The sequence below is a fragment of the Sphingomonas kyeonggiensis genome (genome assembly GCF_030812785.1).
Lineage (GTDB): Bacteria > Pseudomonadota > Alphaproteobacteria > Sphingomonadales > Sphingomonadaceae > Sphingomonas > Sphingomonas kyeonggiensis_B.
In genome coordinates, this window is record NZ_JAUSTJ010000002.1 from 670,905 (window position 1) to 727,946 (window position 57,042).

The following is a 57,042-nucleotide window of genomic DNA, read 5'->3' on the forward strand; positions in this document are numbered from 1 at the left end:
CGAACCCGAGGCGATCCGTGCCAAGCGGGCGAGCTATGCCGCGGCATTGAAGTCGGGCGTCACGATGTGTGCCGGCGGCGACACCGGGGTGTTCGCGCACGGCGCCAATGCGCGCGAGATCGAATTGATGGGGACCTGGGGCATGGCGCCGGACGCTGCCTTGTGGACGGCGACGGCGGGCAATGCGGCGATCCTCGGCATGTCGGATCGCATCGGCAGCATCGCGCCGGGCCAAATCGCCGATCTCGTCGCGGTCGCGGGCGATCCGCTCAAGGATCTGTCCGCGCTCGAAAATGTCCGGCTCGTGATGCAATCGGGCAACATCCTCACCAAACCGTGAACCGTTTCGGGGCATTCCGCCCCGGATGTCACAATCGAGTCATGTGACTGTCTCTGAAACGTCTTCGATTCCGCGCCGACGAGTAACAATGCGTCCCTAGCGCGCCCTTGCGGCCGACGGGGGTAAGCCGAGTCGATCCCGCACCGTATTTCGAATTCGTGCAACCCGGCGTCCGCCGGAACGGAGATCCTATGGCCAGCTTCAAACGCGTCAGCCTTATCATGATGACTACCATTGCATGTGGCGCCCTGGCGGCCTGCGATGGCGCGAACGACATCGCCTCGCCGGGCACCGGCGGCAACGTCATCATCAACAACCCGCCGGCTCCGACGCCGTCGCCGACCCCGACGCCGACCACGGCGCTGGTGACCCCGGCCACGGGCTGCCCGACGATCGCCGATCCGAAGGGCCTGACCAACGACGGCACCATCAAGGGCCCGACCGGCGAATGGCGCGTCTGCACCCTGCCGTCGATCATCTCGGCCAGCGTGACGCTGCCGAAGATCGCCGGCCTGGTCTATCAGCTCAAGGACCGCGTGAACGTCGGCTGCGACGGCGGCTTCACCGCGCCGACCGGCGCCGCGCCGCGCGCCAGCTCGACCGTGGGCTGCACTGCCGCGAACGGCTTCACCCTGAACGGCGCCGGCCAGCTGTCCGCCGACACCAACGTGACGCTGACCATCGCGCCGGGCGTGATCCTGTTCGGTGGCACCGGCACCTCGTGGCTCGCGGTCAACCGCGGCAACAAGATCGCCGCCAACGGCACCGCCACCGCGCCGATCATCTTCACCAGCCGCGACAACCTGCTCGGTCTCGCCGACGACACCTCGATCGGCCAGTGGGGCGGTGTGGTGCTGATGGGCCGCGCCAAGATCACCGACTGCAACACCGGCACCACTGCGGCCGGCACCTGCGAGCGTGAGACCGAGGGCGCCTCGGGCACCGGCCCGGCCACCTTTGGCGGCACCGACGACACCTACAATGCCGGCAGCATCAAGTACACGCAGATCCGCTATTCGGGTTATGTGCTCGGTGCGAACGTCGAGCTTCAGGGCCTGACCACCGAAGGCACCGGCAGCGGCACCACGCTGGATTCGGTCCAGAGCCACAACAGCTCGGACGACGGCGCGGAGTTCTTCGGCGGCACCGTCAAGTTCAAGCACTACATCGCCACCGGCGCCGATGACGACAGCCTCGACATCGACACCGGCCTGCAGGGCTTCTTCCAGTACGTCCTGCTGCTGCAGCGTCCGGGTCAGGGCGACGCCCTGATGGAAGTCGACAGCAACAACAACGAAGCCGACACGCCGCGTCAGGTGACCCGCGTCGCCAACTTCACGGCGGTCCAGCCGCAGACCAGCGCCAACAACGAAGCCAATGACCAGGCCTCGATCCTGCTGCGCGGCAACGCTGATCTGACCCTCGTCAACGGCCTGGTGATCAGCCCGGCCAACGAGTGCCTGCGCATGAACGGTTCGGGCGGCGCCAATGCGGCTACCCTGATCGCTCGTGCGGTCGCGATGCAGTGCAACGCCACCAAGTATCTCGGCACCGGCAGCTACACCGCTGGCCAGGTCCAGACCTTCTTCGGCACCGGTGCGAACGGCAACAACGACGCGTTCACGCCGTCGCTGACCAGCCTGTTCATCAACGGCGCCAACGAGACGGCTGTCGCCGCGATCGATCCGAAGACGGTGGACGCCACCGGCTTCTTCGACACGACGACCTATGCCGGCGCGGTCAAGGACGCGAACGACAACTGGTACAAGGTCTGGACCTGCAACTCCGGCTATGCGGCCTTCGACGACACGACGAATGCCAACCGCCGCTGCTCGTCGCTCCCGACGAACTGAGGCCAGCCCGATCTGAGACTGGGCGGGGCGTGGCCACGGGCAACGCTCCGCCCTTTCAGGATTTGCATTGGGGGTTACCATGACGAAGCCGCTCCGGCTTGCCAGCCTGTTCCTTTTCACTTCGGCGCTCGTTGCGCCTTCCCTTGTCTGGGCGCAGACCACGCCTTCGACGCCGGACACTTCCGGCGGCCAGTCCGACGCGCCGGCTCCCGCCCAGGACCAGGCTGCACCTCAGGAAGAGCAGGCTCCGGACGTTTCGGTTCCGGGCGGCGACGCCATCGTGGTGACCGGTCGCCGCGTCAACGTCGCGCGTGACACCCCGCAGGTGGTCTCGGTGCTGTCGAGCGCCGATATCGCCCGCACCGGCGAAGGCGACATCGCCGGCGCCCTTGGCCGGGTCACCGGCCTCAGCGTGGTCGGCAACGGCTATGTCTATGTCCGCGGCCTCGGCGATCGCTATTCGCTCGCGCTGCTCAACGGCTCGCCGCTGCCCAGCCCCGAGCCGCTCAAGCGCGTCGTGCCGCTCGACATCTTCCCGACCAACGTGGTCTCGTCCTCGCTGGTCCAGAAGAGCTATTCGACCAACTTCCCCGGCGAGTTCGGCGGCGGCGTCATCAACCTGACGACCAATTCGGTGCCGAAGGAAAGCTTCCTCACGGTCAGCGGCGGTGTCGGTGCCAATCTCGTGACCACCGGCCATGTCGGCTATGTCTATGCCGGCGGCGGTCATGACTGGACCGGCTATGACGACGGCTCGCGCGATCTGCCCCCGGCGCTCGCGGCCTTCTTCGCCAGCGGCGAGAAGATCAGCTCGGGCAACATCGATACCCAGGCGATCGCGGGCCAGCTGGTCAATGCCAAGAACGCGCTGGTCCAGCGCCAGTCGCGCATCGGCCCGAACTGGTCGGCGACGATCTCGGGCGGTGCCTCCTTCCCGGTCAGCGACGACGTCACGCTCGGTGTGATCGCGACGGGCGGCTACAGCAACAAGTGGACGACGCGCGACGCGATCCAGCAGACCTCGCTGAACAGCGATATCTCGACGCTGGAGAATGATTTCCGCCGGGTCTCCACCGACAACCGTATCGTCACCAACGGCCTACTCGGCCTCGGCCTCGAATTCGGCGACAACAAGATCCGCTGGACCAACCTCTACATCCACGACACGCTGAAGCGTGCGCGTCTCGGCCTCGGCAAGACCAACAACAACGCCGTCACCGACGTCATGCAGCAGGATACCGCCTGGTACGAGCGCCAGCTGGTCAACACCCAGCTGGTCGGCGAGTTCAAGTTCAGCCCCGAATGGAGCCTCGACCTTCGCGCCAGCTATGCGAACTCGAAGCGCAAGGCCCCGAGCGAGCTGACGCTGGAATATGTCCGCACCAACGTCGCGTCGGACCTCTATGGCGCCTATTTCGTCAATCGCCTCAACAACGGCAACAATGGCGATGCGCACATCAGCTATTCGGACCTGAACGAAGACCTGTATTCGGGCGGCGCGGACCTCACCTTCAAGCCGATCACCGATCTGGCGCTGACGGCGGGCTATTCGTACCTCAAGACCAAGCGCGACAGCTCGCGCCGCGACTTCCAGTTCACGGCGCCGAGCAGCTTCCCGACCGCGGTCGGCATGCTGCGCCCGGACCTGCTGCTCGGCTCGGCGATCATCGATTACTACAACATCGCACTGATCGACACGAACGAGGGCGCCCCGGCGTTCCGCGCCGAGCTGGAGAACCATGCCGGCTACGGCAAGGTGAACTGGCAGGTGTCGCCCGAGCTCTCGCTCGACTTCGGCGTCCGCTACGAGACGGCGACCGAGACGGTGGTTCCGCTCCAGGTGTTCAACACCCCGACCGGCAGCACCGCGGCGACCAACCTCGACAACAGCTACTGGCTGCCGGCCGCCACGCTGACCTGGCAGTTCCGCCCGGACATGCAGGTTCGCCTCAGCTCGTCGAAGACGATCGCCCGCCCGCAGTTCCGCGAGCTGATCTACCAATTCTATTTCGACCCGGACAGCAACCGCCAGTATCGCGGCAACCCGCTGCTCCAGGACAGCACGCTGGTGAACGCCGAAGCGCGCTACGAATGGTATTTCGCGCCGGAGCAGCGCCTGACGGTCGCGGGCTTCTACAAGCGGATCAAGAACCCGATCGAGACCTTCATCACCGGCAGTGACTTCGTCACCAGCTTCGCCAACGCGCCGCGTGCCGACCTGTATGGTGCCGAGCTCGAAGCGGTGAAGAAGTTCCCGCTCTCCAACTGGTCGGGCTCGAACTTCTTCGCGGATCGGCACCTGATCGCGATCGCCAACTACACCTACACCAAGTCGAAGCTGAAGGTGCAGCCGGGCGACCAGACCCGCATGTTCGCAGCGTCGTCGACGCTGGCGACCGACTATTTCCAGGACGGTTCGCCGCTCACGGGCCAGTCGGATCACCTCGTCAACTTCCAGTTCGGCATGGAAGACAAGGCCTCGCTCTCGCAGCAGACCTTGATCCTTTCCTATGCCAGCAAGCGCGTGACGAGCCGCGGCCTAGCGAACAGCGGCCAGCCGGACGTGTACGAATATCCGGGCCTCAACCTGGACTTCGTGCTGCGTCAGGGCGTGAACGTGATGGGCCGCCAGCTCGACCTGAAGCTCGAGGCGCGCAACATCACCAACCGGAAGCACAAGGAAACCCAGACGCTGGGCAAGAACACCGTGATCTACAACAATTATTCGGTGGGCCCGACGTTCAACTTCTCGCTCTCGACCACCTTCTGATCGCGAGCGTCCGGAACTGAAAAGGGAGCGGCCCGCCTGGCGGTGCCGCTCCTTTTTCGTGTCGTCGGGACTAAGAACTCACCAGCCCCAGGTCCTCTCGCGATACCATTGCGTGACGACGTATTTCAGCCCCGCACGGACCTTCATGGCGTGGTGGATGGTCGAGGGGTTGGGCGTGCCGTCGGGGCGGAGGTTGTTCCAGGCTACTACCTTGCCGGTTTCGGGCTGGATGATCTTGTCGACGGCCTTGAACCGCGTCGCGCCGCCGGCTTCGACTTCGTTGAGGTAGAGCATCACCGTCCAGGTGCGCTGCCCCGCGACCGCGCAATATTTGTCATAGTCGCGGCCCTGCGGCTCGAAATAGTCGGTGTGCGCCTTGAACTCCTGGCCGATCTCGTAGCGCTGGCCCTGCATCGGCTCGCCATGCGTCGGGTCGAGCCCGGTGAACGCCGTCATCCGCCGCTTCAGCTCGGTCGCCACCGGATCCTGCGAACTGAAGTCGCAGGTCTCGCTGGTGCGGAAGGCATAGTCGTCATTGGCGTCGGCGATCGTCGAGGGACGGCGCTCCGCATCGATCTTGATCATCAGCAGCTGGCAGAGCTCGGGCTCGAGGAAGTTCTTGGCGATGAACATCTGGATCTTGGGATGCGGCACGCGCTGCACGCCGGGCCAGCGCATGATGTGATCGACGACCGGCTCGGACGGATGGCCCGAGCCCAGATTGAGGAGCGGGGAGGCGGCATTCTGCATGGCGGCTTTCTGCCAAAAGCCACGCGAGCGCGCCAGCATGACGCGAAACAGTCACAAAATCGCAAGCGCGGTGTCACACGACCTGCCTAGCGAAGGGCGCTCCGCAAAGGGGACCCCTATGGAAATGGAAGCCGAAGCGCTGGCACTGGTGGCGGAAACTCCGCAGCCGCTGTTCTTTGCCGGCGCCCGGAGCGATTCGCCGGCAGAGGCGCTGATCGCCGAGGCTCGCCGCCGCCGCGCTTCGCATATCCATATCGAGACCGCGCCTGCAGCGATGATCGTGCGCATGCGGATCGCCGGCCAGCTTACCGAGCCGCGCCATTATCACGCCGATCCCTCGCTGATCTCGGAATTCAGCGCTCTGGTCGGCGCCGCGATCCTGACCCAGGGAGAGAGTGAACGGATCGTGCTGCGCATCGATGGCGGCGAGCAGCGCGAGCATGCTCTCGAAGCGATCGGGATGAGCCGCGCGATGGTCGATGCGCTGCTGCCGGCACTGCGCCGCGGTGGCCTCGTGCTCGTCGCCGGTGGGCCCGGCTCCGGTCGCAGCACGACTATCGCGGCGTTGCTCCGGCATTTCTCCGGCTCGCCGCGCCATATCGTGACGATCGGCACGCCACCGGTGGAGGGCGCGACCAGGATCGAGGGAATAGCCGGCGCCGCCGCGATTCGCGCCGCGCTGGAGCAGGATCCCGACATCATTGCGCTCGACGGGCTGGACGGCCGTGAGGCCGCCGCAGCAGCGGCCGAGGCGGCGGAGAGCGGGCATCTGGTGCTGGCCTCGATCGACGCGCCCGATGCCGTCTCCGCGATCCGGCGGATGCGCGACTGGCGGGTCGAGCCATTCCGCCTCGCGTCCACCGTCGCGGCGGTGCTCGCCCAGCGGCAAGTCCGCCGGCTCTGTTCCGATTGTCGCCGCCCGGTGCAGGCGCAGGGCTCGGTCTCGGCGCTGCTCGGTTTCGATTCGGGTGCGATCGTCTTCGAGGCGATGGGCTGCGAGAGTTGCGAGGGCACTGGCTTCACCGGCAGGACCGGCGTGTTCGAGGCGATCGTCGCCGATGGCGCGATCCGCCGGCTGATCAACGACGGCGGCGATGAGGCGATCCTGGCCCGCCACGCCTTCCTGCGCGCACCCAATCTCGGATCGGCCGCGCGGGCGCTGGTGCGGGAGGGTGTGACCACCCCGGAAGAGGCCGTGCGAATTTCCCGCGGATAAACCCGAAATATGTGGGGTAATTATCTTGCGCTTCGCTTCGGCCCCGGCTAAGCGCGCCTTCTTCACGGCGGTTGTAGCTCAGTTGGTTAGAGCATCGGTTTGTGGTACCGAGGGTCGCGGGTTCAAGTCCCGTCATCCGCCCCATTTCTTCCCCTTGTGACCGCACGCGGCCCACAGACGTGTGGCACTATCCCGCAGGAATGTAGCGCGTGATCACCGACTGGGGTTTCCCCGATTTCGACGACCATGAAGGCGTCCATCTGTTCAGCGACCGCGAATCGGGGCTGAGCGCAATCATCGCAGTCCATTCGTCCAAGCTCGGCCCGGCGGCCGGCGGCGTGCGCTTCTGGCACTATGCCGACCATCGCGCCGCGATCACTGACGCGCTGCGCCTGTCACGGGGCATGAGCTACAAGAACGCGATGGCCAACCTGCCACTCGGCGGCGGCAAGGGCGTGATCCTGGCGAGCCAGCCGGGCGCGACCGTCACCACCGCGCAGCTCGAGGCGTTCGGCCGTGCGGTCGAATCGCTCGGCGGCAAGTACGTCACGGCCGAGGATGTCGGCATGTCCGAGGAGCGGATGAAGGTCGTCGCGACCCAGACCCGCCATGTCTCGGGCCTGCCGGTCGCGGCCGGCGGCGCCGGCGGTGATCCCGGCCCGGTCACGGCGCGCGGGGTCTATCTCGGCCTCAAGGCAGCGGCGAAGCGCGGCCTGGGTGCCGATTCGATGAAGGACGTCCGCGTCGCCATCCAGGGCGTCGGTTCGGTCGGTGGCGGTGTCGCGCGCCTGCTCGCGGCGGATGGTGCGAAGCTGGTGCTGGCCGACGTCAATGCCGAGCGCGCCAAGGCCCTTGCGGCGGAACTGGGCGGCGAGGCAGTTGATGCCGCCGAGATCCTCGGGATCGAGACCGACGTGCTGAGCCCCAATGCGCTGGGTGCGATCTTCACCGAACAGTCGATCGCGGCGCTGAAGACCACGGTGGTCGCCGGCGGCGCGAACAACCAGCTCGCCACCCGCCAGGACGGCCACCGCCTCCACGACCGCGGCATCCTCTACGCCCCCGACTACGTGATCAACGCGGGCGGCATCATCAATGTCGGCTTGGAATATCTGGGCCAGGGCAACATGGCCGAGGTGCAGGCGCGCGTGGACAAGATCCCCGATCGCCTCATCGAAGTGTGGGACGAGAGCGCCCGCACCGGTGACCCAGAGAGCGAAGTCGCCGACCGTATCGCCCAGCGGCTGATCGGCCGGGGCTAAAGGCACCACAGACTTGCACGGGGGATGCGCGGCCAATAGCGTCGCGCATCCCCCTCGCATTTCTGCGGAGCCCCATGCGCACTTTCCTCCTCGCCACCGCCGCCCTGCTGATCGCGGCGCCGGCCACCGCTCAATCCGTCGATCCGGCCACCGTCGCCGTCCTGGTCGATCAGGGCACCAATCATTCGGAGGTGATGACCACCGCCGAATATCTCGCCGACGTGATCGGCCCGCGCATGACCAACTCGCCGGCGATGCGCGAGGCGGAGAAGTGGACGCAGGAGAAGTTCAGGGGCTGGGGCCTCACCGATGTCCATAAGGAAGGCTTCGATTTCGGCCGCGGCTGGTGGATCGAGAAGTCGAGCGTCCGCATGGTCGCGCCGCGTCCGGTCCAGCTCACCGCCATCCCGATCGCCTGGACGCCGGCGACCAATGGTCCGGTCACCGCTCCGGTGATCGTCGCGCCGCTGCGCAGCCCCGGCGACTTTGCCCAGTGGAAGGGCAAGCTCGCCGGCAAGATCGTGCTTACCTCCGCGCCCGGCACCGGTTCCGAGCCCAAGGAAGCGCCGTTCCAGCGGCTGAGCGACGAGGACCTCGCCAAGCTCGACGTCTATGAGGAACCGAGCTGGGATCCTGGCAAGCTCGACCAGTCGCTGAGCCGCGCCAAGTTCGAAGGCCAGCTGGCCAAGTTCCTCGCCGAGGAAGGCGCGGTCGCTTACGTCACGCGCTCGCGCAGCGACGGCAAGCTGATCCATGGCGAGGGCTATCTCCACCATATCGGCGAGACGCCCAAGGTGCCCGGCATCGAGATGGCGGCCGAGGATTATCGCCGCCTCGTCCGTCTCGCCTGGACCGGCAAGGCGCCGACGCTCGAGATCGATTCCAACGTCCATTTCAACGACAGCGATACCAAGGCCTACAACATCCTCGCCGACATCAAGGGCCGCGACCCCAAGGCCGGCTATGTCATGGCCGGCGCGCATCTCGACAGCTGGGTGGCGGGCGACGGCGCCGCCGACAATGGTGCGGGCAGCGCCGTGGTGATGGAAGCGGCGCGGATCATCGCCGCGAGCGGGATCAGGCCGAAGCGGACGATACGGTTTGCGCTGTGGGCCGGCGAGGAACAGAGCCTTTACGGCTCTATTGCGTACATCGAACAGCATCTCGCCAAGCGCCCGGCCTGGGATCATGTGCCGAGCGCGGACGAATTCTACTATAGCTGGGCGACGCGCTTCCCGATCACCCCGCTGCCGGGGCACAAGGAGCTGAGCGCCTATTTCAACCTCGACAATGGCTCGGGGAAGATCCGCGGCATCTATGCCGAGAACAACATGGCAGCGGTGCCGATCTTCCGCGAATGGCTCGCGCCCTTCGCCTCGATGGGCGCCTCGACTGTGGCGATCCAGAAGACCGAGGGCACCGACCACCAGTTCATGCAGGCGGTCGGCATCCCGGCCTTCCAGTTCATCCAGGATCCGCTCGACTACGAGACCCGGGTGCACCACACCCAGCTCGACACCTTCGATCACCTGAAGGCGACGGACATGCGCCAGGCGGCGATCATCCTGGCGGCATTCCTGCTCGACGCCGCCAATGCCGACAAGCCGCTGCCGCGCCTGCCGATCCCGACCCAGCCGAACGTCACCGATCCGTTCGCGGCACCGGCCGAGGGGAAATAGCCGCCGGCACCGATACGGACCGAAAAGCCCCACGCCCTCCGCGCCCGGCATGATATTCCGGGCCGGAAGGGGAGGGGCGATGTCCGAATTCTGCGTGGAAGCCGTTGCGGGCCAGAAGAGCGTCACGATCGAGATCGCCACCGGGGATTTCGAGGCGCTCCGCCAGGATGGCTATTCGCTCTGCCTGGCCAAGAAGCTCACCGCGGGCGGTGTGGACTATGACGTCGTCTGGCGCTCGGACCCGAACTTTCTCCCGTCCAACACGCTGAGCTGGATTCCGGATTTCCAGCTGTTCGCGACGAACCAGTTCGCCGAGGGCCAGCTGGTCAATCCCGCGACCAATGTCGTGGTGATCGGCCAGGGCGAGACGAGCACGCTCGATCAGAACGGGATATTGCACGAGGCCGTCCCGGGCGGACCGCCCATGGGGTTCGTCATGGTGAATGAGTTCGGCCCGATCCATCCCGGGCTGAACCAATGGCTCACCTGGATCGATGGCAGCATGCAGCCGCTGCCGATTTTCGTCCTGCCCTATGCGGCGGTGCCCGGGACGGTCGATTTCCAGCCGATCGATACCGTGCTCGTCTGGTTCGAGCAGGATATCGAGACCTCGGTGATCTTCACCACGCCGCGCGCCAACGCGGTCGAGATCGACCTGACCTATGCCAGCTCGGCGACGCGGCTCTATTCCGACGGAGCCTGGTCGACGCCCTGAGAAGATATTTTCGCGGGTTGGCGAAAAAAATACGGCGGCATGTCACATCCCGCGCGGCCATCTCGTCATGCATGCGTCCACACAAAAGGAGACGCATGATGACCGGCCGCCTCGACCTCTACACCGCCGCCCCCGCCGAGATGAAGGTGTGGCTCGAAATGTCGCTCAAGATCGCCCCCAAGATCGAGCACAGCCTGCTCGAGCTGGTGAAGATCCGTGCCTCGCAGATCAACGGCTGCGCCAACTGCCTGAACATGCACACCGCCGATGCCCGTAAGGCCGGCGAGACCGAGCAGCGCCTCTATCTGCTCAGCGCCTGGCACGAGGCGCCCTGCTTCACGCCGCGCGAGCGCGCCGCATTGGCATGGACCGATGCGTTGACTCTGGTATCCACGGCACGGGCGCCGCAGGCGGTCTATGAGGAATTCGCCTTCGAGTTCAGCCCGGAGGAACAGGTGCAGCTTACCCTGATGATCAACGTGATCAACGGTTGGAACCGCCTCGCGGTCGGCTTCGAGCTGTTCTACGAAGCCAAGCCGGCCATGGTGGCGGCAGCGTGAGCGGCGCGGACGCAGCGGCCATCTTCGATCCGCTGCGTCCGCGGCTGGCGCGTATTGCCTATCGCATGCTCGGCTCGGTCGCGGACGCCGAAGACGTGGTGCAGGACGCGTTCCTGCGCTGGCTCGACACCGACCGCGACCAGGTCCGCGAGCCCGAGGCGTTCCTGCGCCGGGTGGTGACGCGGCTGTGCCTCGACCAGCTCAAGTCGGCCCGGGCGCGGCGGGAGACCTATGTCGGCCCCTGGCTGCCCGAGCCCGTGGTCGAGGAGGAGGACGAAGTGGAGGACGTGACGCTTCCGCTGATGATGGCGCTGGAACGCTTGTCGCCGCTCGAGCGTGCCGCCTTCCTGCTCCATGACGTGTTCGGCGTGAGCTTCGACGAAGTGGGCGAGACGATCGGGCGCGATCCCGCCGCCGCGCGCCAGCTCGCCAGCCGGGCGCGCACCCATGTCCGCGCCGCGCGCCCGCGCTACGAGATGCCGAAGGAGAAGGGGATGGAGATCGTCGCCGCCTTCTTCGCTGCCTCGCGCAGCGGCGACATGACCGCGTTCCGCGGCCTGCTCGCCGACGACGTCACCACCTGGTCGGACGGCGGCGGCAAGGTCCCTGCGGGGCTGCGTCCGATCCACGGCGTCGACGACAACATGAAGCTCTATGCCTCGCTGGCGCGCTTCTTTGCCAAGGAGATGTCGAAGATCGTGCGCTACGGCATGATCAACGGGCTGCCGGGCTTCGTCTCGATCGAGCTGGGTGGCGTGCTCCAGACGACGGCGCTGGCGATCGAGGACGGCAGGATCACCGGCATCTATGTGACGCGCAATCCGGACAAGCTGGGGCATCTTGGCGCGATGCATTGAGGGGCGTGATGTTGGCTGTGGGCATCGCGATCGAAAGCCTGGCGTCGCCCGGATCTTCACCGTCACCCCGGCCTTGTGCCGGGGTCTACCAAGAGGCGAGGGCAGGGCTCAGAACTCCAGTCCAGTCGGTGCGGCACGGTGGACCCCGGCACAAGGCCGGGGTGACGAAGTATTTGTGGAGATCGCGACCATTTATCCAGGGGGCTTCCGCGAGGTGCTGTGGTGACATGTCTCCAAACATTAACCCTCGCCGTTATGCCGCTGGAAACGCCGGATGGGTCAGGCGGGGGACATGCGCGCCGCACTCCTGTTTCTAGTCCCCCTGGCGCTCGCCGCCTGCAACCAGACCAATGGCAAGGCCGCGGACGAGATCACCGGCCATCGCTGGGCGCGTGCCGCGGCCGAATGCGACGATACCTATTTCACCTTCTCGCCGGACGTGATCGATTTCGTACGCAAGGGGCGGGCGATGAACTCGCTGCCGGTGCGACGCGTCGTCACCGACGCTTCGGACCCCAATACGGTGATGTTCGTGATCGAGGTCGACAGCGCGCTCGCCGTCCGGCCGGAGTCGCGCAAGGACGCCGCCGACGTGGCGATGGCGTTCCGGATCGAGGGCGACAGCCTCCGCCTCGTCGGCCAGGGCGCGCCGGACCGGCTGCTGCCGGTGTCGGTGGGAGAGGGCGGCTTCCCGGCGATGACCCTGCGGCGCTGTCCCGGCTGAGCGGCTCGCGGCAACGCACGGAACCTGTCAATTCTCAGCATGGATTCCGCATCCGAACCCCGCTAGTCATCGCGCGTGCCTGCCTTGCATGCCCTTGCCAACCCCGCGCGCTTCCTCAGGATTGCGCGGCCGCTGACGCCGATCCTGTTCTGGGTCGGGGTGGCGCTGGTGCTGTTCGGCTGCTGGGCCGGGCTGACGCTCACCCCGCCCGACGCGGTGCAGAAGGAGAGCGCGCGAATCCTCTACATCCATGTCCCTAGTGCCTGGCTGGGCATGGGCGGGTGGAGCGGCCTCGCCATCGCCTGCCTGAGCTATCTGATCTGGCGTCATCCGCTGGCCAGCGTCGCCGCCCGGGCGATCGCGCCGGCGGGGGCGACCTTCGCGGCGCTCTGTCTGCTCACCGGCTCGATCTGGGGGCGCCCGACCTGGGGCACCTGGTGGGAATGGGACGGGCGGCTGACCTCGATGCTGCTGCTGTTCTTCGTTTACATCGCCTGGATCGCGCTCGACCGCGCCGATGCCGAGCGTTCGGGCGACGGGCGGGTGCCGGCGCTGTTCGGCGTGGCGGGCAGCGCGCTGCTGCCGATCGTCCATTATTCGGTGATCTGGTGGAACACGCTGCACCAGGGCGAGAGCGTGGTGACGGGCAAGATCCATATCTCGCTGCTCTGGCCTTTGTTCTTCACGCTGGGCGGCTTCACCCTGTTCTTCGCTGGCGTGGTGCTGATGCGGATGCGCGCGATCCTGGCGAGCCAGAAGGTCGAGGCCCGGCTGCGGCGGATGGCGGCGGCATGAACCACTGGCCGTTCATCACTGCTGCCTATCTGGTCGTGCTGCTCGGCACCGCCGGGCTCGCCGCGCTCAGCTATGCCGCGATGCGCCGGGCCGAGGCTGCGGCCGAAGCGCTGCGGAGTGGCCGCGAATGAAGGCGAAGCACCAGCGGCTCGTTCTCGCGCTGCTCGCCTTGGGCGCGATCCTCGGCGCCTCGGCGCTGGCGATGTCAGCGCTCAAGGACCAGGCGGCGTTCTTCTATGCGCCTGCCGATGTGAAGGGGAAGCCGCTGCCGCTCGACCGGCATGTCCGGCTGGGCGGGATGGTCGAGAAGGGCTCGATCCGGCGGGCTGCCGACGGCGTCTCGATCCGCTTCGTGGTGACCGACGGGCAGGCGACGGTGCCGGTCGCGTTCAAGGGCGTGACGCCGGACCTGTTCAAGGAAGGATCGGGCGTGGTCGCCGAGGGCAAGTTCCAGCCGGACGGCAGCTTCGTCGCCGACAATATCCTCGCCAAGCATGACGAGCGCTACATGCCGCCCCAGGCCGCCGGCAACATGCACGAGACGAAGACGCTGGAACAGTGATCGCCGAAGCCGGTCTCGCCGCCCTGTGGCTCGCGACGGGCTTCGCGCTCGTCCAGGTGATGCTCGCCTGGGGCGCGGCGAAGGGCGCCCTGCAGGGCACCGGGGCGGCGGTGATGACCGCGCTGCGCCGGGTCGCCGTCGTCCAGGGCATGCTGGCGCTCGCCGCGTTCGGGCTGCTGATCGCGCTGTTCGTGCTGTCGGACATGTCGGTGGAGCTGGTCGTCGAGAACAGCCATTCGATGAAGCCGCTGATCTACAAGATCGCCGGCGCCTGGGGGAACCATGAGGGCTCGATGCTGCTCTGGGTCACCGTGCTGGCGACCGCCGGGGCAGGCGTGGCGCTGTTCGAGAAGCGCCTCGCCACCGCCACGCTCGCCGCGACATTGGGCGCGCAGGCGGCGATTGCGATCGGTTTCTACGCTTTTCTGGCTTTCGCCTCCAACCCGTTCGTGCGGGTGAGCCCCGCCCCGCTGGACGGGCGGGGGATGAACCCGCTGCTGCAGGACCCCGGCCTCGCCTTCCATCCGCCGACGCTCTATCTCGGCTATGTCGGGCTCTCGGTCGCGTTCAGCTTCGCGGTGGGCGCGCTGCTGATGCGTGACGTCGGCCCTGCCTTTGCCCGGGCGATGCGGCCCTGGGTGCTGGCGGCCTGGATATTCCTGACCATCGGCATCACCGCTGGCAGCTACTGGGCCTATTACGAGCTCGGCTGGGGCGGCTGGTGGTTCTGGGACCCGGTCGAGAATGCCTCGCTGATGCCCTGGCTGGCGGCGACCGCCCTGCTCCATTCGGTGACCGTGCTCGCCACCCGCGACGGGCTGCGCGCCTGGACGGTAATGCTGGCGGTCGTGGCCTTCTCGATGTCGATGATCGGCACCTTCCTGGTTCGCTCCGGCATCCTGGTCAGCGTCCATGCCTTTGCCGTCGACCCGACCCGCGGCGGGTTCATCCTCGCGCTGCTCGGCCTCTATATCGGCGGGGCGCTGGCGCTGTTCGGCGCGCGGATCGGGACGGTGAAGCAAGGCGCGACCTTCGAGCTGGTCAGCCGCGAGGGCGCGCTGGTGCTCAACAACCTGCTGCTCTCGGTCATCCTCGGCGTGGTCTTCATCGGCACGCTCTATCCGCTCGTCGCCCAGGCGGCGGGCGTGCAGCTGTCGATCGGCGCGCCCTTCTTCGAGAAGGCGGCGGTGCCCGTCGGCCTCGCGCTCGTCGCAGCCACTGCGGCCGGGCCGCTGCTCAAATGGCGGCGCGACCAGTGGAAGACGCTGTTCGGCAAGCTGCTGGTGCCGGTCGGGGTGGGCGTCATCGCCTTCGTCCTGGTCTTCGCCTTGGGCGGGGCGCACTGGATGCCGTCGCTGGCGCTTGGGCTCGCGGCCATGCTCGCCGTCGCCAGCGTCATCCCGCTGTTCCGCCGCAACCTGCGCCGCACGCCGCTGCACATCTACGGCATGGTCGTCGCCCATCTGGGCATCGCGGTGAGCATCGCCGGCATGGCCGCGGACGGCGCGTTCAAGGTCGAGCGGCTGGCGGCGATCTCGGTCGAGCAGAGCGTCACCGTCGGGCCGTACCGGGTCGAGTTGCTCGAGGTGCGGCCGGCGGTCGGCCCCAACTGGTCGGCGCTCGAGGCGCATCTGAAGGCGACGCGGGGCGACGACGCGCCGATCGACCTGTTCCCGCAGCAGCGCTTCTTCGCCAATCCGCCGACCAACACCAACGAGGCGGCGATCGCGACCCTGCTCGACGGCCAGCTCTACACGGTGATCGGCCAGGGCGACGGGGCGGGGCGCTGGCAGATCCGGGCGTGGTGGAAGCCCTTCGTCACGCTGATCTGGGCCGGCGGCTTCCTGATCGCGCTGGGCGGGCTGCTCTCGCTGGTCGGGCGGGTGCGGCGCGAACGGCGCGATGCGGAGAGTGACGCATGAAGCGGCTGCTGATCTGGGCGCCGCTGGCGCTGTTCGCCCTGGTCTTCGCGCTGGTCGCGGGCGGGCTGATCAAGCCGGCCGACCGGAAGATCCACTCGGCGATGGTCGGCAAGCCGGTGCCGGCGCTGGCGATGAAGCCGCTGCTGGCGACCAAGCCGGGGATCGACAGCGCCGCGCTGAAGGGCAAGCCGCGGCTGCTCAACGTCTTCGCCAGCTGGTGCATCCCGTGCATCGCCGAGGCGCCGCAGCTGCTCAAGCTCAAGCAGGCCGGCGTCGAGATCGACGCGATCGCGATCCGCGACACGCCGGAGGCAGTGCAGGCGTTCCTGGCGCGCAACGGCGATCCCTATGCTCGGATCGGGGACGACCCGACCGGCAAGGCCCAGATCGCGCTCGGCTCGTCGGGCGTGCCGGAGACCTTCCTGATCGATGACCAGGGCAGGATCATCGACCAGCATATCGGCGACATCCGCGCCGACGACATCCCGGCGATCCTCGCAAAGCTGGAGGCGGCGAAGTGAGGCGGCTCGCGATCCTGGTCGCGCTGCTTGCCGCCAGCCCGGCGCTGGCCGATTCGAACCGGCCGGCGGCGCCGCTCGCCTATAGCCAGCTGCCTGATGCCAAGCAGGAGGCGCAGGCCAAGGCGCTGATGGAGACGCTGCGCTGCCTGGTCTGCCAGGGCCAGTCGATCGCCGACAGCGACGCCGAGATGGCCGGCGACATGCGCGCGCTGGTCCGCGAGCGCATCGCCAAGGGCGAGCAGCCGGCGGCGATCCGCAGCTACCTGGTTCAGCGCTATGGCGATTACGTCACCTATGACCCGCCGCTCAGCTGGGTGACCGCGCCTTTGTGGATCGCGCCGCTGCTGCTGCTCGCCATCGGGCTGCTGCTCGCCCGGCGGCTGTTCCGCAAGGGAGGCGCATGATGGGCTGGCTGATGCTCGCGCTGGTGGCCCTGATCGCGGCGCTGGTGCTCGTACTGCTGCGCTATCCCCGCAAGCTGTGGACCGTGCCGGCGACCGCGATCATGCTCGGCGCGGCGGGCTATGCCTGGCAAGGGAGCCCGGCGCTGCCCGGCCATCCGGTGGCGGCCGGGGCGGAGAAGAACCTGGTCAACCAGGAGATGGTCGACCTGCGCGACGCGATGTTCGGCAAGTACGGCACCTATGCCTGGAGCTATGGCAACCTTGCCGACGGCATGCTCCGCCTGGGCGACCGCGAGCGGGCGGCCAAGGTGTGGCAGGGCGCGGTGCGGCAGGTGCCGGGCGACGTGGCGCTGTGGACCGGGTTCGGCGCGGCGCTGGCCGAATATGACGGCAACCAGATCTCGCCCGCCGCGCAGTTCGCCTTCGACAAGGCGCTGGCGATCGGCCCCAATCATCCCGGCCCGCGCTTCTTCTACGGCCTCGCGCTGGTTCGTGCCGGCCGCTACGCCGAGGCCAAGCCGTGGTGGGAGAAGGCGCTGGCGCTGACCCCGGAAAAGGCGAGCTACCGCGACCAGCTGGCGGCGCGGCTGATGGTGCTGGACATGTTCCTGGCGGATCAGGCGCGGCAGCAGGGCATGCAGGGAGAGCCGCAGCCGGCTCCGGGGAACGGCCCGACGGTAACGCCGAAGCCGTAAGGCCTTTCCAACAGAGGCGCCCCGAGTCGCCGCTGGAAGTTCACTAAGGTCACGACATTGGCGGGCTTTGCGGCGCCCGAAAGCGGGCGATACGCAACATGCTGTCGCGCGGCTGATCCTATCTTTCCAACAAAAGCAAAGAGCGGCCGGGACATGATCCCGACCGCTCCACGCAAACAGATGAAATCCTACATTACAAGGCTGGAGACGATCAGCCCGCCCAAGCCTCGTACGGCAGGTCGAGATCGTCGGCGACGGCCTTGAACGCGATCTTGCCCTTGTAGACGTTGAGCCCGTTGGCGAGGTGCTTGTCGGCCTTCATCGCGCCCTCGGCACCGAGATTGGCGAGCTTGAGCACGAACGGCAGCGTCGCGTTATTGAGCGCGAAGGCCGAGGTGCGGGCGACCGCGCCGGGCATGTTGGCGACGCAATAATGGATGATGCCGTCGATTTCGTAGACCGGGTTGTCATGCGTGGTCGCATGGCTGGTCTCGAAGCAGCCGCCCTGATCGATCGCGATGTCGACCAGCACCGAGCCGCGCATCATCGTCTTGAGCATTTCCTTGGTGACCAGCTTCGGCGCCGCGGCACCCGGCACCAGCACCGCGCCGATCACGACCTGCGAGGTCTTCACCGCCTCGGCGATCGCGGCCTTGCTGGCATAGGCGGTCTTGATCTGGCTGCCGAAATGCATGTCGAGCTCGGCCAGACGCTCATTGTTGATGTCGTAGATGGTGACGTCGGCGCGCTGGCCAGTGGCCATCTGCGCGGCGTTGATGCCCGAGACGCCGCCGCCGAGGATCGCGACCTTGCACGGCGCCACGCCCGGCACGCCGCCGAGCAGCTCGCCGCGGCCGCCCTGTTCCTTCTCGAGATAGTGCGAAGCGACCTGGACCGACATGCGGCCGGCGACTTCCGACATCGGCTTGAGCAGGGGCAGGGCGCCCGAGTTCGAGGTGACGGTCTCATAGGCAATGCAGGTCGCGCCCGATGCCATCAGGCCCTCGGCCTGGGGCTTGTCGGCGGCGAGGTGGAGATAGGTAAAGAGGACATGGCGCGGCTCGAGCAGCGCGATTTCCTGCGGCTGCGGCTCCTTGACCTTCACGATCATGTCCGAGCCGGCGAACACCGCGGCGGCATCGGGGGCGATCTTCGCGCCGACGGCGGTATAGGCCGCGTCGTCGAAATCGATGCCCATGCCGGCCTTGGTCTCGACCAGCACTTCATGGCCGGCATGGACCAGCTCGGCCACCGAGGCCGGGGTCAGGCCGACACGATATTCGTGATTCTTGATTTCCTTGGGAACGCCGATGCGCATGGGAGCCTCTCCTGAAAGCGATTGGCGCGCAGAATATAGCATGGCGGGCCGCGAATCCCTGCAAAGATATGACAAGGCACCCAGTTGAACGCATGGAATTGCTGTAATTTCCCTGAAAATGGGCTATCCATGCAGGATGGACAGGATTGACGCAGCTATCCTCAAATCGCTCGCCGCCGACGCGCGCGCGCCGGTGAGTGCGATCGCCGCCGAGGTGGGGCTTTCGCAATCGGCCTGCACGAGGCGGATCCAGGCGCTGGAGGCATCGGGGCATCTGCTCGGCTATGGCGCGCGACTCGGTCACCGGCGGCTGGGCTATCGGATCACTGCGCTGGTCGACATCACGCTGGGCACGCAGGTGGAGGAAGACCTGGCGCGGTTCGAGGCGGCGGTGGCGCAAATCGACGGGGTGGTGGAATGCGCGCTGGTCTCGGGCGGGCAGGACTATCGGCTCAAGATCCTGGCGCGCGACCTGGACGATTATGAGCGGCTGCACCGTGAGCATCTCGGGCGACTGCCCGGCGTGGTGACGATCAATTCGAGCTTCGTGCTGCGCGCGATCCCGACGCGGAGCGAGGCGGAGGCGCTGTTCGGGGGGCGGTAGGCGCGGTCGGACGCCCGAAGAAGCGGTTCAGTGGAAAGCGAGTCATGCTCCTTCGATCGCGTCCGTTGCGGGCGCGGCGGCCATCGCGCGAAACGCCGGAACGAGCCACTCGCGGAACCGGGCGATCTTGCGCGTATGCCGGCGGTTCTCGGCATAGACGAACCAATAGGCAGTGCCCTCGTCGGCTATGTTGGCGAAAGGACATACGAGACGCCCGCTCGCGAGTTCCGAACGCCATAGCATTGGGGTCATCAGCGCAATTCCATGCCCTGCGAGCGCTGCCTGCCCCTCGGTCGCCTGTGAGTCCATCCGAATGCCGCCGCGCCCGAGATCGTCCCCGATCTCCACACCGGCAGCTCGAAACCATATCGGCCACCATCGATCCTGCGGGCTGATCCTCCGCATTTCCAGGGCTTTGCCCGCGTCCAGCGGCAAATCGCGTCCCTCGAGCAGCGCCGGACTGCACATCGGGGTGAAGTCGACCATCGCCAGATGCTCGGATTTCAGCCCCGGCCAGTCGCCGCGGCCGGATCTTATGGCGACGTCGATGCGGGCTTCCGCGAGGTCGATCACCGTACCGCTGACTTCGAGCTCGATCTCGATATCCGGATGCGCGGCCTGGAAGGCGCCGATGTTCCCCGCCAGCCAGTTGTTCGCGAAACTCGCCGTCGTGGCAATGCGCAATACCGTCTCGCTCTCGCCGGTAAGCTCATCGAACGCCATTTCGATCTCGTCGAAAGCAGTCGCCAACCGTGACGCGACGCGGGCACCTCCGGCAGTCAGTTCAGCGCGTCTTCCCCGTCGAACGAAGAGCGGTTCGCCGATCCGCTCCTCGAGTATCTTGATCTGATAGCTGACGGCCGCCTGGGTCATCCCCAATTCAGAGGCTGCGGCGGTGAAGGTGCCCCTGCGCGCGACCGCTTCAAATGCGCGAACTGCGGGAAGCGGGGGGAGCCGTCGCATAGGGCTTGATAAAGCCTCTTGATAAGGCGTGTCGATCCCTTTGTTGGACGCGGCAGCCGAAGATCCGCATCTCTTCCAGGCCAGCTTCAAGTCCGGAGGGCAGCCATGATCGATGAGATGTATGATCGCGCCTGGGGTGAACATCGCCAGCGCTTCAGCCAGGATATAAGCGCTGTGTTGCGCAAGGCTGGGCGCGCGTTGCAACCCGCATCAAGGCGCCGAATGTCTTCGGACGGGAAGCCGGATATTCGCGGTTTGGCGCAAGGTGACGAAGAACGCGTTGACGCGGGGGCACGCTTCGCGGCGGCGGATGTCGGATGAGAGATGGTGAGGCCCGCTACGACACGCGGCTGGCTCTCGCTATTTCGCCCCAGGCAGCTTGATCTCCAGCAGCACGAGCCGCTCGCCGGTGATGCCGAACCAGTGCGGCACGCCGGCGGGGACCAGGATGACGTCGCCCGGGCCGAGCGTGCGGGTGGTGCCGCCCTCGATGCGGCTGCCTTCGACCAGGCCGGGGTTGCGGGTCGCCGGGTCCGCCAGGGTGCCGCCCGAGACCAGGGTGCCGGCGCCTTCCAGCACGATCGCATATTCGGCCTCGGCCGGGTGGACCGCGGGGCGGCCCGGCTTCTTCCAGATCTCGATCGCCGCGACCCGCTCGCCGTCGCGCACCAGCGGTCGCCACATGAAGCCCTGGTCGGGCTTCATCTCGGCGAGCATCGCGCGGGTCTGGGCCTGGACCTCGGTGCTGCCGGCGAAGCTGGTTGGGTCGGTGGTCGTCTGGGCCGAGGCGATGCCGGACGCGCATGCTAGGAGGAGCGCGAGGGTCTTTGCCATGGTTTTCACTGCGTCTCTCCTCTGCCGGTCCGTTGGCGACAAGACATAAGAAGCGGGGCCCCGGGTCAAGCCCGGGGCGACGGGGAAGGACTACGACCTTAGCCGTGCTTGCGGCGGCGGAAGTTTCGCGCAACGCAAGGGGCAGGGGAGAGTCGAACGATGCGGATTGCCCAGGTTGTTTGTGGTCTTGCCCTGGCGTTGGCGCCGCTCTCCGCCGGCGCCCAGTCGCTGGCCACGGTCGAGCGCAACGGCGCCTTCGTCGCGGTCGAGCCCTATGCGCCGAACATCGTGCGGGTGACGATCTCGCTCGAGCGGGCGCTGAGCGGCGCGGCGCCGGGCCCTGGCATTTCGGGCAAGGCCGATGCGAAGGGCTGGACGCACAAGGCGGACGGCAGCGGCGACGTGTTCGCCTCGCCGGCGCTGACGCTCACCGTCGATCCGCAGCCCTGGCCGAAGGCGCCGAGCCAGATGGAGCGCTATTTCGTGCCGTCGCTGCCCCGGGTGTCGCTGTCGGTGCGCGGGGCGGACGGGCGGCTGCTCACCCGGATGAACGGCTGGGAACTGGCGCCGCACACGGTGAACGGCGAGAAGACGTTCAAGGCGGGGGCGAGCTTCGCCGCGCCGACGGACGAGCATTATTACGGGCTCGGGCAGAACCAGGAGAGCGTGGGCGCGCTCGACCTGCGCGGGCGGACGATCGACTGCCGGCACTATTACGACGCGCCGGCGGGCGAGACGGTGTGCATTCCGTTCCTGATGACGAACAAGGGCTATGCGGTGGTGTGGGACAACCCGTCCGCCACCATCGTCTCTCCCGGTCTGCACGGCAGCACCCACTGGCAATCAGAGGTGGGCGAGCGGGTCTCCTTCTTCGTGATCACCGGGGCGACCACCGACGCGATCTATGCCGGCTATGCCCGGCTGACCGGCGACACGCCGCTGCCGCCCAAGGCGGCCTTCGGGCTGATCCAGAGCAAGGCGCGCTACGAGAGCCAGAAGGAGCTGCTCGGGGTGGCCGAGGGCTATCGCAGCCGCGGCTATCCGCTCGACGTGATGGTGCTCGACTGGTTCTACTGGACGCGGATGGGGCAGCTCGACATCGACCGGACTTTCTTCCCGGACCCTGCGGGGATGAACAAGCAGCTCCACGACCAGGGCATGCACAGCATCATCAGCGTGTGGCCGCGCTTCGAACGCGAATCGCGCTATTTCAACCTGCTGAGCGCCAAGGGCTGGTTGCTGAAGGACAAGGACGGCGGAGTCGTGGATGGCCTGCCGGTGCGCGCGGACCGGGCGGGGGCGCTGCTCGACAGCACCAATCCCGAGGCGCGGGCGTGGTTCTGGGAGAAGATTCGCGACAATATCGCCAGCCAGGGCTTCGACTGGTTCTGGCTCGACGAGACCGAGCCCGACCTGGTGCCCGACGGCAATTTCTATTCGATCGGATCGGGCGACCGCTATCACAACCTCTATCCGCTGGTGCACACCGCCAGCGTGATGGAGGGATCGGCGCGCGACCGGCCGGATTTCCGCAACCTGATCCTCGCCCGCGCGGCCTATCTGGGCACGCAGCATTCGGGCGCGCTCTTCTGGTCGTCGGACGTGCAGGCCACCTGGGAGGCGCTGCGCAGGCAGGTACCGGCGGGGCTCAACTTCACCGCCAGCGGCCACGCCTATTGGAGCAGCGACACCGGCGGCTGGCAGTGGCCGGGCGGTCCGCCGGCCGAGCGCCCGGTGCTGCTCGATCCGGCGGGCGCCACGGCGATGGGAGCGGACTACAAGGACTATCCCGAGCTGTTCACGCGCTGGTTCGCCTACAATGTCTTCACCCCGACCTTGCGTATCCATGGCCAGCGGCCGGGCACCGCGATCTGGGAATATGGCGCGGCGGCCGAGCCGGTGCTCGCGAAGTTCCTGCGGCTGCGCTACGCGCTGATCCCCTATCTCTATGCGCTGGGGTACAAGACGCACGAGACCGGCGCACCGTTCATGCGCGGGCTGTTCATGGACTTCCCGGACGATCCCAATGTCGCGAATTTGGGCGATGAGTACATGTTCGGGCCCGCCTTCCTGGTCGCGCCGGTGACCGAGCAGGGGGTGACGTCGCGGCGGGTGTACCTGCCTGCCGGGACCGACTGGTATGATTACTGGACCGAGGAGAAGCATGCGGGCGGGCAATGGGTGACCGCCGTGGCGCCGATCGACCGGATTCCGCTGTTCGTGCGGGCGGGGTCGATCGTGCCGCTGGGCGCGCAGGTACTCAACACCTCGGCGCGCCAGCCGCTTGAGGCGATCCGCGTCTATCCGGGACGGGACGCCAGCTTCACCCTCTACGACGATGACGGCGTGACCAACGCCTATCGCAAAGGGGCGGGGACCCGCACCGAGCTGCGTTGGAACGACCGGGAAGGGCGGCTTTCCGCGTCGGGCAAGCTGCCCGGCGGGCAGGATCTCCAGGCGCTGGTACGGGTCGCGGGGGCCCCGTCTGCGCCGAAATGACGGCCGGGCATTTTCGTAACGGAACCAGCCGGACCCCTTGCGCGTCGAGCCCTGCGTAACGACATTCGTTGATTGCCTTTGCTGCGCGTGCTAACGGCGCGCCCGCAATTAGAAGATCGAGAACGCAGGTCGCATGACCAGGTCCGTTTCCTTTCCGACGCGACACCCGCGCCCGTGAACATCCCCAAAGAAGGAGCCGACGAGTCGGCTCCGGCTCCGCTCGACGCGCATGCCGCGCATGGCCACAGCCATGACGCGACGTGGAAACTGGCGATCGGGGCGATCGGCATCGTCTTCGGCGATATCGGCACCAGCCCGCTCTACGCCTTCCGCGAGACCTTTGCCGGGCACCACAAGCTCGACCTCGACACGATGCACATCATGGGCGTCATCAGCCTGATGTTCTGGTCGATGATGGTGGTGGTGACGCTGAAGTACGTCACGATCATCATGCGGGCGGACAACAAGGGCGAGGGCGGCAGCCTGGCGCTGCTCGCGCTGATCTCGCGCAGCAGCGGCAACCCCAAGCGCTGGACGCAGGGGATTGTGCTGCTCGGGGTGTTCGCCACCGCGCTCTTCTATGGCGACTCGATGATCACCCCGGCGGTGTCGGTGCTGTCCGCGGTCGAGGGCCTCTCGGTCGCGGCGCCGGGCTTTGCCAAGCTGGTGCTGCCGATCGCGGTGGTCATCCTGGTGCTGCTCTTCTCGATCCAGCGGACGGGCACGTCGCGAGTCGGCGCCTTTTTCGGCCCGATCATGCTGTTCTACTTCCTGACGATCGCGACGCTGGGCACGCTGAGCCTGGTGCAGACGCCGACGATCCTCAACGCGCTGCTGCCGCACCATGCGCTGATGTTCTTCGCGGCGGACCCGATCAAGGCGTTCCTGGCGCTCGGCTCGGTGGTGCTGGCGGTAACGGGCGCCGAAGCGCTCTATGCCGACATGGGCCATTTCGGCCGCAAGCCGATCCGCATCTCGTGGCTGTGGTTCGTGCTGCCGGCGCTGATCCTCAACTACATGGGGCAGGGTGCGCTGCTGATGCGCGACCCTGCGGCGCTGCACAGCCCGTTCTACGAGCTCGCGCCGGAGGTGCTGCAGTTCCCGCTCGTCATCCTGGCGACCATGGCCGCGGTGATCGCGTCGCAGGCAGTGATCTCGGGCGCCTTCTCGGTCACCCAGCAGGCGATCCAACTCGGCTTCGTGCCGCGGCTGCGCATCGAGCATACCAGCGCCTCGACCGCCGGGCAGATCTACATCCCGCTGATCAACTGGGCTCTGATGATCATGGTGATCCTGCTCGTCCTGACTTTCCAGACTTCGTCGAATCTCACCGCTGCGTACGGCATCGCCGTGACCGGCGCGATGCTGATCGACAACTGCCTGCTGGCGGTGGTGCTGTTCGGCCTGTGGAAGTGGAAGAAGCGCTATGCGATCCCGCTGCTCGCGCTGTTCTTCACCGTCGACCTGGCCTATTTCGCCGCGAACCTGACCAAGGTGCCCGATGGCGGCTGGTTCCCGCTGTTCGTCGGCTTCGTGGTGTTTACCCTGCTGACCACCTGGTCGAAGGGCCGGCAGCTGATGATCAACCGGCTGCGCGAGAGCGCGATGCCGATCAAGATCTTCATCACCTCCGCCGCCACCGCCGCCACGCGGGTGCCGGGCACCGCGGTGTTCATGACCTCGACCCCCGAGGGCGTGCCGCACGCGCTGCTCCACAACCTCAAGCACAACAAGGTGCTGCACGAGCGGGTGATCCTGCTGACGGTGAAGATCAAGGACGTGCCCTATGTTCCTGACGAGAACCGGATGATGATCGAGGACCTGGGCAAGGGCTTCCACCGCATGATCCTGGCCTATGGCTTCATGCAGGAGGCGGACGTGCCGGCGGCGCTCAAGTCGGTCAACGCGTGCGGCGCCGAGTTCAAGATGATGGAGACCAGCTTCTTCCTCGCCCGCCAGACCCTGTTGCCCTCGTCGCGGCCGGGGATGATGATCTGGCGCGAGAAGCTGTTCGCCTGGATGCTGCGCAACGCCGAAAGCGCGATGGAGTTCTTTCGCCTGCCGACCAATCGCGTGGTCGAGCTGGGCAGCCAGGTGGAAATCTGATCCCGGACTCTGGCCGTACCTGCCTTTCCCCGGCGAAGGCCGGGGCCCAGACCTGGAATCTGGTGGAGCGCTGCCGCGCTCGAAATCTGTCGGGGCTGTCCCCTGGCCTTCGCCGGCGAAAAGTTCTGGTGGGCCGGTGAAGCTCGAGCCAAGACCCGCGCCGCTGATCGTCACGGCGCTGCTCGGGCGGCAGGACCAGGCCTGGTTCAACGCCCTGCGCCGCGAGCATTATCCGCCCGAGCGGAATGTGCTCGACGCGCACCTGACGCTGTTCCACCAGCTGCCGCCGTCGGTGGCGGACGAGCTCAAGCACCGGCTTTCGGTGGAGACGCGCGGGGTGCGGGCGCCGCGGGCGAAGGTGACCGGGCTGATGTCGCTGGGCGGCGGGGTCGCCTACCGAATCGAGGCGCCGGAGCTGGTGGCGATTCGCGAGGGGCTGCTCGATGCGTTCGCGGGCTTGCTCACGCCGCAGGATGCCGGCCGCTGGCGCCCGCACGTCACCATCCAGAACAAGGTGCGCCCGGTGCTCGCCAAGGCGGTGCTGACCGCGCTTTCGCGCGATTTCGTGCCGCGCGAGGTGGAAATCGCGGGGCTGGCGAGCTGGCATTATCGCGGCGGACCCTGGGAAGCACATTCCCGTCACATGTTCGCTTGACCTTGGGCGAGGCCGGACCTATTGGGCCCCCTCGCTTCGGCGACAGCCTCTTTGGGGCGGAGTAGCTCAGTTGGTTAGAGCAGCGGAATCATAATCCGCGTGTCGGGGGTTCAAGTCCCTCCTCCGCTACCATTAGTCCCCCCGACCCTGCGGGGCTTGAGGTGATCGGCCGCCGATCGAAGTGACCCCTCGCTAGCAGCGCTTTCAGGCCCCCAGCCAAAGCTGTTGTCCACAGCCATTGCGGGCGCGCCTACACTCCCCATGTTGCCTCGACCCTTGCGCAGCCCCTAGATGCGGGGCTCAGCCATTTCGGAAGCCCTATGACCGCCACCCATTCGACTCGCATGCTGATCCTCGGCTCCGGCCCCGCCGGCCTCACCGCCGCCATCTATGGCGCGCGCGCCGGCATGGCGCCGATCGTGGTGCAGGGCATCCAGCCCGGCGGCCAGCTGATGACCACCACCGATGTCGAGAATTATCCCGGCTTCCGCGACGTGATCCAGGGGCCCTGGCTGATGCAGGAGATGCAGGCACAGGCAGAGCATGTCGGCGCGCAGATGATGTGGGACACGATCGTCGAGGTCGACGTCTCCCAGCGCCCATTCCGCATGGTCGGCGACAGCGGCACCGTGTACCTCGGTGACGTCCTCGTGATCGCCACCGGCGCCCAGGCCAAGTGGCTGGGCCTCGATTCGGAGCGGCTGCTTCAGGGCAAGGGCGTGAGCGCCTGCGCGACCTGCGACGGCTTCTTCTTCCGCGGCAAGAAGGTCGCGGTGATCGGCGGCGGCAACACCGCGGTGGAGGAGGCGCTCTACCTCACCAACCACAGCCATGACGTCACCGTGATCCACCGCCGCGATTCGTTCCGCGCCGAAAAGATCCTGCAACAGCGCCTGTTCGCCAATGAGCGGATCAACGTGCTGTGGAACAAGAAGGTCGAGCGCTTCATCGGCGGCGGCCAGCCCGAGGGGCTGGTCGGCATCGAGCTGAGGGACATGGAGACCGGCGAGCTCTCGACGATCGACGTCGATGGCGGCTTCGTCGCGATCGGCCACCACCCTGCGACCGAGCTGTTCCGCGGCCATATCGAGCTGGATTCGGACGGTTATATCGTGGTCGAGACCGGCACGACCAGGACCAGCGTGCCGGGCGTGTTCGCCTGCGGCGACGTGATGGACAAGCATTACCGCCAGGCGGTGACCGCCGCCGGCACCGGCTGCATGGCCGCGCTCGACGCCGAGCGCTTCCTGGCCGAGGCGGACTTCGAGACGGTGGTCCAGCACGCGGCGGAGTGATCCGCGTAGACGCGGGGGCTGGCATTGCTTTTCCCCGGCGAAGGCCGGGGCCCAGTCCTTGAAAGTCACGCGCCTTGGCGCGTCTTCGCCGCGCACTGCCTAGTCTGGGCCCCGGCCTTCGCCGGGGAGAGGGCTAGCGGATAGCCTCGAGCACCTTCTCGAACAGCCAGTCCTTGTCGGCGGTGCTGGCGAAACTGTGGTTGTCGCTGTCGAGCTGGTCGATCTTCACCTTCGCGCGTGCTGCGTCGAACGCCGGTTCCTTGAAGGCATCGGCGAAGGCGATGGCGGTGTTGTCGCCATTGGCGAGCAGGATCGTCACCGGCACCTGCGCGTCGCCCAGCGCGGCTGCGAGGCGGCCGGCGAGCGAAGTATCGGCTTGCGGCGCGCTCTTCGAGATCCTGGCCAACCCCTTGGCGAGCTTGGCGATGTTCACGCCGCCGCGGGCGGCGCGCAGCCACTCCTTCGGGTCGCGCAACTTGGCGGCATAGTGGGAGCGGATCGCCGCGGCGGGGGGCATCTCGTCCACGGTCTCGACCGTCCAGGGATTGGCGAGGACTAGCCCGTCTATCCCGGCTTGGGCGTGGAAGAAGGCAAGGGCGGTGGCGGCGTCGCAATTGCCATAGGCGATGATGCGCTCGACCCCGGTCTCGCGAAAGGCCTGCGCCGCCGCTGCTATATCGGTCGCACTGCTCTCGAACCCGCCATTGTCGCCGGTCGAATCGCCGATGCCGCGGCGGTCGTAGCGCAATACCGGATGGTCGGCGCGGGCGACGCGCTCGGCCAGTTGCGCCATGCCGCGATGCGCGCCGATGCGGATCTCGTTGCCGCCCGAGACGATCAGCAGCCCGGTGGTCCCGGCCGCGTCGTCGAGCGTGCCGACCAAAGTCTCGTCGCCGCAGCCGAACTCGATCAGCTTGCGCATGCGCGGATCCAGGCGGCGATGTCGTCGGCGAGCAGGGTGGCGAGCGCCGGGTCGTTGTCCGGCTCGGCGCGGCGCCAGAGCGGACTGCCCTCCACCTTGAGCGCGGCATCGGCAGTGTCGGTGGCGAGGCGGACGATCCGCGCATTCGGCGCAGGGCGGGCGATGGCAAGCTCGCCGAGCAGCGCGGGCGAGACCAGGTTGCCGGCGATCTCGATCGGCGCTTCCCCGCCGAAGATCAGCGAATCCAGGTCCTTGCGCTGCGGATCGGCGGCGAGCGCGGTGCGCTTGAGCTCGCGCAGCAGCTTCTCGCCGGGGATCGGCGCGAAGTGCCAGCGACCGGCGACGGGGGCGAGCACATCGAGCAGCGCGCCGCTGCGCAGCGCAAGGGCGTAGCAGGGGCGGCCTTCGCGATCGAACCTGTCGCAGGCGAAGTTGAAGGCGTCCTGCAGCTTGAGCAGCGAGGTGCGGTGCGTGGGCACCAGGCTCTCGCCCTGGCCGGGCAGGTCGGGGAGCGCCCCGGCGATCCCGCGCGCGGCGAGGAGGCGCAGGATCGTCACCACGAAGCTGCGGGTGCGGTTGGCTTCCTCGAACAGCGGCAGCGCCGCGACCACGACCGGGCCGGCATCGGGGCCGAAGCGCATCATCGCCTCGCGCCCGCCCGCCCAGTCATAGCTGTCGATCACCCGAGCGCCTTGGCGGTGGCGAAGCGGGTGAGGGCGCCGAAGCTCTCGAGCATCTCGCCATCGACCTCGTCGTCCTCGATCAGGATGCCGAGCCGGTCCTCGAGCTCGGTGAGCACGCCGGCGACGGCGAGCGAATCGAGCTCGGGCAAGGCGCCGAACAAGGGCGTGTCCTCGCGGAATTCGGCGACTCTTTCGGCACTTAGGCCCAGCACGTCGCGCAGGACGGCGCGAACGGTGTTTTCGACTTGGAGCGACCCATCGGGCTGCAATGTATTTCCCCTGCCGGTTTTTTCGTTCCCGTAAGACTTGGCGCGGGCGCTGCCAAGTATAAGGGTAATGCGGTGATACCGCTCGACCCCGTCCCCAGGCCGCTGGACAGCCTGACCCTGCGCGGCGCCCCCGACGCCGTGGCGCTGGAAGACAAAGCCGGGACAATGACTTACGCCCAGCTGGAGCGGGCGGTGGGCGAGATGGCCTTTGCCCTGCAGGCCCTGGGGCTCGAGCCCGGCGACCGGGTGGCGACCTGGCTGCCCAAGACGCGGACCGCCTGCCTGATGCCGCTGGCGGCGGTGCGGGCGGGGCTGGTGCACGTGCCGGTCAACCCGGTGCTCAAGCGGGCGCAGGTGGCGCATATCCTGGCGGACTCGGGGGCGCGGGCGCTGGTTTCCCAACAGGCGCGACTAGCGGTCTTCGAAGTTGGCGAAGTTGGCGCCGATTGCCGGGTCCTGACCGATGCGGACCTCACCGCCGAGCGGACACTTCCACCCTCGGATGTTGGCACCGATACGCTTGCGGCGATCCTCTATACCTCGGGATCGACCGGCAGGCCCAAGGGCGTGATGCTGAGTCATGCCAATTTATGGCTCGGTGCCATCAGCGTAGCGCATTATCTTCACATAGAATCTGAAGATCGCGTGCTCGGCGTGCTGCCGCTTAGCTTCGATTACGGACAGAACCAGCTCTTCTCGACCTGGGCCGCCGGCGCCCGGGTGATCCCGCTCGATTATCTGACCGCGCGCGACGTCATCAAGGCGGTCGAGCGGTTCGACATCACCAGCCTGGCGGGGGTGCCGCCGCTCTGGGTACAGCTGCTCGAGGCGGAGTGGCCCGTTGAGACTGCATCTAAACTCAAGCGGCTAACCAATTCGGGCGGCGCGCTTACCCCGCGCATGGTCCGCGACCTGCGTGCGCGCTTCCCCGCGGCCGACCTCTATCCGATGTACGGGCTGACCGAGGCGTTCCGATCGACCTATCTGAATCCTACGCTGGTCGACACGCATCCCGATTCGATCGGAACGGCCATTCCGTTCGCGGAAATTGTCGTGGTCGGTCCGGACGGGGCGCCGGCCTCTCAGGGCGAACTGGTCCATGCGGGCCCTCTGGTCGCCCAAGGTTACTGGCAGGACCCCGAGCGGACGGCACAGCGCTTCCGTCCGGCGCCGGCCTTCGCGAAGAGCGGCGGCATGGCCGTATGGTCGGGCGACACGGTGCGGCTGGGCGAGGACGGGCTGCTCCGCTTCGTCGGGCGCGACGACGAGATGATCAAGTCGGCCGGCAACCGGATCAGCCCCACCGAGATCGAGGAGGCGGTGCTTGCGGGCGGCGAGACCGGCGAGGCGGCGGCGTTCGGCGTGGCGGACGCGCGGCTGGGCCAGGCGATCCTGGTGATCGCGCGCGGCGACGGCAGCCGCGAGGCCGAGCTGCGCGAGCGGCTGCGGCGCGACCTGCCGAGCTTCATGCAGCCGGCACGCTACGACTGGCGTCCGGAGCTTCCGCGCAATGCGAACGGGAAGCTGGACCGGACGGCGTTGCGGGCGAGTTTGGGAGAGGGAAAATGACCATCACCGCGAAACCCTTTGGCCCGATCCCGCCCGAATTCGCGGAACTGCGCCAACTTCCGTGGCTGGACGTCCGCACCCCGGCCTATGTCTATGACTTCGCCGTGGTCGAGGCGCGGGTCGCGCTGCTGCGCGCGGCGCTGCCCGGCAGGGTCGGCGTGCATTATGCGATCAAGGCCAACCCGTTCCCGCCGCTGCTCGAGCGGATCGCGCCGCTGGTCGACGGGATGGACGTCGCCTCGGCGGGCGAGATGGGGCGAGCGCTCGACGTCATGGCGGCGACCGCGATCAGCTTCGCCGGACCCGGCAAGCGCGACGCCGAGCTGGAAGCGGCGATCCGCGAGGGGGTGACGGTCAACCTCGAATCGATCGCCGAGGGACAGCGCGCGCTGGCGATCGGCAAAGCGCTGGAGAGGACGCCCCGGCTGGCGGTGCGGGTGAACCCGGACTTCGAGCTGCGCGGATCGGGGATGAAGATGGGCGGGCGCGCATCTCCCTTCGGCATCGAAAGCGCGCATGTGCCCGAGCTGGTCCGGCTGCTGCGCGGCGAAGGCGCGGAGTGGCGCGGGCTGCACATCTTCGCCGGATCGCAGTCGCTCGACACCGAGGCGATCATCGCGACCCAGGCGGCGACGATCGAGCTGGCGGCACGGCTGGCCGACGAGATCGGCGCGGTGCCGCCTTTGGTCAATCTCGGCGGCGGGTTCGGCATCCCCTATTTCCCGGGCGACATGCCGGTGGACGTCGGCGCGATCGGCGCGGCGCTGGCGGGCGCGGTCGGCCGGCTGGACAGCGAATATGCGATCGAGCTGGGGCGCTGGCTGGTCGGCGAGGCGGGGGTGTACCTCGCCCGGGTGGTCGACCGGAAGGAGAGCCAAGGCGAGACTTTCCTGATCGTCGAGGGCGGGCTGAACCATCACCTGGCGGCGACGGGCAATTTCGGCACGGTGGTGCGGCGCAACTATCCGGTGGCGGTGGCGCACCGGATGCAGGACCCGGCGGAGGAAGTGGTGACCGTGGTCGGGCCGCTCTGCACCCCACTCGACCGGCTCGCCGACCGGGTGGCGCTGCCGCGGGCCGAAGTGGGGGACGTGATCGCGGTGTTCGCCTCCGGGGCGTATGGCGCGACCGCGAGCCCGAGTGGGTTCCTGGGGCACCCCGCAGTGGCGGAGTTGCTGGTCTAGCCGCTGCCGTTCCGCGGAATTAACTTCCCGCCGCTAGAGCCGCCGGATGGTTTGGTGAGGGCGGAATGGCGATGCGTAGCGGTGCGGCTTTTCTGGCGGGTACCATTGTCGGGGCGGGGCTCGGCTTTGCCGGAAAGCGCCGCGAGGCGTCCGAGCCGGAATGGTCGCACCGGGAAGACGAGTTTCTCTACAATCCCACGGTGCTGCTGCTCGAGGCGAACCTTCGCGCCAGCGCGCGGATGATGGACCTGATGCGTGACGATGATTTCGCGCAGCAGCTCGCCGACATGCTGGCGAGCTCCATCGGCAATTTCTGCACGCTGGGGGGCGAGATACTGCTGCGCTGCAGTTCGGATTCCGCCAGAGCTGTGGTCGCGCATCTGCGAGGGCGGGGAGAGGATTACCTTTCCTTCGTGCACAGCATCGCACCCCGGCCGCTGCGAACCGAGCCGGCACAGGTGCTGGCGGAACTCGAGGCGATCGGGTGGCGTCGGCCCAGTGACGAGGAACTGGCGGCGTTGAAGGCGGTGGAGGCGCTGTCGGAGCGGAACAGCCGGATCGCGCTTCAACGGGACAGAGCGGAGGCGTGAGGGCGGCCGCCCGCAAGATTGATCCCGCTGACGAAGGTTGCTCCATACCCGTCACCCCGGCCTTGTGCCGGGGTCCACCACGCCGCATCCAATGCCCTGCGATCTCTTGTCCAGCGTTTGCTTCCCGGTGGACCCCGGCACAAGGCCGGGGTGACGATGGAAGAATGCGTCGGTGCGAGGACGTCGGGTGCGTCGCAGGGGGCCCGCGCTAGGCCCGTTGCACCCCCAGCACCGTCAGGAAGCGGTCGGGCCAGAGGATCGACTGGCCCGTGCGCAGGCCGATCAGGGCGGCGCCTACGGGGGTTAGGATCGAGATCCGGCCCTGGGCGATGTCGGCGTCGGAAGGGTAGACCAGGGTGACGGTGCGGCGGGTGCCGTTGCTGTCGTCGAGGAACTCCACCGTGGCGCCCATCGTCACCGTGTCGGGCGAGATGCTCGCGGCGCTGTGGAGGCGGGCGCGCTCGGTTTCGCGGAGCAGCAGCGCGCTGACCGCGGGGAAGCGGCGGGCGACGCTGAGGGCCAGGCCGGCGAGCTGCTCGGCTTCGGAATCGATCATGTCGATCGGCGGCCGGCCGGCCGCCTTGCGGGTCTTGCTCATATCTGGATCTCCCAGGCAAAGGCGGCGCGGTGCCGCCGGGGCGCCGAATGACGGCGCGTTGCTTGGCCCCGGGTCTCCGGGACGTGCCGTAGGAGAACCCGGGGCTAACTGCCTGCCAGGAGCTGTCCCGCATGGACGCGGTATCGCAGCGAGGGTGCGCGAAACGTCATGCCGGGAGGATGGGCGCCGGGGTGCGGCTTGTCAAACCGCGTCCGGAAGCGCCCGCCCTTATTTCCGGGCGGTGGCGGTAGGAGCGAAGTCGAGCCGGGCATATTCGCGGATGCGCCCGTTGCTCAGCTTCCCCTCGACCAGCTCATAGCCCATCAGCGCGAACACCCGGTCGCCGAGGAAGATCGGCCGGGCATTGCCGTACCAGTCGACGCAGGACGCCTTGCAGTCGTCGTCGCGTGCGGTCTCGGCATGGGCGGCGAGCTCGCCGGCGGGGGCGAGGCGGCGGGCGTCGCGGCGCAGGAAGGCGACCGCCGAGCCGCTGCCGAGGAAGCGCGCCGCCGGGCTTTTGCCGAGGTCGCGGGTGACCGGCAGGCCGAGCGTGCCCGAGGCGCCGTTAGGGCTGCCTGGATCGGGGCGGTAGAAGAAGGCCTGGCTGCGTCGCTCGCCCTCGCGCGCTGCAGGCAGGAACGAGGTGTCGCCGAGCCGGGGCGGGCCGCCGGCCAGCTCGATCGAGGAGAAGCCGAGCCGGTCCTTCGCGTCGTTGCCGATGACGACGGCGTCGTTGCCGATGATGTCGATCCGGTCGACGCCGTGCGGCGCGCGGATACGGCCGATCAGGCCGCCGTCGAGGGGGACGACGAAGACGGCTGCCTCGTTCTGCTCGCCGGCGAAGCGGCCGGCCGAATAGACGAGATGGCGGCCCATGAAGCGGTTGTGGAACGACCAGTCCGGCTGCTTGCCGAGCGGCAGCGGGCGATAGGCGCGGCCGGGCGCGAGATAGGCGCCGTTGCCGAATGCCGAGAGCGGCAGGCGAAGCAGCGCGGCGTCGCCGGAGCTGACTTCGGGCCGCCACATCCAGTCTCCGCGGCTTTCTGCCCGGACGACCACGTCGAGCGCGCGGGCGGCGCGGTCCTCGCGGAAGGAGAACTGGTCGACCGGGCCGCCCCAGGCCTGGAGCGCGCCGGGACGGGAACCGTCGAGCGGCATGCGGTAGAGCATCGCCCGGTCATGGCCCTTGCCGCCGGGCAGGGCCTCGCCGATCCAGACATAGACGGCGTTGCCGGACACGTAGAAGTTACTCGAATCCGAGCCGAGCACGGCGGTGGCGCGGCAGGAGAGCCGGGGCGCGGCGAGATCGCAGACGGTCACGGTGTGGAGCGTCGAGATATCGGCTTCGGAATTGCGGCGGATCGGCTCGGGCACATAGACGCGCGTGGCCGGGGTGATCCGCTGGAAGCCGTCCTTGCCGAGGCCGGCATAGCGATCGAGGTCCTTGCCGGTCCAGCGGCGCAGCGCGGGCAGCTGCGCGACGATCGGCGCGTAGGGATCAAGGTCGAGCGGGGTATAGAAGATCAGCTGGCTGCCGATGAGGCGCGAGGCATAGTTGCTCGAGGAATAATAGTCGTTCGAGCGCAGGTGGTAGCTGTCCTCGTAGCGCAGCCGGCCGGCGGCATCGATGCGGAAGCGGTTGATCTCGGTGCCGCCGCGTTCATAGCTGTAGCCGACCACGATGACCCGGTCGCCGGAGACGAGCATCTCGTCATACCAGGCGTCGCCATTGGTGCCCGGCGGAAAGGCGTCGACATGATCGACCGCGCGCATCGTGCCGTCGCCGATCCGGACGGTGAACAGCCGGCCGCGGCGCAGCACCACCAGATGGTTGCCATGGACCTTGACGATGCCGCCCTCGTCGACATCGGCTTCCTGGGTGTTGGTGATGCTCGGGGACGATGCCCGGGTGCCGGTGACGACCACGGCCTCGTTGGCGGCGCCTGGTGCGGACGACGGGGCCATCACCATCGTGGGGGCGGGAGGCGGCAGGTCGGCCGGCATCGGCGCGGGGTGCTGGCGTGCGCGGCGCTTGAGGAAGGTCGCGAGCTCCTGGTCGCTGGTGAAGGCACGGAGCCCGGCGGTCTGCGCCTGGGCCTGGGGTACCGGAAGGGCGCCCGCGCAGATCAGGGCCGCCAACAAGGATGTTCGCCACATGCGCTTTGCCCCCTCTTTCGTTCGCGGACAGCTTAGCGGCCGGGGTGGCGAGGGCAATCGCCTTGATGCGGTTCAGAGGCGCTCGGCGACCAGCAGGCAGGCGAGCATCGCCAGCACCAGTGCGATCAGCGCGATGCCGAGCGCCGGCCAGCCCCAGATAGCGACGACCATGCCGGCGAGCGGCGGGCCGAGCAGCGCGCCGCCCGCGCCGAACTGGGTGATCAGCCCGTTGGCCGCGGCGATGCGGGGATCGTCGGGTGTGGTCGCACCGGCCTGGGCGGGGAGGCGGGCGAACATCAGCGGCGGGACGAGGCCGCTGACCAGAGTGGCGGCGATGGCGAGGGCGCCGCTCTCGACCAGGCTCGCGGCGGCGTGGCGGTAGAGCCAGAAGACCAGGGGCAGGGTGGCGAGCAGGGCGAGGGTGGAGACCAGCATCATCCGGCGGCGGCTGAGCTGCCCGCCGCGCATCAGCCACATGGCGGCGGCCGAGCCGGGCAGGGCGGCGAGCGAGGCAAGCGCGGTGACCAGCCCGACCTGCCCGATCGGGGCACCGCTGCGCTCGACCAGGAAGCTCGGCAGCAGCATGAGCAGCGCGCAGACGAACAGCGTGTAGAGCCCGAAGGCGAAGGTGGAGACCCAGGCGGCGGGGGCGGGGAGGGTGATGCGCTGGCCGCCGGCGCCGGGCAGGGGGAAGCGGGTGAGCAGCGCGGTGATCGCGGCGAGGACGACGGCCCAGAGCAGCATCACGCCGCGCGGGCCTGCCAGCGTGACCAGCGAGGCGGTGACGGCGCTGCCGAGCGCCAGGCCGACGGGGACGAAGGTGCTCCACAAGGCGAGCGCGCGGCCGCGGCTGCGGTCGGTGGCGAGGGCGGCGATGGCGGTGGGGGCGACGATCACCATCAGGAGATAGCCGACGCCCTCGACCACGCGGGCGGCGAAGAGGATCGCCGGAGAGGGCGCGATCGCCTCGGCCAGGCTGGCGCCGGCCAGGGTCGCGCCGCCGGTCAGCAGGAAGGCGCGCATGCCGAAGCGGGCGAGGCCGAGCCCGGCGACGAAGCCGAACAGCCCGCCGCCGACCTCGAGCAGCGAGATCAGCAGGGCGATCTGGGGGAGGGTGAGGTGGAAGCTCTCGCGCAGGATCGGGGCGATGGCTGAGATCTTGGCGAGCTGCGCGGCGGCGAGGATGCCGACCAGCCAGAGCGTCAGGATTCGGGGCCAGGGCGTGCGCATGCAGGCCCTGCTAGGGGCGGCGGGCGTGGATGGCCACGAATAGATTATACGGGGTCGGAGGCGATCGTCGTGGTGATGCGGCCGATCCGGCCGTCGGCGAGGGGGACGGTCTCCCAGCGCATCGTGCTGGGCAGCACCGCGATCACCGGGTTGCCGTTGTGGCCCGTATGGAACTCGAGGCGCTGGAAGGGCCGGTCGTACCAGCCGCGATCGGCGAGTCCCTCCTCGGCTGCGATGATCTCGGGGCTGGCGAAGCGCCAGAGCGAGCGGTCGAGAAAGGCGTCGGCGCCGCCGGGCCAGCCCGCTACCCGGGCGGGCGAGGCGGCGAGCAGGCGGTGGGTGGCGTCGCAGACCAGGTGGACCGGGGCGGTCGAGGTCTCGATCAGCCGCTTGAGGGCCGCGTCGGCGTCGTTGCCGGCGCGGGCGGCGATCATCGCGAGGATGCGGTCGCGCATCGCCGGCTCGGGCAGGTGCGCGCCGCTCTCCCAGCGCGACACGCTGGCCTGGGTCACCGCCAGGCGCTCGGCGACGTCGCCCTGCTTGATCCCGTGCAGCAGACGGAAGCGGCGCAGCGCCCTGCCCAAGGGGAGATCGTGCAGCATGGCCGCAGGATAGGCCCGTCGGCGGTCTGCGACAAGGACGGCGGGCGCTAGAACAGCTTGCGCAGGCTGAACTTGATCGCCCGGCCGAGCGGATCGAGATAGGGCGGTTCATATCCGGAGGGCGTCACGCCCTGCGCATTGGTGACGCGGGTGCGGGCGTTGGTGACGTTGGTGACGGCGATCGTGGCGCGCGCACCGGCGAGCCAGGGCATGCGCTTGCCCAGGCCACTGTCCTTGGTGGGCGAGAGCGACAGCTTCAGGTCGACGGTGGCGAGCGACGAGAAATCGAGCCCGTTGGGGCCGTCGGCGCGCGATCCGCTCTGCCAGCGCGTTTCGAGCGCGGTCGACCATATGCCCTTGGCGACGTTGAGCTGGGCGGTGAGGTTGTGGAGCGACGGAGTGCGGCCGCCGATCGGGCCGGTGGCGAGCAGGTCGCGCTCGGGCAGACCGTCGCGCAGGCGCAGCCTGTCCTCGAGCTTGAGATCATAGCTGAGGCCGAAGACGATCCGGCCGCGTGACGGGTCCGTCAGCATCGCCGTCGCGGACTCCGGATCGGTGGCGACGCGCTTCGCGCCGGTCATCATCGACAGCATGCCCATCATCGGATCGGCAGGCGGCGGGGGCGGCGGCGCCTTCCTGCCGAAGGGGGCGGCGAGGAAGAAGCGGGTCGACAAGCCACGCTGGCGCTGGCGCTCGAAGTTGATCGGGCGCAGGTCGAGCGCGGTCAGGCGGCCCTGGGCATCGCGCTCGAAACGATCGGGGAAGGCGGCTTCCACATCGGCATCGATCGCCGGCAAGGTGCCGATGCCGTCGCGGATGACCGTCTGCCGGAAGCCGATGGCGAAGTTCAGATTGGCCTTGCTCTTGGGGCGCCAGCTTGCCTCGACGCTGATTGTGTCGGTCTTCTGGGGAAGCAGGTCCGGGTTGCCGCCGCTGATCTGGGTGATGTTGGCGGTCTCGCCGCGCACGAAATCATAGACCGGGACGTTGGGCACCCGGATCGCCGGCAACCCGCGCTGGTCGATCGGAGGCAAGGCGCGCGCGCTGCCCAGCTGCCCGCGCAGCGACAGCGACTGCAGCGGCGCCCAGTTGAGCCCGTAGAGGTATTCCTGCGCGCTGCCGACGCCGGACAGCGCGTTGCGGCGCAGGGTGAGCGATGCCGAGACGTCGCCGATCGCCTTGCCGATGCCGCGTGCCCGGCTGAGCAGGCCGATGTTGAGCCCGAGGTTGAGGTCGCTCTCCAGATTGTTGATGTCGCGGCCGAAGACGATGCCGCCGATATGGCTGCTGCTGTCGATGCTGTGCCCGGTGACGCTGCCGCGCGCGTTGACCGTAATCGCGCCTCCGGTGGGCAGCGTTAGCAGCTTGCCGAACACGAGGATGTCGGTGCCGACATTGGCGGTGTTGGACGTGACGCGATCGACCGACCGGGCGCCGAAGCGCGCGAGCGCGATCGGGCCGAAGGGGTTGAGGCCGGGATCGCCGGCGTTGAGCAGCGCCCGGATGCCGGCGGTATCCACATCGCGATCATTCCGCGTTTCGGACCAGCTGGTGTCGGCCTTGCCGCTGATCACCCAGTTCCATTTGCCGAACGGACCCTGCAGGGTGAGGCCGCCCGTCAGTGTCTGGCGCAGCGAATGCGAGCGCAGCGCCCCCGCCGAATCGAGCGCGCGCGACAGGGTGACGTCGTCGCTGAAGGGCGAATAGGGGTTGCCGGCGGGGAGCAGCCAGCTGGCGCGGGCCAGACCGTTCGCGCCGTCGCTCTCGTCGCGCAGATAGTTGAACGCGAGCGACAGGGTGCTCTCGTCCGGCAGGCGCATATTGTAGGCGGTGCCCAAAGCGAGCTTTGTGCTGGCGGGCATCAGCGTGCGATAGGCGCCGGTGGGATAGGCATTGGGCTTGTTGGCGGTCGCCAGCCAGTCGGTCAGGCCGGTGGTGCCCGACGGCGCCGTGGCGGGGGCGCCGGCCAGGGTGACCGGCGTGCCGGCGAGCGCGCTGAGGCCGGGATCGAGCTGGGCGTTGCCGCCGGCGGGCGTTACATTGCCCACCGTATCGAACAGGCCGTAGCCGCGCCCCTGAAGGATGCCGCGCTCGCTTTCGTAGAGTGCGGTGGCGCGGGCATAATCGATGCTGATGTTGAGCCGGTCGAAATCATGGATCGCGGTGATCGTGGCGCTGGTGCCATATTCGACGCGTCCGCCTTCGGTGGCGAAGCGGGCGCTGGGTTCCAGCGTGGTCTTGCGGAAGCGCTTGAGCAGGATGATGTTCATCACGCGCTGATCGGGGGCGAAGCCGAGCTCCGCCGCCGCCTCCGGCTTCAACAGCTCCATCCGGTCGATCGCTTCGGGGGGCAGCTTGGCGATATCGAGCATGTTGGCGCGGCGGCCATTGACCAGCAGGGCCGGGGCCTTGCCGCCGGTCTGCTGCGAGATCTTGCCGACCAGCTCTTCGATGTCGCTTGCGGCATAGGTGGCGATATCGGCCTGGCTCAGGCTGATCTCGACGGGATCCTGCAGGCGCTTGCCGAGCACGACGATCTCGGGGCCGCTGGCCTGGTCGGTTGCCGGATCCTGCTGCTCCTGCGCTGGAGCGGATGCGGGAGGTGGCGCCGGCGGGGTCTCCTGGGCCAGGGCCGGTACCGCACCCAAAGGCGCGCCAAGGGCGAGAAGGGGAAGGCCAGTGAGGGATTGCCGCCAGACCGATGTGCCCTTGGCACGCCCCATGGGCGCGCAGGCGCTCCCGCTTGTACGCATATACTCTCTCCCCGATCGGAGGCATTCGCCTCCCCCCGATCGAGGACGTCGCGCAGGGGAAAACCCACAGTAACGGATGCGAAATAAAATTGATGCTCGAGGATCGGAGGCCCCGGGGGGCAACCTCCGCTAATAGGGCGGACCAGTCCGACAGCTTTGAAATCGGCCGGACGCCGGCCGAAAGCCCAGCATTGGGTGAATAGTTCCCTGTCCGCTATCTGGTGCCAGCGCCTATGCCCCCATTAGGCTGCTCCAAAATCCTGGGGCGCTTCACTGCCGTCGGGGTAAAACATCACGCTTTCGGTAGTGTAGATTGCCAGTTCGATGCCAGAGCATTCTGGGATAACCTCAATTCTCAGTACCGACCCGTTGTCATCGGAAGGCCGATCGCTGGGGTCGTACAATAGGATTAGCTCTTCACCAGGGTTCAGCCGGAAGCGCGCGGTGGAAAGTTCCAGGTTGAGGAAGATGGGAGACCGTGTCGGATTGGCAAAGGTCTGCTTGAGTTTAGTCATGTTGCCCCGTTGCGAAGCTTACCGCGATTCGCGGACCTCCGCTCGTGGGCGCTATCGCGCGGGCAGCGGAGGTCCGCAAATGGGCGTTGGCTGCCTGTCCGTTCTTGGGCGGGCTGCTGCACGGCTGAACGACCGTCAATGGGTGGGAAGCGGACACTAACGCTCTAGCAGCCGAATTGCAGCTCGTAGCTCGGACAAGCGGATCACGTTCAGACGATAGCGGCACTGGGCTTCCAGAATATCGGTTCCGCTCCCGCCGAAGGCCACGCCGCCCTCAAGTGCGCACTGTGACATAGAATAGCTGAGCCAGGCTGCCTGAGCAGCTTTCAAATCTCTGACGAGGACTGCGGTTGGGAGCTTCCTCGGACGCGCAAACGCATTTTGCTCTTTCTCCAAGGCGACGGCAGCCTGCAGAGCTCGATTGAACGCACGATCCACATGAAGCCGAGACTTCTTGGCAGCGTCGAGAAAGCAGCCCAGGACTCTCACTTGCGGTGCAAGCCCGTCGCAACGTTCCTTCGTGCGATCAAATGCGCCTACTGACCGCGCGACAGCCTGGGCTGAGCATGCGCCAGCCCAGCAAATAGCTGCCATGATAAAAGCAATTCCGCAGATGCATCTCATATAGCCAGCTTAAGCGCCTCGCGAATGACGGCAACTGGCGCGTTAGCGGACCGGTGGCTTTTGCAGCTGCCAATCGTCCCGGAATGCCAGAGAGGGGGACACTCTCGATCGAAGGGGCACGAAAGTTGTTATTGGGCCTCGGGCTTCGCGGCAGCGGCGTCACCTGTCACACGCGGCACCCAGATCGTGCAGGATAGCCCGCTGTCTGCGGGCCTGCCGTCAGGGAGCCGAACGCGCTTGAAGCAGCCGCCAAGTGGGAATTCGCGGCTTAGCCAGCGACCTTCGGGGGTTTCCTGCTCATAGGAACGAATCTTTGCGCGTTCCAGAAATGTCCAGAGCCGCGCGGCTGCATCGCCAGCACAAATATATTTGTGGCTGTCTTCCGTGTCGGTCACGTCTCCCGACGCAGTCGCGGCTGTCAAGCACGCCTCCATCAAGCCGGGCATCTGCTCGGGAAACGCAGTGGTGTCCTGGTCAGTGGCGAGCAATGCGATGGCAAGGATCAGCATGGGTCAATGTCATGATCATCCTTGTCCATTTCGACAAGCGCCTATGTTCCAGCTCGCTTTACGCCTGAACACCCGTAATTGCGGCGGCTCCGTCTCGGAATCGGCCGCGCCGATGCGGAACGGCGGGGACCCGGTGGATTGCCGGCGGCCCGTCTTTCGACTTAGACTGGGGCATGTACTACGCGATCTTGTTGATTGCTGGTCTGGCGGCTGTCCCTGGCGCGCCTGAGCAGGCCGGGGCGCAGGATCATGCGCTTGCCTATGGCTGCGACGACATTGTCGTGGTGGGGCGGCTCAAGAACGGGGGTTGGGGGCATGTCGAGATCGCCGACGACCTGCTCGGGCACGGCTGGGCCTCCGCAACGCTGAAGGTCCGCAAGCGCGTGTACGGGGCGCCGGGCGCTTCCGTGATCCCGGTCCGGTATTTCGAACACGCCTATCTGCGCGAAGATCGCGATTTCCTGTTCGTGCTTACCAAGGCCGATGGCGGCACCTATGAAGTCGTCGGGAAGAAACTCATGTCGGCGCGTCCACGCCTGGCCATGTCCTGCACCTGACCAACCATGCTGCTCGAGGGAACGATATTGCCACTGATCCTGTCCTTCGCCCTTCTGCTGGGCTTGCCGATGCAGGACCAGCGCGAAGCGGCGATCAAATCGACGCAGGCCGATGTCGAGGGCTACAAATATGACGAGGATGTCGGGCTGCAATACAAGGGCGTGACCCGCGCCATCGTGCGCGCGGAGAATGCAGGCCGGTGCCGCACCAAGTTCATCCTCGAAGAGGAGGGCAGCGTGGTCCTCGACTGGACTGCGATCAAGGCGGTGACGGCGCAGAAATATCAGGTGGACCTGACGACAGCCAAACCATCCGAGGCGATGCGTTTCGAGGTCGACCTGGCGGATCAGGCAACGAACTTCGCGGAGGTTTTCGACTATCTGCGGGCAGCCTGCGCGGGCAGGAAGTGAGCCAGGGCGAAGCGCCGCGGAATCGGCTGGGCCGATCTGCGCGGCGGCAGCAGGCTCGGCGGTGATGTGATCCTGCCCCAGCTCGGGAGCGGCGTTGCCACCGCTCCCGAGCTGGGGAACAGGCTTACCAGCTCAGGCCGAGGCGGGCGTAGATGTAGCGGCCGCCAAAGCCGAAGGGCGAGTAATAGGGGAAGCCGACCACGCCGGTCGTGTTGTTCGCGGCGATGGTGTAGTCGGGATATTCGTCGAACAGGTTGTTCACGCCGAGCGCGAACTGGGCGCCCTTGAGCGCCTGGTAGCGCAGCTCGAGATCGGCGATCGTGTGCTTGCCGGTGGGGATGTCGCCGGCCGCGGTGGTGCCGGGCTGGATCACGCTGCCATAATAGCTGGCGCGCGCCGTGATGCCGATCTTGTCCAGCGACCAGTCGATCGTGCCGGTGACCTTTTCGCCGGGCGTGCCCTGCTCGATCGAGTAGATGCGGCTGCGGGCGAACAGGGTGACCGGGCTGATCACGCCAGTGCCGGTGGGGACCGAGCTGCGATCGACCTTGGTCTGGTTGAGATTGCCGGCAAGGGTGAAGTCGAAGGTGCCGGCATCGTCGGCGCGCAGCTTGTAATGTGCCACGACATCGACGCCGCGGACCCGCGAGCGCAGGCCGTTGATGAAGAAGCGGGCCGCGGTCGCGCCGGTGTTGGTGTTGAGCAGCAGCTGGGCGATCTGCCGGCTGACCGGATCGGGCGAGGTTAGCGAGCCGGTGATGTTCTCCGACAGGGCAAGCTGGTTGCGCAGGCGGATCTGATAGGCGTCGACGGTGAGGTCGAAACCGCCCGAGCGGATCACCGTGCCGAGCGAAAGGTTGGTCGAGCGCTCAGGCTCGAGCGGCAGGCCGCCGAGCGCTGCGGAGACCGGGCTGACCGACGGGAAGGTGCCGGTGAGCACCGGGGCGCCGTTGACGATCACCGAGGCAATCGAAGTGAAGTACTGCTGCTGCAGGCTCGGCGCGCGGAAGCCGGTCGAGGCGGTGCCGCGCAGGGCGAACCAGGGGGTGAAATCGTAGCGCAGCGAGACCTTGCCGGTGCCGGTGTCGCCGAAATCGGTGTAGTGCTCGGCGCGGCCGGCGAGGCCGACCAGGAGCTTGTCGGTGACCTGGGCTTCGAGATCGACATAGCCCGAGACGTTCTTGCGGCTGCGCTCGATCGCGTTGCGCGGCGAGAAGCCGCCAAAGCCCTGCGCGCCCGGCGCCTGGCCGGCGACCGCGCCGGTGGCGGGATAGTCCCAGGAGGCCTGCTCGCCCGGGGTGATCTTGAAGCCCTCGCGGCGGCCCTCGACGCCGAAGGCGACGTTGAGCGACTGGAACACGTCGAACTTGCGCGACACGTCGAGCCCGGCGACCCACTGGTCGTAGATCAGCGCGCCGTCATAGAAGCTGTTCGGCGAGGCGTTGCCATAGGCGTAATTGGCCGAGTTGCGGGTGTAATAGGCGATCTTGTTGCGGCCGTATGCGACGTTGAGGTCGACGTTCCAGCCGGCGAGGTCGCCCTTCAGGCCGAGCGCGCCATTGGCGTTGGTCGACTTGGTGTTGATGATCGGCAGGAAGCCGTTCGGATAGATGCCCGAGACCGCGGTGGCGGCGCTGGCGAGGCGGGGGAAGGCGGCGCTGCGGCTGTCGCGGTCCTGATAGCCGAACCAGCCATAGAGCTTGAAATTGTCGCCGATGCCGGTGCCGGCGTTGACGTAGCCGGTGTACTGCTCGACCTCGGGATCGCCGAAGCGGCCGGTGACGCGGCTGGGGGTGACGCGCGGATCGTAATCGGCGCGGTTCGTCGGCTCGCGCTTGGTATATTCGCCCGAGACGGTGACATAGCCGTCATTACCGAAGCCGATGCCCTGCCAGGCCGAGGCGGTGAAGGTCGGCTCGCCGGTGATCGAGCGGCTGCCGCGGGCGGTGTCGATATCGGTGGCGTAGAAGCCATAGGTAGCGGTGACGCCGCCGCCCGAGCGGGCTTCCCTGAGGCGGACGTTGATCACGCCGGCGATCGCGTCCGAGCCGTACTGCGCCGAGGCGCCGTCGCGCAGCACTTCGATCCGCTCGAGCGCGGTGGCGGGAATGGTGTTGAGGTCGACGGCGGCCGAGCCGCGGCCGACCGAGCCGTTGATGTTGAGCAGCGCCGAGGCATTGGCGCGCACGCCGTTGATCAGGACGAGCGTCTGGTCCGGCGAGAGGCCGCGCAGGGTTGCCGGGCGGATCGCGTCGGTGCCGTCTACCGCCGAGGGACGCGGGAAGTCGATCGAGGGAGCGACGGTGGAGAGCGCGGCGCCGAGCTCGGTGGTGCCCTGGTTGCGCAGCGCGGTGCCGCTCAGCACGTCGACCGGCGAGGCGGTGTCGAGCCGCGAGCGGCCCTGGGCGCGGGTGCCGGTGACGACGATCTGGGTGTCCTCGGCGGCAGGTGCGGCCTGGTCGGCCTGCGGTTCCGCGGCGGGGGTTTCCTGCGCAAGGGCGGGGGAGGCTGCGACCGCCAGCGTGGTGGCGATGGCGAGGAGCGAGGGGGTACGGAAACGCATGATGATGGCCCACCTTTTCTTATGGTGAGCGGAATTTCTACCAATCCAATGGGAATTGATAGAAAGGAAAGCTTGGTCCGGGCAAAAGGGCGTTTCTGCGGTGTTGCGCTAGGGCAACACAGTTGGGGGCAGAACGCGTGGTGGGAGGATTGGTTCCGGAAGCTAAGTAAAATTCATCGGGACTGGAATGACAATTCAATCGTCACCCCGGCCTTGTGCCGGGGTCCACTGTGCCGCGCGGACTGTCTTTACCGCTCTTGTCCATGACTTGCCTCCCGGTGGACCCCGGCACAAGGCCGGGGTGACGAGGTGCTTTTTGGGGAGAGTCTCGCGTCATCCCTAGCTAGTCCCGCCCCGGTACGCGTGCCCGAGCGGGATAATCCCGGCGACCCCTAACCCGATGTTTACCTCTCAAGCGCATAGCTGACCCTGATCCTGTGCGGGTTGCTGCCGAGACGTTGGCGGCTTCCGGCCCGGCAGGAAAAGGAGCTCGGTATGCGTTTGATCGGTTTCGGCAGGACTGTTCTGGCTCTCGGCATGGCGGCTGTGCTTGCCGCGTGCGGCGGTGGCGGCGGTCGTCCCGAGCTGCCCCCCGCGGCGGCGGTGGCGGGCCGCGAGACGCCCAGCGACGAATATGTCATCGGGCCGATGGACCAGCTCCAGATCTTCGTGTGGCGCAATCCCGAGCTATCGGCGAAGGTGCAGGTGCGCCCCGACGGCCGCATCACCGTGCCGCTGATCAGCGACATGCCGGCGGTGGGCAAGACCCCGGCGATGCTGGCGGACGACCTGAAATACGCGCTCAGCGAGTATATCAAGGACCCGATCGTCTCGGTGATCGTCGAGAATTTCAACGGCACCTACAGCCAGCAGATCCGCGTCGTCGGCGCGACCGAGAAGCCGGCCTCGATCCCGTACCGCGCCAACATGACCGTGCTCGACGCGATGATCGCCGTCGGCGGCCTGAGCGAGTTCGCCGCGGGCAACCGCGCGCGGCTGGTGCGCTACGACCGGCAGACCGGCAAGCAGACCGAGTACAAGGTGCGCCTGGGCGACCTGCTCAAGGACGGCGACATCCGGGCGAACGTCAAGCTCGAGCCGGGCGACGTGATCATCATTCCTACGAGCATGTTCTGAGGTAGCGCGGGTGGGGAACCTCTACGAAGAGCTGCGCGGCGCACTGCACGCGGTATGGCAACGGCGCTGGATCGCGCTGGCGGTGGCCTGGTGCATCTGCCTGGCCGGCTGGCTGGTCGTGTCGCAGATGCCGAACAAATATGAATCGCGCGCGCGCATCTTCGTGCAGCTGCGCCAGATCATCCCGACCGACGGGACGACGGCGCTCAACCAGCAGAAGGATCTCGACCGGATCCGCCAGACGCTGACCAGCGCGGTCAACCTGGAGAAGGTGGTGCGCGGCACCGACCTGGCGCGCACTGTTGCGACGGACCGCGACGTGGCGGACCGGGTGGCCGGGCTGCAGGCGGCGATCAAGCTGACCGCGCAGCAGGACAACCTCTTCGAGATCACGGTCACGGCGCCGAGCGGCAAGCTGGCCAAGCAGATCGCGCAGAAGCTGATCGACATCTTCGTCGAGACCAACCTTTCCGACAATCGCGACCAGTCGAGCCAGTCGCTCGACTTCATGGACCAGCAGCTGGCCGAGCGGCAGAAGCAGTTGCAGGACGCCGATACCAAGCGGGCCGACTTCCAGGCGAAGTTCCTCGGCTCCCTGCCGGGCACCGGATCGATCGACGATCGCGTCTCCGCGGCGCGCACCCAGCTCGGCCAGATCCAGGGCGACCTGGCGGCGGCACAGTCGAGCCTCAACGTGGTCAATGCCCAGATGGCGGGCACCCCGGCCAGCGTCGCGGGTGCCGGTGGCGGCGCGGTGGCTGGCCCCGCGCGGGCGCGACTCCAGGCCATCCAGGGCCAGATCGCCGATGCGCGCGCCAAGGGCTATACCGACAGCCATCCCGACATGATCGCGCTCAAGAACCAGCTTGCCGCGGCACAGGGCGCGGCGGCGCGCGAGCCGCTGGTGGGCGGCGGCGCGGGCAGTGCCTCCAACCCGGTCTATATCGGGCTGCAGTCGATGCGGGCGGACAAGCAGGCGACCGTCGCCGCGCTGATCCAGCGCAAGGCGCAGATCGAGGGCGACCTCAACCTGCTCCAGGCCAAGCTGGCAGAGGCGCCGGGCGTGGCCGCCGAGCAGGGCGAGATCGAGCGCCAGTACCAGGTGCTCAAGGGCCAGTACGACACGCTGCTCGCCCAGCGCGAGCAGATGAAGATCGCCAGCCAGGCGCAGAATGTCGCCGATGCCGACAAGTTCAACGTGGTCGATCCGCCGACCCAGCCGCGCGGGCCGACTTCGCCCAACCGGCCGCTGCTGCTCACCGCGGTGCTGATCGCCGGGCTCGGCGCGGGCGTCGCCGCGGCCTTCGCGCTGGGCAAGCTGACCACGACCTTCGCGACTGCCGCCAAGCTGGAAAAGGCGAGCGGCATGCCGGTGATCGGATCGATCGGCGAAGTGGTGACCGCCGCGCAGACCGCGATGCGGCGCAAGACGCTGACCCTGTTCGCCGGTGGGGTGGCGGCGCTGGCCGTCGCCTATGTCGGGCTGATCGGCGTCGAGTTCCTCCAGCGGGGCATGGGAGCCTGAGATGAACGATCACACGCCCCGCCGCCTGAAGGGGTCGCTGCTCGAACGGGCGGCGCCGTCTTTCCATTATGCGCCCGCGCCGATCGAGGAAGCGCCTGCCGCGCCGGTTGCCAAGCCGGCGCCGAAGCAGCGGGTCGAGGCTCGGGTGGTGTCTCCCGCGCCTGTGGCGGCGCCGGAACCTGCGCCTGCTCCTGTGCAGCGCGCGCCGGAACCCGTTGTTGCGCCTGCGCCAGTGATTGTGCCGCAACCTGAGCCGCAGGCGGAGACTTTCCCCGGCGAAGGCCGGGGCCCAGCCTCAGCGTTCCAGACTGAAAGTCTGGGCCCCGGCCTTCGCCGGGGAAATGAAGTGGCAGAAGCCGCTGCGTTCGTCGCTCCGGCCCCCGAACCGCAGATCGCCACGCCGCGTACCGGTGTCCGCCATGTCGCGCCGATCGACCGGGATGTGCTGGAGCGCGGCGGGATGCTGATCCCCGGGGCGGCGATCACGCCGCTGGCGGAAGAATTCCGCATGGTGAAGCGCCAGCTGCTGCTCACCGCGCGCGCCGTCGCCGCCAAGGACACCGCCAAGGCGGCGGACCGGGCGCGGATGATCCTCGTCTGCTCGGCCCAGCCGAGCGAGGGCAAGACCTTCTGCGCGATCAACCTCGCGCTCTCGATGGCGACCGAGAGGGACGTCGAGGTGCTGCTGGTCGACGCCGACTTTCCCAAGCCCGACGTGCTGCCGCGCCTCGGCCTGCCGAACGGCCCCGGGCTGCTCGACGTGCTGGCCGGATCGGTGGCGAATGTCGAGGACTGCATCATCGACACCGATATCCCGCAGCTCTCGGTGCTGCCGGCCGGCACGCGTTCGGTCAGTGACACCGAACTGCTGGCGAGCGACCGCGCGAGGGCAGTGATCGACAGCCTGGCCGCGGCCAATCCGCGCCGCATCGTGATCTTCGATTCGCCGCCGGCGCTCGCCGCGTCGCCCGCCTCGGTGCTGGCGCTGCATGTGGGGCAGGTGATGCTCGTCGTACGCGCCGACCGGACCAGCGAGAGCGACCTGCGCCAGGCGGTCAACACGCTCGACGGCTGCGAGGATATCCAGCTCGTGCTCAACTCGGTCTCGTTCCAGCCCGGCGGTCGCCGGTTCGGCAGCTATTACGAATATGGGGAGGAAGGCCGGTGAAGCGGCTGATCATCTTGACCGGCATCGCGGCGGGGGCCGCGCTGCCGGCGCACGCGCAGCGGGTGCAGGTCGCGCCCTATATCGAGGCGAGCCAGGTGGTCGCGGCCGATCTGAACGGCGGCGACGTGCTGACCTATTCGACCGTCGGCGCGGGCATCGACGTGGGCGTGCATTCGCGCCGCGTCGAGGTGCAGGTGAGCTATCGCTACGAGCACCGCTTCGATTACCAGAACAAGCTCAACAACGATCACACGCATAGCGGCCTCGCCACGGTGAAGGCGGCGGTGGCGCCGGGCCTGTCGATCGAGGCGGGCGGCATCGCGACGCGCACCCGCTCGGACATCCGCGGCGATGTGCAGACCAGCCAGGTAGGCAACTTCAGCAACTCGGCCCAGGTCTTCTCGGGCTATATCGGGCCGAACCTGGCGACGCATCTGGGGCCGATGTTCGTCAACGGCGCCTATCGCTTCGGCTATACCAAGGTCGAGGCGCCGGGGCAGACCGGCGTGGCGCCGGGCCAGCCGCGGCTCGACTATTACGATGATTCCAAGGTGCATGTCGCGACCGCGAGCGTGGGCGTGAAGTCGGGCACGGCGCTGCCCGTCGGCATCACTGCCAGCGGATCCTACACCCGCGAGGATGCGGGCCAGCTCGACCAGCGCTTCGAAGGGAAGTGGGGCCGCGGCGACGTGGTGCTGCCGGTTCTGCGCGGCCTCGCGCTCGCGGGCGGCGTCGGCTACGAGCAGATCAAGATCACCCAGCGCGACGCGCTGCTGAACGGTGCGGGCCAGCCGGTGGTCGACCGCAATGGCCGCTTCCAGACCGATCCCAACTCGCCGCGCCGCATTGCATACGACCTGGACGGCGTGTTCTGGGACGCGGGCGTGATCTGGAAGCCGAGCCGCCGCACCTTCCTCGAGGCGCGCGTCGGCCGGCGCTATGGCTCGATGAGCTATACCGGCTCGCTCAGCTACCAGGCGGGCCCGGGCAGCGGCATCCAGATCGGCGTCTATGACACCGTCCAGACCTTCGGTCAGCAGCTCAACGGCCAGCTCTCGACGCTGCCGACCGCGCTCGCCAGCACCACCGATCCGTTCGGCAACCAGTTCTCGGGCTGCATCTATGGCACGACGGGCGCGGCGGCCGGCGGCTGCATGAACGGCATCTTCGCCTCGGCAGCGACCTCGGCCTATCGCGCCCGCGGCGTGACCGGCGTGATGGTCGCGGGCCGGGGCGGCACCCGCTTCGGCATCGGCGGCGGCTGGGCACGGCGCGACTTCATCGCGCCGTCGGGCGGCACCGCCTTCACCACCAACGGCACCAGCGACACCAGCATCTATGCCCAGGCCTTCGCCTCGACCGATGTCGGCGCGAACGGCTCGCTCCAGGGCAGCATCCTCGGCAGCTACTACAATAGCGATCTGCCCGGGAATGACGGCATTTACGGTTGGGGAGCGAATGCGGCCTATACCCACCGCTTCGGACGGCTGGGCGCGACTCTTTCGGGAGGCGTGTTCGGGTTCGAGCGGGATGGCGACAGCTCGGCCAGCGCCCAGGCGCTGCTCGGCCTGCGCTACGGCTTCTAAGCGTCGGGACGAAAACATGTACGACGATCACTATGGATTGACCGGCCGGCCCTTCCAGCTGACCCCCGATCCGAAATTCTGGTTCGACACGGCGACGCACCGCAAGGCGATGGCCTATCTCGGCTATGGGCTGAGCCAGGGCGAGGGCTTTGTGGTGATCACCGGCGATCCCGGCGTGGGCAAGACCACGCTGATGGGGCATCTGCTCGGCGAGATCGACCGCGAGCGGCTGAACGTGATCAAGATCGTCTCGACCCAGCTGCGCCCCGAGGATCTGCTGCGGCTGGTCTGCCAGGGGCTGGGGATCGACAGCTCGGGCCTGAACAAGGCCGAGATGCTCGGCGAGATCGAGCGCGGGCTGCACGCCGTGGCGCGCACCGGCCGGCGGACGCTCGTCGTGGTCGACGAGGCGCAGTCGCTGCCGATCGAGAGCCTGGAGGAGTTGCGCATGCTCTCCAACTTCCAGGCGGGCGGCTATCCGCTGCTGCAGATATTCCTGCTTGGCCAGCCCGAGTTCCGGCTGACGCTGAGCGATCCGAAGCTGGAGCAGTTGCGCCAGCGGGTGATCGCGATGCACCATCTCGATCCGATGCAGGCGGATGAAGTCGAGCCCTATCTGATCCACCGCCTGTCGTGCGTCGGCTGGCGGGGCAAGCCGCGCTTCACCAACGACGCGGTGGCGGCGATCCATCGCTGGTCGGGCGGCAGCCCGCGCCGGATCAACCAGCTTGCCAGCCGCGTGCTGCTGTTCGGTGCGGTCGAGGAGATGGAGACGTTCGGCGCGAACGAGCTGGCGGCGGTGATCGCCGACCTCAACCAGGACACGCCGGCCTCCGCCTATCGCCCGGCGCCGATCGAGACGCCGGCGGCTTTCGCGCCGCCGCCCGTCGCCGAGCCGGAGCCCTATGAGCTGACCGACGTGGCGCCGATGGGAATGGGCGCGCCGGTGCCGTCGCCGCATCCGCATCCGTCGGACCCGGTGCCGCTGCGCCCGGCCTTTGCCGCGCACCCGCCGGTGCCCGCGGCGGCGAGCGACGACACGCTCCAGCGCCGCATCTCCGACCTGGAGACGCAGCTGCGCGACCAGGACGAGGCGCTGCGCCGCGTGCTCGGCCTGTTGGTTGACTGGGTGGAGCAGGGCGAGTCGCAGGGCCGTCGCCCGGACCTGTCGGCGGTGCGCGGGAACGTGGCCTGATGTTTGTGGGCGCTTCTTCTCTTGTTCTCCTGCGAAAGCAGGAGTCCAGGGTTACGAAGGGTGCCGCTTGTGGCTCTGGGCTCCTGCTTTCGCAGGAGCGCATAAAGGCTTGCGGGGAGCGCTGATCCAATGGTCGTCAACGCCCTCTCGGTCGATGTCGAGGACTGGTTCCAGGTCGGCGCCTTCGAGAACACGATTGCGCGCGACGACTGGGATTCGCTCGAGCACCGGGTAGAGGCGAACACCGACAAGGTGCTGGCGCTGTTCGAGGCGGGTGGGGTCAAGGCGACCTTCTTCACGCTGGGCTGGGTCGCGGAGCGCTATCCGGCGCTGATCCGCCGGATCGCCGAGGCGGGGCACGAGGTCGCCAGCCATGGCTGGGACCATCAGCGCGTCTTCACCATGGGCCCCGAGCAGTTCCGTGCCGACCTCGCCACCGCGAAGAAGGCGCTGGAGGATGCGAGCGGGCAGCGGGTGACCGGCTACCGCGCGCCGAGCTTCTCGATCGACCGCCGCACGCCCTGGGCGCATGAGGTGCTGGCCGAGGAGGGCTATGCCTATTCCTCCAGCGTCGCGCCGGTGAAGCACGACCATTATGGCTGGCACGATGCGCCGCGCGGGGCCTTCTGGCCGGTGCCGGGCGCCGCTCTGGTCGAGATCCCGATCACGCTGGCAAGCTTCTTCGGGCGCGAGGTGACCACCGGCGGCGGCTTCTTCCGGCTGCTGCCCGGCGAAGTGACCTATCGCGCCGTCCGTGCCGCCAATGGCGCCGCTCGTCCCGCGATCTTCTACTTTCATCCCTGGGAGATCGACCCGGGCCAGCCGCGCGTGCAGGATGCGCCGTTCAAGTCGAAGCTGCGCCATTACAGCCGGTTGGGTGCGATGGCGGGCAAGCTCGAGACGTTGATCGCGGGGCATCGATGGGGCCGGATGGACGAGATCGCGAAGGGCGAGGCGGAGCGGCTGAAGGCGGAGTGCGCCAAGTGAACGCGCCTCTGCTCGCCAAGCCCGTGCAGCTGCGCATCGCCGATCTGGGCGACGCGATCGAACGCGCCCGTATCGGCGCGTTCGTCCACGAGCATCCCGAGGGCACGCCCTTCCACCTGCCGGCCTGGAGCGTCGCGGTGGCGCGGGGCTGCGGGCAGAAGAGCCACTACCTCGTCGCCGAGGATGCCCGGGGCGAACTGGCCGGGGTGATGCCGCTGACCGAGATCTACTCGCCGATCTTCGGCAAGGTGCTCGCCTCGGCCGGGTTCGGCGTGGGCGGGGGAATCCTGACCCATGATCCGCGCATCGTCTCGCAGATGGCCGAGCAGGCCTGGGCGCTGGCGCAGACGCTGAAATGCCCGGTGATGGAAGTGCGCGGCGGCCCGCTGCCGGGGCCGGAATGGAGCGTGGACGACACGCGCTATCTGGGCTTCGTGCGCGATCTCGCCGTGGACGACGACGCCCAGCTGCTCGCCATCCCGCGCAAGCAGCGCGCCGAGGTTCGCAAGGCGCTCGAGACCGAGCTGGAGATTTCCACCGGCTGTCACGCGGATGACGTGGCAGCGCATTATGCCGTCTATGCCGAATCGGTCCGCAACCTCGGCACCCCGGTATTTCCCCGGAGTCTGTTTTCCGAGGTTTTACGGGAATTTGGCAACTCGGCGGACGTGCTGGTCGTCCGTCACGACGGGGTGGCAGTGTCGAGCGTATTGAGCCTTTACTGGAAGGGCACGGTGTATCCCTATTGGGGCGGCGGCACCCGGGCGGCGCGCGGCCTGCGTGCCAATGACCGGATGTATTTCGAGCTGATGCGCCACGCCCGGACCAAGGGCTGCAGGCGCTTCGACTTCGGCCGCTCGAAGGTCGGCACCGGTCCGGCGGCGTACAAGAAGAACTGGGGCTTCGAGCCGAAGCCTCTGTGCTATTACGACCGGGTGGCCGAAGGCGCGAAGCCGCGCGATGCGAGCCCGGTGAACCCGAAATATTCGCTGCAGGTGCGCGTCTGGAGCAAGCTTCCCCTGTGGATCGCCAATCGCGCGGGTCCCCTGATCGCGAAGGGCCTGGGCTGATGGGCGACATCCTCTTCCTCGCGCACCGCGTGCCTTATCCCCCTGATCGGGGGGACAAGATCCGCGGCTTCAACGTCCTGAAATACCTGTCGACCAAGCAGCGGGTGCATCTGATCGCGTTCGCCGACGATCCCGCCGACCTGAAGCAGAAGAGCGGGCTGACCAGGTACACCGGCAACCGATCGATCGTGTGGCGCGCCAAGTCGCAGCTGGTCGCGGGATTCCAGGCGCTGGTCCAGCACCGGCCGGTCTCGCTGACCGCGTTCGACAATGACGCGCTGCGCCAGTCGGTGGAGAATATCCTCGAGCGGCACCGGATCGACACGATCTATGTCTTCTCCAGCCAGATGGCGCAGTATCTGCCGCCGCGGCCGCGCCAGCGGGTGATCATGGATTTCGTCGACATGGATTCGGCGAAGTTCGCGGCCTACGCCAAGAGCAGCAAGGGCCCGATGGGCTGGATGCTCGGCCGCGAGGCGCGGATGCTGCTCGCGCACGAAAAGGCGATCGCGCAACGCGCCGATGCCAACCTGTTCGTGAGCGAGGCGGAGGCGGAGCTGTTCCGCCAGCGCACCGGCGCCGACCGGGTGCATGTGCTCGAGAACGGCATCGACACCGAGTTCTTCGATCCCGCGGCGACCTTCAAACGCGTCGACGTGATGGGATCGACGATCGTCTTCACCGGCCAGATGGACTATCGCCCGAACATCGAGGGCGTGACCTGGTTCGTCGAGACGATCCTGCCGCATGTCCGCCTGGCGCATCCCGATGCCCGCTTCATGATCGTCGGCCGCAACCCGACCGACGCGGTGAAGGCGCTGGCCAAGCATCCGGGCGTGGCGGTGATCGGCGAGGTGCCCGACGTGCGCGGCTGGCTGGCCCAGGCCGCGGTGGTCGTCGCGCCGCTCAAGCTGGCGCGCGGCATCCAGAACAAGGTGCTGGAAGGCATGGCGATGGCGCGGCCGGTGGTCGCGTCCGAGGCTGCCGCGACGGGCATCGACCATGGCGGCACGATCCTGGTGGGCGCGACCGTGGGCGAGATCGCCGAGCATGTGACACGGCTGCTCGCCAACCGCGGCAAGGCCGCCGAGCTGGGCGAGGCGGCACGGCAGCGGGTGATCGACCGCTATAGCTGGGAAGCGCGGCTGAGCCCGCTCGACGCGGTGCTCGGCGAGCCGATGCGGCCTGCCAAGGCGGAACGCGTGGCGCGCGTCACCGACGTGCCGAAGAAGCCGCGCCGGGCGGCGTGAGCAATCTACATCCCGTCATCCCCGCGAAAGCGGGGACCCATCTCCTGCACGTGCAACGGAATGCACCGGTGCGCACGGGGATGGGCTGGGAGATGGGCCCGCGCTTTCGCGGGGGTGACGAAAGGGACTGAAGACGTGGCCGAAGCCGTGATGCCCGCTGCCGCGGCGCCCGCAACCGCTACCTTCGACGCGCGCTGGAAGCGGCATGCTGCGATCCTGGCCGCGGTCTGGGTGGCGCTGCTCGTCATCTTCCGCCGCGACACTGGCGATCTGGCGACGATCTACTGGACCAACACCACCTTCGGGCACTGCCTGTTCATCGCGCCGGTGATCGCCTGGCTGGTGTGGCAGCGGCGCGCCGAACTGAGCGAAGTCGCGCCGCAGGGCTGGTGGCCCGGTCTTGCGATCGTGGCGTGCGGCGGGCTCGGCTGGATGGTCGGCGATGCCGCCGGCGTCGCGCTGTTCCGTCATGCCGGGCTGGTGCTGATGCTGCAGGGCGCGGTGGTAAGCGTGCTGGGGCCGAATGTCGCCCGGGCGCTGCTGTTCCCGCTCTGCTACATGGCGTTCCTGGTGCCGTTCGGCGACTTCATGGAAGGGCCGCTGCAGGACATCACGATCACGATGATCATGCCGATGCTCCATGCATTCGGCGTGCCGGCGAGCGTGGACGGCGTGCTGATCACGACGTCGAACGGCTATTTCGAAGTGGCCGAGGCCTGTTCGGGCGCCAAGTTCGTGATCGCGATGGTCGCGTTCGGGGTGCTGGTCGCCAATGTCTGCTATGTCTCGTGGCAGCGGCGCGCGGCGTTCATGGTCGCGGCGATCGTGGTGCCGATCCTCGCCAACGGCCTGCGCGCCTTCGGGACGATCTATGCGGCCTGGTGGACTTCGGTCGAGGCGGCCACCGGCTTCGATCATATCGTCTATGGCTGGGTGTTCTTCGCGATCGTGATGGCGGCGGTGCTGGCGATCGGCTGGAAATGGTTCGACCGCGACCCCGATGCGCGGTGGTTCGATCCCGCCAAGCTGCAGGCGGTGCCGGCGAAGCGCGTCGATGCGCCGATCGCTGCTGTGCTGGTGCTGCTGGTGGCGAGCCTGTTCCTGGGCTGGTCGAGCCTCAACGATGCACGCGCCTCGAAGCTGCCGGCGCAGATCGCTTTGCCCGAGGTGCCGGGCTGGCACCGGGTGGCTTCCAGCACCCGCGCACCCTGGTCGCCGAACTTCCCGGGTGCGGACCATATGCTGGTCGGGCGCTATGCCGATGACAGCGGACGTGCGGTCGACCTGGCGGTGGCGGTCTATGCCACGCAGCATGAGGGGCGCGAGCTGGTCGGTTTCGGCATCGGAGCGATCCGCGAGAATGACCGCTGGGTGAAGATCGAGGACCTGGGCCCCGTCCGCCGCGGCGCCGCGCTGCGCATGACCGGGCCGGGGCGCGTCGAGCGCGAGGTGGTCACCTGGTACCGGATCGGCGGGGTGCTGACCGGCA

Annotated in this window: 53 protein-coding genes and 2 tRNA genes (2 of these 55 running past the window's edge); 39 read left to right on the forward strand and 16 right to left on the reverse strand. The window is 67.8% G+C overall.

The window, feature by feature from the left end:
• The 3 genes from J2W22_RS12575 to J2W22_RS12585 all read left to right on the forward strand — a co-directional run.
• Positions 1-340, forward strand: partial view of a metal-dependent hydrolase family protein gene (locus tag J2W22_RS12575; protein ID WP_307118591.1) — the 3' portion only. It extends 920 nt beyond the left edge of the window; the window shows 340 of its 1,260 coding nt (coding positions 921-1,260); its start codon lies off the left edge, out of view; its stop codon occupies positions 338-340.
• A 191-nt stretch (positions 341-531) separates the two neighbouring features.
• Positions 532-2,193 carry a hypothetical protein gene (locus J2W22_RS12580; RefSeq protein ID WP_307118592.1) on the forward strand — a complete coding sequence of 554 codons (1,662 nt, stop codon included), beginning with the start codon at positions 532-534 and terminating at the stop codon, positions 2,191-2,193.
• A gap of 79 nt (positions 2,194-2,272) precedes the next feature.
• Positions 2,273-4,963 (forward strand): TonB-dependent receptor domain-containing protein, encoded by a 2,691-nt coding sequence (locus tag J2W22_RS12585; protein ID WP_307118593.1) that lies wholly within the window; start codon positions 2,273-2,275, stop codon positions 4,961-4,963.
• Between the two features lie 78 nt (positions 4,964-5,041).
• Here the strand turns inward: J2W22_RS12585 and J2W22_RS12590 are convergent, their stop codons facing one another.
• Positions 5,042-5,713, reverse strand: coding sequence for a prolyl hydroxylase family protein (locus tag J2W22_RS12590; RefSeq protein WP_307118594.1), 672 nt, complete (start codon positions 5,711-5,713; stop codon positions 5,042-5,044).
• 118 nt (positions 5,714-5,831) lie between these two features.
• On the opposite strand from J2W22_RS12590, the gene J2W22_RS12595 reads away from it, so the two are divergent.
• The 15 genes from J2W22_RS12595 (at position 5,832) to J2W22_RS12665 (ending at position 17,625) form a co-directional block, all read left to right on the forward strand.
• Positions 5,832-6,929, forward strand: coding sequence for a GspE/PulE family protein (locus tag J2W22_RS12595; RefSeq protein ID WP_307118595.1), 1,098 nt, complete (start codon positions 5,832-5,834; stop codon positions 6,927-6,929).
• A 67-nt stretch (positions 6,930-6,996) separates the two neighbouring features.
• Positions 6,997-7,073 (forward strand) — tRNA-His (locus J2W22_RS12600).
• Positions 7,074-7,138: 65 nt separating this feature from the next.
• A complete protein-coding gene (locus J2W22_RS12605; protein ID WP_307118596.1) occupies positions 7,139-8,191 on the forward strand; it encodes a Leu/Phe/Val dehydrogenase in 1,053 nt (350 codons plus the stop codon).
• Between the two features lie 74 nt (positions 8,192-8,265).
• A complete protein-coding gene (locus J2W22_RS12610; protein ID WP_307118597.1) occupies positions 8,266-9,870 on the forward strand; it encodes a M20/M25/M40 family metallo-hydrolase in 1,605 nt (534 codons plus the stop codon).
• 79 nt (positions 9,871-9,949) lie between these two features.
• Positions 9,950-10,585: a hypothetical protein gene (locus tag J2W22_RS12615; protein WP_307118598.1), complete on the forward strand. Its 636-nt coding sequence runs from the start codon at positions 9,950-9,952 to the stop codon at positions 10,583-10,585.
• 98 nt (positions 10,586-10,683) lie between these two features.
• On the forward strand, positions 10,684-11,145 hold the full coding sequence (locus tag J2W22_RS12620) for a carboxymuconolactone decarboxylase family protein (RefSeq protein ID WP_307118599.1): 462 nt from the start codon (positions 10,684-10,686) through the stop codon (positions 11,143-11,145).
• Positions 11,142-12,002, forward strand: coding sequence for a sigma-70 family RNA polymerase sigma factor (locus tag J2W22_RS12625; RefSeq protein WP_307118600.1), 861 nt, complete (start codon positions 11,142-11,144; stop codon positions 12,000-12,002). The genes J2W22_RS12620 and J2W22_RS12625 overlap by 4 nt, the downstream gene beginning before the upstream one ends.
• Before the next feature lie 292 nt (positions 12,003-12,294).
• Positions 12,295-12,726: a hypothetical protein gene (locus J2W22_RS12630; RefSeq protein ID WP_307118601.1), complete on the forward strand. Its 432-nt coding sequence runs from the start codon at positions 12,295-12,297 to the stop codon at positions 12,724-12,726.
• Positions 12,727-12,801: 75 nt separating this feature from the next.
• Complete coding sequence (gene ccmC / locus J2W22_RS12635; protein ID WP_307118602.1) at positions 12,802-13,521, forward strand: heme ABC transporter permease CcmC; 720 nt, start codon at positions 12,802-12,804, stop codon at positions 13,519-13,521.
• Complete coding sequence (locus J2W22_RS12640; protein WP_307118603.1) at positions 13,518-13,652, forward strand: hypothetical protein; 135 nt, start codon at positions 13,518-13,520, stop codon at positions 13,650-13,652. The genes ccmC and J2W22_RS12640 overlap by 4 nt, the downstream gene beginning before the upstream one ends.
• On the forward strand, positions 13,649-14,083 hold the full coding sequence (ccmE, locus tag J2W22_RS12645; protein WP_307118604.1) for a cytochrome c maturation protein CcmE: 435 nt from the start codon (positions 13,649-13,651) through the stop codon (positions 14,081-14,083). Before J2W22_RS12640 ends, ccmE begins: the two co-directional genes overlap by 4 nt.
• Complete coding sequence (locus tag J2W22_RS12650; RefSeq protein ID WP_307118605.1) at positions 14,080-16,005, forward strand: heme lyase CcmF/NrfE family subunit; 1,926 nt, start codon at positions 14,080-14,082, stop codon at positions 16,003-16,005. Before ccmE ends, J2W22_RS12650 begins: the two co-directional genes overlap by 4 nt.
• Positions 16,002-16,526: a DsbE family thiol:disulfide interchange protein gene (locus tag J2W22_RS12655; RefSeq protein ID WP_307118606.1), complete on the forward strand. Its 525-nt coding sequence runs from the start codon at positions 16,002-16,004 to the stop codon at positions 16,524-16,526. The genes J2W22_RS12650 and J2W22_RS12655 overlap by 4 nt, the downstream gene beginning before the upstream one ends.
• Positions 16,523-16,930 carry a cytochrome c-type biogenesis protein gene (locus J2W22_RS12660; RefSeq protein ID WP_307118607.1) on the forward strand — a complete coding sequence of 136 codons (408 nt, stop codon included), beginning with the start codon at positions 16,523-16,525 and terminating at the stop codon, positions 16,928-16,930. The genes J2W22_RS12655 and J2W22_RS12660 overlap by 4 nt, the downstream gene beginning before the upstream one ends.
• Complete coding sequence (locus J2W22_RS12665; protein ID WP_307118608.1) at positions 16,927-17,625, forward strand: tetratricopeptide repeat protein; 699 nt, start codon at positions 16,927-16,929, stop codon at positions 17,623-17,625. The genes J2W22_RS12660 and J2W22_RS12665 overlap by 4 nt, the downstream gene beginning before the upstream one ends.
• Positions 17,626-17,836: 211 nt before the next feature.
• Here J2W22_RS12665 and ald read toward each other — a convergent pair whose 3' ends face one another.
• Positions 17,837-18,943 carry an alanine dehydrogenase gene (gene ald / locus J2W22_RS12670; RefSeq protein WP_307118609.1) on the reverse strand — a complete coding sequence of 369 codons (1,107 nt, stop codon included), beginning with the start codon at positions 18,941-18,943 and terminating at the stop codon, positions 17,837-17,839.
• Positions 18,944-19,079: 136 nt separating this feature from the next.
• Here ald and J2W22_RS12675 point away from each other — a divergent pair, with 136 nt between their 5' ends.
• Positions 19,080-19,547 carry an Lrp/AsnC family transcriptional regulator gene (locus tag J2W22_RS12675; protein WP_307118610.1) on the forward strand — a complete coding sequence of 156 codons (468 nt, stop codon included), beginning with the start codon at positions 19,080-19,082 and terminating at the stop codon, positions 19,545-19,547.
• Between the two features lie 42 nt (positions 19,548-19,589).
• Here J2W22_RS12675 and J2W22_RS12680 read toward each other — a convergent pair whose 3' ends face one another.
• Complete coding sequence (locus J2W22_RS12680) at positions 19,590-20,510, reverse strand: LysR substrate-binding domain-containing protein (RefSeq protein ID WP_307119576.1); 921 nt, start codon at positions 20,508-20,510, stop codon at positions 19,590-19,592.
• Positions 20,511-20,615: 105 nt separating this feature from the next.
• On the opposite strand from J2W22_RS12680, the gene J2W22_RS12685 reads away from it, so the two are divergent.
• Positions 20,616-20,831, forward strand: a complete 216-nt coding sequence (locus J2W22_RS12685; protein WP_307118611.1) for a hypothetical protein — start codon at positions 20,616-20,618, stop codon at positions 20,829-20,831.
• Between the two features lie 39 nt (positions 20,832-20,870).
• Here the strand turns inward: J2W22_RS12685 and J2W22_RS12690 are convergent, their stop codons facing one another.
• Complete coding sequence (locus J2W22_RS12690; protein WP_307119577.1) at positions 20,871-21,344, reverse strand: cupin domain-containing protein; 474 nt, start codon at positions 21,342-21,344, stop codon at positions 20,871-20,873.
• A 159-nt stretch (positions 21,345-21,503) separates the two neighbouring features.
• On the opposite strand from J2W22_RS12690, the gene J2W22_RS12695 reads away from it, so the two are divergent.
• From J2W22_RS12695 to trxB, 5 genes are all read left to right on the forward strand, one after another.
• Complete coding sequence (locus J2W22_RS12695; RefSeq protein ID WP_307118612.1) at positions 21,504-23,843, forward strand: glycoside hydrolase family 31 protein; 2,340 nt, start codon at positions 21,504-21,506, stop codon at positions 23,841-23,843.
• Between the two features lie 174 nt (positions 23,844-24,017).
• On the forward strand, positions 24,018-25,949 hold the full coding sequence (locus tag J2W22_RS12700; RefSeq protein ID WP_373422972.1) for a potassium transporter Kup: 1,932 nt from the start codon (positions 24,018-24,020) through the stop codon (positions 25,947-25,949).
• Between the two features lie 136 nt (positions 25,950-26,085).
• On the forward strand, positions 26,086-26,604 hold the full coding sequence (locus J2W22_RS12705; protein WP_307118613.1) for a 2'-5' RNA ligase family protein: 519 nt from the start codon (positions 26,086-26,088) through the stop codon (positions 26,602-26,604).
• A gap of 55 nt (positions 26,605-26,659) precedes the next feature.
• Positions 26,660-26,736 (forward strand) — tRNA-Met (locus J2W22_RS12710).
• A 188-nt stretch (positions 26,737-26,924) separates the two neighbouring features.
• Entirely contained in the window at positions 26,925-27,899 is a 975-nt protein-coding gene (gene trxB / locus J2W22_RS12715; RefSeq protein WP_307118614.1) for a thioredoxin-disulfide reductase, read from the forward strand.
• Positions 27,900-28,032: 133 nt separating this feature from the next.
• Here the strand turns inward: trxB and J2W22_RS12720 are convergent, their stop codons facing one another.
• The 3 genes from J2W22_RS12720 to J2W22_RS12730 are packed head-to-tail and all read right to left on the reverse strand — an operon-like array spanning position 28,033 to position 29,773.
• Complete coding sequence (locus J2W22_RS12720; RefSeq protein WP_307118615.1) at positions 28,033-28,821, reverse strand: hydrolase 1, exosortase A system-associated; 789 nt, start codon at positions 28,819-28,821, stop codon at positions 28,033-28,035.
• Positions 28,809-29,504: a hypothetical protein gene (locus J2W22_RS12725; RefSeq protein WP_307118616.1), complete on the reverse strand. Its 696-nt coding sequence runs from the start codon at positions 29,502-29,504 to the stop codon at positions 28,809-28,811. Before J2W22_RS12725 ends, J2W22_RS12720 begins: the two co-directional genes overlap by 13 nt.
• A complete protein-coding gene (locus J2W22_RS12730; protein ID WP_307118617.1) occupies positions 29,501-29,773 on the reverse strand; it encodes an acyl carrier protein in 273 nt (90 codons plus the stop codon). The genes J2W22_RS12725 and J2W22_RS12730 overlap by 4 nt, the downstream gene beginning before the upstream one ends.
• 72 nt (positions 29,774-29,845) lie before the next feature.
• Between J2W22_RS12730 and J2W22_RS12735 the strand changes: the two genes are divergently transcribed.
• The 3 genes from J2W22_RS12735 to J2W22_RS12745 all read left to right on the forward strand — a co-directional run bounded on the left by J2W22_RS12735 (position 29,846) and on the right by J2W22_RS12745 (position 33,116).
• Positions 29,846-31,342: an AMP-binding protein gene (locus tag J2W22_RS12735; protein WP_307118618.1), complete on the forward strand. Its 1,497-nt coding sequence runs from the start codon at positions 29,846-29,848 to the stop codon at positions 31,340-31,342.
• The gene (locus J2W22_RS12740; protein WP_373422973.1) at positions 31,339-32,526 is read left to right on the forward strand and encodes a pyridoxal-dependent decarboxylase, exosortase A system-associated; all 1,188 of its coding nucleotides are present in this window, start codon (positions 31,339-31,341) and stop codon (positions 32,524-32,526) included. The genes J2W22_RS12735 and J2W22_RS12740 overlap by 4 nt, the downstream gene beginning before the upstream one ends.
• Before the next feature lie 65 nt (positions 32,527-32,591).
• Positions 32,592-33,116: a hypothetical protein gene (locus J2W22_RS12745; protein WP_307118619.1), complete on the forward strand. Its 525-nt coding sequence runs from the start codon at positions 32,592-32,594 to the stop codon at positions 33,114-33,116.
• 208 nt (positions 33,117-33,324) lie between these two features.
• Here the strand turns inward: J2W22_RS12745 and rnk are convergent, their stop codons facing one another.
• The 8 genes from rnk to J2W22_RS12780 form a co-directional block, all read right to left on the reverse strand.
• Positions 33,325-33,714, reverse strand: coding sequence for a nucleoside diphosphate kinase regulator (rnk, locus tag J2W22_RS12750; RefSeq protein ID WP_307118620.1), 390 nt, complete (start codon positions 33,712-33,714; stop codon positions 33,325-33,327).
• A 228-nt stretch (positions 33,715-33,942) separates the two neighbouring features.
• The gene (locus tag J2W22_RS12755; RefSeq protein ID WP_307118621.1) at positions 33,943-35,856 is read right to left on the reverse strand and encodes a beta-propeller domain-containing protein; all 1,914 of its coding nucleotides are present in this window, start codon (positions 35,854-35,856) and stop codon (positions 33,943-33,945) included.
• An 87-nt stretch (positions 35,857-35,943) separates the two neighbouring features.
• Positions 35,944-37,101 (reverse strand): MFS transporter, encoded by a 1,158-nt coding sequence (locus tag J2W22_RS12760; protein ID WP_307118622.1) that lies wholly within the window; start codon positions 37,099-37,101, stop codon positions 35,944-35,946.
• A gap of 44 nt (positions 37,102-37,145) precedes the next feature.
• Positions 37,146-37,703 carry a helix-turn-helix transcriptional regulator gene (locus tag J2W22_RS12765; protein ID WP_307118623.1) on the reverse strand — a complete coding sequence of 186 codons (558 nt, stop codon included), beginning with the start codon at positions 37,701-37,703 and terminating at the stop codon, positions 37,146-37,148.
• Positions 37,704-37,750: 47 nt separating this feature from the next.
• Entirely contained in the window at positions 37,751-40,351 is a 2,601-nt protein-coding gene (locus tag J2W22_RS12770; RefSeq protein WP_307118624.1) for a hypothetical protein, read from the reverse strand.
• Between the two features lie 347 nt (positions 40,352-40,698).
• A complete protein-coding gene (locus J2W22_RS12775; protein WP_307118625.1) occupies positions 40,699-40,971 on the reverse strand; it encodes a hypothetical protein in 273 nt (90 codons plus the stop codon).
• 156 nt (positions 40,972-41,127) lie between these two features.
• Positions 41,128-41,595, reverse strand: coding sequence for a lysozyme inhibitor LprI family protein (locus tag J2W22_RS23495; RefSeq protein ID WP_373422974.1), 468 nt, complete (start codon positions 41,593-41,595; stop codon positions 41,128-41,130).
• A 128-nt stretch (positions 41,596-41,723) separates the two neighbouring features.
• On the reverse strand, positions 41,724-42,104 hold the full coding sequence (locus J2W22_RS12780) for a hypothetical protein (RefSeq protein ID WP_307118626.1): 381 nt from the start codon (positions 42,102-42,104) through the stop codon (positions 41,724-41,726).
• 173 nt (positions 42,105-42,277) lie between these two features.
• Between J2W22_RS12780 and J2W22_RS12785 the strand changes: the two genes are divergently transcribed.
• Positions 42,278-42,661, forward strand: coding sequence for a hypothetical protein (locus J2W22_RS12785; RefSeq protein ID WP_307118627.1), 384 nt, complete (start codon positions 42,278-42,280; stop codon positions 42,659-42,661).
• Between the two features lie 27 nt (positions 42,662-42,688).
• Positions 42,689-43,072 carry a hypothetical protein gene (locus tag J2W22_RS12790; RefSeq protein ID WP_307118628.1) on the forward strand — a complete coding sequence of 128 codons (384 nt, stop codon included), beginning with the start codon at positions 42,689-42,691 and terminating at the stop codon, positions 43,070-43,072.
• Between the two features lie 124 nt (positions 43,073-43,196).
• Here J2W22_RS12790 and J2W22_RS12795 read toward each other — a convergent pair whose 3' ends face one another.
• Complete coding sequence (locus J2W22_RS12795) at positions 43,197-45,635, reverse strand: TonB-dependent receptor plug domain-containing protein (protein WP_307118629.1); 2,439 nt, start codon at positions 45,633-45,635, stop codon at positions 43,197-43,199.
• A gap of 537 nt (positions 45,636-46,172) precedes the next feature.
• Here J2W22_RS12795 and J2W22_RS12800 point away from each other — a divergent pair.
• The 9 genes from J2W22_RS12800 to xrtA form a co-directional block, all read left to right on the forward strand.
• Positions 46,173-46,772 carry an XrtA/PEP-CTERM system exopolysaccharide export protein gene (locus J2W22_RS12800; RefSeq protein ID WP_373422990.1) on the forward strand — a complete coding sequence of 200 codons (600 nt, stop codon included), beginning with the start codon at positions 46,173-46,175 and terminating at the stop codon, positions 46,770-46,772.
• A gap of 10 nt (positions 46,773-46,782) precedes the next feature.
• Positions 46,783-48,297, forward strand: a complete 1,515-nt coding sequence (locus tag J2W22_RS12805) for an XrtA system polysaccharide chain length determinant (RefSeq protein ID WP_307118631.1) — start codon at positions 46,783-46,785, stop codon at positions 48,295-48,297.
• Positions 48,298-48,643: 346 nt separating this feature from the next.
• Positions 48,644-49,465, forward strand: a complete 822-nt coding sequence (locus J2W22_RS12810; protein ID WP_307118632.1) for an AAA family ATPase — start codon at positions 48,644-48,646, stop codon at positions 49,463-49,465.
• Complete coding sequence (locus J2W22_RS12815) at positions 49,462-51,051, forward strand: hypothetical protein (RefSeq protein WP_307118633.1); 1,590 nt, start codon at positions 49,462-49,464, stop codon at positions 51,049-51,051. The genes J2W22_RS12810 and J2W22_RS12815 overlap by 4 nt, the downstream gene beginning before the upstream one ends.
• A gap of 16 nt (positions 51,052-51,067) precedes the next feature.
• The gene (locus tag J2W22_RS12820; RefSeq protein WP_307118634.1) at positions 51,068-52,246 is read left to right on the forward strand and encodes an XrtA/PEP-CTERM system-associated ATPase; all 1,179 of its coding nucleotides are present in this window, start codon (positions 51,068-51,070) and stop codon (positions 52,244-52,246) included.
• A gap of 129 nt (positions 52,247-52,375) precedes the next feature.
• Positions 52,376-53,233 (forward strand): XrtA system polysaccharide deacetylase, encoded by an 858-nt coding sequence (locus tag J2W22_RS12825; protein WP_307118635.1) that lies wholly within the window; start codon positions 52,376-52,378, stop codon positions 53,231-53,233.
• On the forward strand, positions 53,230-54,303 hold the full coding sequence (locus J2W22_RS12830; protein ID WP_307118636.1) for a FemAB family XrtA/PEP-CTERM system-associated protein: 1,074 nt from the start codon (positions 53,230-53,232) through the stop codon (positions 54,301-54,303). The genes J2W22_RS12825 and J2W22_RS12830 overlap by 4 nt, the downstream gene beginning before the upstream one ends.
• The gene (locus J2W22_RS12835; RefSeq protein ID WP_307118637.1) at positions 54,303-55,553 is read left to right on the forward strand and encodes a TIGR03087 family PEP-CTERM/XrtA system glycosyltransferase; all 1,251 of its coding nucleotides are present in this window, start codon (positions 54,303-54,305) and stop codon (positions 55,551-55,553) included. Before J2W22_RS12830 ends, J2W22_RS12835 begins: the two co-directional genes overlap by 1 nt.
• Positions 55,554-55,688: 135 nt before the next feature.
• A protein-coding gene (gene xrtA / locus J2W22_RS12840) for an exosortase A (RefSeq protein ID WP_307118638.1) crosses the window boundary here: on the forward strand, positions 55,689-57,042 show its 5' portion. Its footprint extends 185 nt past the window's final position; only the first 1,354 of its 1,539 coding nucleotides appear in the window; its start codon is at positions 55,689-55,691; the stop codon falls past the right edge of the window.

Excerpts from the sequence above, each read along its gene's own strand:
- J2W22_RS12590 (WP_307118594.1), bottom strand. The coding sequence starts at position 5,713 with ATGCAGAATGCCGCCTCCCCGCTCCTCAATCTGGGCTCGGGCCATCCG.
- J2W22_RS12595 (WP_307118595.1), top strand. The coding sequence starts at position 5,832 with ATGGAAATGGAAGCCGAAGCGCTGGCACTGGTGGCGGAAACTCCGCAG.
- J2W22_RS12800 (WP_373422990.1), top strand. The coding sequence starts at position 46,173 with ATGGCGGCTGTGCTTGCCGCGTGCGGCGGTGGCGGCGGTCGTCCCGAG.
- J2W22_RS12675 (WP_307118610.1), top strand. The coding sequence starts at position 19,080 with ATGGACAGGATTGACGCAGCTATCCTCAAATCGCTCGCCGCCGACGCG.
- J2W22_RS12740 (WP_373422973.1), top strand. The coding sequence starts at position 31,339 with ATGACCATCACCGCGAAACCCTTTGGCCCGATCCCGCCCGAATTCGCG.
- J2W22_RS12665 (WP_307118608.1), top strand. The coding sequence starts at position 16,927 with ATGATGGGCTGGCTGATGCTCGCGCTGGTGGCCCTGATCGCGGCGCTG.
- J2W22_RS12640 (WP_307118603.1), top strand. The coding sequence starts at position 13,518 with ATGAACCACTGGCCGTTCATCACTGCTGCCTATCTGGTCGTGCTGCTC.
- J2W22_RS12690 (WP_307119577.1), bottom strand. The coding sequence starts at position 21,344 with ATGGCAAAGACCCTCGCGCTCCTCCTAGCATGCGCGTCCGGCATCGCC.
- J2W22_RS12685 (WP_307118611.1), top strand. The coding sequence starts at position 20,616 with ATGATCGATGAGATGTATGATCGCGCCTGGGGTGAACATCGCCAGCGC.
- J2W22_RS12620 (WP_307118599.1), top strand. The coding sequence starts at position 10,684 with ATGACCGGCCGCCTCGACCTCTACACCGCCGCCCCCGCCGAGATGAAG.
- rnk (WP_307118620.1), bottom strand. The coding sequence starts at position 33,714 with ATGAGCAAGACCCGCAAGGCGGCCGGCCGGCCGCCGATCGACATGATC.
- J2W22_RS12795 (WP_307118629.1), bottom strand. The coding sequence starts at position 45,635 with ATGCGTTTCCGTACCCCCTCGCTCCTCGCCATCGCCACCACGCTGGCG.
- J2W22_RS12580 (WP_307118592.1), top strand. The coding sequence starts at position 532 with ATGGCCAGCTTCAAACGCGTCAGCCTTATCATGATGACTACCATTGCA.
- ald (WP_307118609.1), bottom strand. The coding sequence starts at position 18,943 with ATGCGCATCGGCGTTCCCAAGGAAATCAAGAATCACGAATATCGTGTC.
- J2W22_RS12610 (WP_307118597.1), top strand. The coding sequence starts at position 8,266 with ATGCGCACTTTCCTCCTCGCCACCGCCGCCCTGCTGATCGCGGCGCCG.
- J2W22_RS12615 (WP_307118598.1), top strand. The coding sequence starts at position 9,950 with ATGTCCGAATTCTGCGTGGAAGCCGTTGCGGGCCAGAAGAGCGTCACG.
- J2W22_RS12765 (WP_307118623.1), bottom strand. The coding sequence starts at position 37,703 with ATGCTGCACGATCTCCCCTTGGGCAGGGCGCTGCGCCGCTTCCGTCTG.
- J2W22_RS12785 (WP_307118627.1), top strand. The coding sequence starts at position 42,278 with ATGTACTACGCGATCTTGTTGATTGCTGGTCTGGCGGCTGTCCCTGGC.
- trxB (WP_307118614.1), top strand. The coding sequence starts at position 26,925 with ATGACCGCCACCCATTCGACTCGCATGCTGATCCTCGGCTCCGGCCCC.
- J2W22_RS12655 (WP_307118606.1), top strand. The coding sequence starts at position 16,002 with ATGAAGCGGCTGCTGATCTGGGCGCCGCTGGCGCTGTTCGCCCTGGTC.
- ccmE (WP_307118604.1), top strand. The coding sequence starts at position 13,649 with ATGAAGGCGAAGCACCAGCGGCTCGTTCTCGCGCTGCTCGCCTTGGGC.
- J2W22_RS12825 (WP_307118635.1), top strand. The coding sequence starts at position 52,376 with ATGGTCGTCAACGCCCTCTCGGTCGATGTCGAGGACTGGTTCCAGGTC.
- J2W22_RS12720 (WP_307118615.1), bottom strand. The coding sequence starts at position 28,821 with ATGCGCAAGCTGATCGAGTTCGGCTGCGGCGACGAGACTTTGGTCGGC.
- J2W22_RS12780 (WP_307118626.1), bottom strand. The coding sequence starts at position 42,104 with ATGCTGATCCTTGCCATCGCATTGCTCGCCACTGACCAGGACACCACT.
- J2W22_RS12835 (WP_307118637.1), top strand. The coding sequence starts at position 54,303 with ATGGGCGACATCCTCTTCCTCGCGCACCGCGTGCCTTATCCCCCTGAT.
- J2W22_RS12760 (WP_307118622.1), bottom strand. The coding sequence starts at position 37,101 with ATGCGCACGCCCTGGCCCCGAATCCTGACGCTCTGGCTGGTCGGCATC.
- J2W22_RS12630 (WP_307118601.1), top strand. The coding sequence starts at position 12,295 with ATGCGCGCCGCACTCCTGTTTCTAGTCCCCCTGGCGCTCGCCGCCTGC.
- J2W22_RS12775 (WP_307118625.1), bottom strand. The coding sequence starts at position 40,971 with ATGACTAAACTCAAGCAGACCTTTGCCAATCCGACACGGTCTCCCATC.
- J2W22_RS12680 (WP_307119576.1), bottom strand. The coding sequence starts at position 20,510 with ATGCGACGGCTCCCCCCGCTTCCCGCAGTTCGCGCATTTGAAGCGGTC.
- J2W22_RS12745 (WP_307118619.1), top strand. The coding sequence starts at position 32,592 with ATGGCGATGCGTAGCGGTGCGGCTTTTCTGGCGGGTACCATTGTCGGG.
- J2W22_RS12820 (WP_307118634.1), top strand. The coding sequence starts at position 51,068 with ATGTACGACGATCACTATGGATTGACCGGCCGGCCCTTCCAGCTGACC.
- J2W22_RS23495 (WP_373422974.1), bottom strand. The coding sequence starts at position 41,595 with ATGAGATGCATCTGCGGAATTGCTTTTATCATGGCAGCTATTTGCTGG.
- J2W22_RS12585 (WP_307118593.1), top strand. The coding sequence starts at position 2,273 with ATGACGAAGCCGCTCCGGCTTGCCAGCCTGTTCCTTTTCACTTCGGCG.
- J2W22_RS12695 (WP_307118612.1), top strand. The coding sequence starts at position 21,504 with ATGCGGATTGCCCAGGTTGTTTGTGGTCTTGCCCTGGCGTTGGCGCCG.